Annotated in this window: 45 protein-coding genes and 1 tRNA gene (2 of these 46 only partly in view); 24 read left to right on the top strand and 22 right to left on the bottom strand. The window is 67.8% G+C overall.

All coding sequences use genetic code 11. The annotated features are described in order from the left end of the window. Positions 1-1,045, top strand: partial view of a glycoside hydrolase family 2 protein gene (locus tag GBO37_RS01340; RefSeq protein ID WP_252926659.1) — the final stretch only. The gene continues 1,151 nt to the left of window position 1, outside the view; only the last 1,045 of its 2,196 coding nucleotides appear in the window; the start codon falls outside the window, past its left edge; its stop codon occupies positions 1,043-1,045. Here GBO37_RS01340 and GBO37_RS01345 read toward each other — a convergent pair. From GBO37_RS01345 to GBO37_RS01365, 5 genes are all read right to left on the bottom strand, one after another. Continuing rightward, positions 1,042-2,034, bottom strand: a complete 993-nt coding sequence (locus GBO37_RS01345; RefSeq protein WP_252926660.1) for an aldose epimerase family protein — start codon at positions 2,032-2,034, stop codon at positions 1,042-1,044. The genes GBO37_RS01340 and GBO37_RS01345 overlap by 4 nt on opposite strands. A gap of 52 nt (positions 2,035-2,086) precedes the next feature. Further along, complete coding sequence (locus GBO37_RS01350; RefSeq protein WP_252926661.1) at positions 2,087-2,860, bottom strand: hypothetical protein; 774 nt, start codon at positions 2,858-2,860, stop codon at positions 2,087-2,089. A gap of 9 nt (positions 2,861-2,869) precedes the next feature. Beyond that, positions 2,870-4,309, bottom strand: a complete 1,440-nt coding sequence (locus tag GBO37_RS01355) for a dihydrolipoyl dehydrogenase (RefSeq protein ID WP_252926662.1) — start codon at positions 4,307-4,309, stop codon at positions 2,870-2,872. A gap of 64 nt (positions 4,310-4,373) precedes the next feature. Continuing rightward, entirely contained in the window at positions 4,374-5,111 is a 738-nt protein-coding gene (locus GBO37_RS01360; protein ID WP_252926663.1) for an anti-sigma factor domain-containing protein, read from the bottom strand. Next, positions 5,108-5,671 (bottom strand): sigma-70 family RNA polymerase sigma factor, encoded by a 564-nt coding sequence (locus GBO37_RS01365; protein WP_252926664.1) that lies wholly within the window; start codon positions 5,669-5,671, stop codon positions 5,108-5,110. Before GBO37_RS01365 ends, GBO37_RS01360 begins: the two co-directional genes overlap by 4 nt. Before the next feature lie 199 nt (positions 5,672-5,870). Here GBO37_RS01365 and GBO37_RS01370 point away from each other — a divergent pair, with 199 nt between their 5' ends. Then, on the top strand, positions 5,871-6,650 hold the full coding sequence (locus GBO37_RS01370; RefSeq protein ID WP_045983425.1) for a DUF4394 domain-containing protein: 780 nt from the start codon (positions 5,871-5,873) through the stop codon (positions 6,648-6,650). Between the two features lie 47 nt (positions 6,651-6,697). On the opposite strand, the gene GBO37_RS01375 is transcribed toward GBO37_RS01370, so the two are convergent. Continuing rightward, on the bottom strand, positions 6,698-7,276 hold the full coding sequence (locus GBO37_RS01375) for a LysE family translocator (protein ID WP_252926665.1): 579 nt from the start codon (positions 7,274-7,276) through the stop codon (positions 6,698-6,700). Positions 7,277-7,379: 103 nt separating this feature from the next. Between GBO37_RS01375 and GBO37_RS01380 the strand changes: the two genes are divergently transcribed. Continuing rightward, complete coding sequence (locus GBO37_RS01380; RefSeq protein ID WP_240542565.1) at positions 7,380-7,823, top strand: Lrp/AsnC family transcriptional regulator; 444 nt, start codon at positions 7,380-7,382, stop codon at positions 7,821-7,823. A gap of 52 nt (positions 7,824-7,875) precedes the next feature. Here the strand turns inward: GBO37_RS01380 and GBO37_RS01385 are convergent, their stop codons facing one another. Continuing rightward, positions 7,876-8,403, bottom strand: a complete 528-nt coding sequence (locus GBO37_RS01385; RefSeq protein WP_244297768.1) for a GNAT family N-acetyltransferase — start codon at positions 8,401-8,403, stop codon at positions 7,876-7,878. A 96-nt stretch (positions 8,404-8,499) separates the two neighbouring features. Between GBO37_RS01385 and hmgA the strand changes: the two genes are divergently transcribed. Together hmgA and fahA are read left to right on the top strand one after the other, a co-directional pair. After that, the gene (gene hmgA, locus GBO37_RS01390; protein ID WP_127899482.1) at positions 8,500-9,861 is read left to right on the top strand and encodes a homogentisate 1,2-dioxygenase; all 1,362 of its coding nucleotides are present in this window, start codon (positions 8,500-8,502) and stop codon (positions 9,859-9,861) included. After that, positions 9,858-11,075, top strand: a complete 1,218-nt coding sequence (gene fahA / locus GBO37_RS01395) for a fumarylacetoacetase (RefSeq protein WP_252926666.1) — start codon at positions 9,858-9,860, stop codon at positions 11,073-11,075. Before hmgA ends, fahA begins: the two co-directional genes overlap by 4 nt. On the opposite strand, the gene GBO37_RS01400 is transcribed toward fahA, so the two are convergent. After that, positions 11,072-11,995 (bottom strand): ornithine cyclodeaminase family protein, encoded by a 924-nt coding sequence (locus GBO37_RS01400; protein ID WP_252926667.1) that lies wholly within the window; start codon positions 11,993-11,995, stop codon positions 11,072-11,074. The two genes, fahA and GBO37_RS01400, sit on opposite strands and share 4 nt — an antisense overlap. Positions 11,996-12,112: 117 nt before the next feature. Between GBO37_RS01400 and xylB the strand changes: the two genes are divergently transcribed. Continuing rightward, positions 12,113-13,561 carry a xylulokinase gene (gene xylB / locus GBO37_RS01405; protein ID WP_252926669.1) on the top strand — a complete coding sequence of 483 codons (1,449 nt, stop codon included), beginning with the start codon at positions 12,113-12,115 and terminating at the stop codon, positions 13,559-13,561. Positions 13,562-13,564: 3 nt separating this feature from the next. Here xylB and GBO37_RS01410 read toward each other — a convergent pair whose 3' ends face one another. Continuing rightward, entirely contained in the window at positions 13,565-14,182 is a 618-nt protein-coding gene (locus tag GBO37_RS01410; protein WP_252926672.1) for a LuxR family transcriptional regulator, read from the bottom strand. Positions 14,183-14,317: 135 nt separating this feature from the next. On the opposite strand from GBO37_RS01410, the gene GBO37_RS01415 reads away from it, so the two are divergent. Then, complete coding sequence (locus GBO37_RS01415) at positions 14,318-14,527, top strand: hypothetical protein (protein WP_139085354.1); 210 nt, start codon at positions 14,318-14,320, stop codon at positions 14,525-14,527. 11 nt (positions 14,528-14,538) lie between these two features. Next, positions 14,539-15,147, top strand: coding sequence for an acyl-homoserine-lactone synthase (locus tag GBO37_RS01420; RefSeq protein ID WP_164871481.1), 609 nt, complete (start codon positions 14,539-14,541; stop codon positions 15,145-15,147). Here GBO37_RS01420 and GBO37_RS01425 read toward each other — a convergent pair. Genes GBO37_RS01425 through GBO37_RS01435 form a run of 3 tightly spaced genes read right to left on the bottom strand, consistent with a single transcriptional unit; the run spans position 15,144 to position 18,171 of the window. Continuing rightward, positions 15,144-16,655: an ABC transporter permease gene (locus GBO37_RS01425; protein WP_252926674.1), complete on the bottom strand. Its 1,512-nt coding sequence runs from the start codon at positions 16,653-16,655 to the stop codon at positions 15,144-15,146. The two genes, GBO37_RS01420 and GBO37_RS01425, sit on opposite strands and share 4 nt — an antisense overlap. Then, positions 16,648-17,304, bottom strand: a complete 657-nt coding sequence (locus tag GBO37_RS01430; protein WP_252926675.1) for a phosphonate ABC transporter ATP-binding protein — start codon at positions 17,302-17,304, stop codon at positions 16,648-16,650. Before GBO37_RS01430 ends, GBO37_RS01425 begins: the two co-directional genes overlap by 8 nt. Positions 17,305-17,307: 3 nt before the next feature. Then, positions 17,308-18,171, bottom strand: coding sequence for a putative selenate ABC transporter substrate-binding protein (locus tag GBO37_RS01435; protein WP_148910999.1), 864 nt, complete (start codon positions 18,169-18,171; stop codon positions 17,308-17,310). A gap of 250 nt (positions 18,172-18,421) precedes the next feature. Here GBO37_RS01435 and fdnG point away from each other — a divergent pair, with 250 nt between their 5' ends. Genes fdnG through selB form a run of 6 tightly spaced genes read left to right on the top strand, consistent with a single transcriptional unit; the run spans position 18,422 to position 27,394 of the window. Then, positions 18,422-21,502 carry a formate dehydrogenase-N subunit alpha gene (fdnG, locus tag GBO37_RS01440; protein WP_252926677.1) on the top strand — a complete coding sequence of 1,027 codons (3,081 nt, stop codon included), beginning with the start codon at positions 18,422-18,424 and terminating at the stop codon, positions 21,500-21,502. Beyond that, entirely contained in the window at positions 21,499-22,494 is a 996-nt protein-coding gene (gene fdxH, locus GBO37_RS01445; RefSeq protein ID WP_305884475.1) for a formate dehydrogenase subunit beta, read from the top strand. Before fdnG ends, fdxH begins: the two co-directional genes overlap by 4 nt. Then, positions 22,494-23,183, top strand: a complete 690-nt coding sequence (locus GBO37_RS01450) for a formate dehydrogenase subunit gamma (RefSeq protein ID WP_045983439.1) — start codon at positions 22,494-22,496, stop codon at positions 23,181-23,183. Before fdxH ends, GBO37_RS01450 begins: the two co-directional genes overlap by 1 nt. A 55-nt stretch (positions 23,184-23,238) precedes the next feature. Next, a complete protein-coding gene (gene fdhE, locus GBO37_RS01455) occupies positions 23,239-24,153 on the top strand; it encodes a formate dehydrogenase accessory protein FdhE (RefSeq protein WP_252926678.1) in 915 nt (304 codons plus the stop codon). Further along, complete coding sequence (gene selA, locus GBO37_RS01460; protein ID WP_252926679.1) at positions 24,153-25,511, top strand: L-seryl-tRNA(Sec) selenium transferase; 1,359 nt, start codon at positions 24,153-24,155, stop codon at positions 25,509-25,511. The genes fdhE and selA overlap by 1 nt, the downstream gene beginning before the upstream one ends. Further along, complete coding sequence (gene selB / locus GBO37_RS01465) at positions 25,508-27,394, top strand: selenocysteine-specific translation elongation factor (RefSeq protein WP_252926680.1); 1,887 nt, start codon at positions 25,508-25,510, stop codon at positions 27,392-27,394. The genes selA and selB overlap by 4 nt, the downstream gene beginning before the upstream one ends. On the opposite strand, the gene GBO37_RS01470 is transcribed toward selB, so the two are convergent. Next, entirely contained in the window at positions 27,391-27,855 is a 465-nt protein-coding gene (locus tag GBO37_RS01470; protein ID WP_252926681.1) for an Lrp/AsnC ligand binding domain-containing protein, read from the bottom strand. The genes selB and GBO37_RS01470 overlap by 4 nt on opposite strands. A gap of 106 nt (positions 27,856-27,961) precedes the next feature. On the opposite strand from GBO37_RS01470, the gene putA reads away from it, so the two are divergent. Together putA and GBO37_RS01480 are read left to right on the top strand one after the other, a co-directional pair. After that, the gene (gene putA, locus GBO37_RS01475) at positions 27,962-31,483 is read left to right on the top strand and encodes a bifunctional proline dehydrogenase/L-glutamate gamma-semialdehyde dehydrogenase PutA (protein ID WP_252926682.1); all 3,522 of its coding nucleotides are present in this window, start codon (positions 27,962-27,964) and stop codon (positions 31,481-31,483) included. A 744-nt stretch (positions 31,484-32,227) separates the two neighbouring features. Continuing rightward, positions 32,228-32,323: transfer RNA gene (locus GBO37_RS01480), tRNA-Sec, on the top strand. Between the two features lie 13 nt (positions 32,324-32,336). Here GBO37_RS01480 and GBO37_RS01485 read toward each other — a convergent pair. After that, positions 32,337-33,578, bottom strand: a complete 1,242-nt coding sequence (locus tag GBO37_RS01485) for an Hsp70 family protein (protein ID WP_252926683.1) — start codon at positions 33,576-33,578, stop codon at positions 32,337-32,339. Between the two features lie 137 nt (positions 33,579-33,715). On the opposite strand from GBO37_RS01485, the gene GBO37_RS01490 reads away from it, so the two are divergent. Beyond that, positions 33,716-35,647, top strand: a complete 1,932-nt coding sequence (locus GBO37_RS01490; RefSeq protein ID WP_252926684.1) for a methyl-accepting chemotaxis protein — start codon at positions 33,716-33,718, stop codon at positions 35,645-35,647. 217 nt (positions 35,648-35,864) lie between these two features. Here GBO37_RS01490 and GBO37_RS01495 read toward each other — a convergent pair whose 3' ends face one another. Continuing rightward, positions 35,865-36,221: a hypothetical protein gene (locus tag GBO37_RS01495; RefSeq protein WP_045982077.1), complete on the bottom strand. Its 357-nt coding sequence runs from the start codon at positions 36,219-36,221 to the stop codon at positions 35,865-35,867. A 227-nt stretch (positions 36,222-36,448) separates the two neighbouring features. Here GBO37_RS01495 and GBO37_RS01500 point away from each other — a divergent pair, with 227 nt between their 5' ends. Next, a complete protein-coding gene (locus GBO37_RS01500) occupies positions 36,449-37,486 on the top strand; it encodes a fatty acid desaturase (RefSeq protein WP_045999764.1) in 1,038 nt (345 codons plus the stop codon). A gap of 12 nt (positions 37,487-37,498) precedes the next feature. Here GBO37_RS01500 and GBO37_RS01505 read toward each other — a convergent pair whose 3' ends face one another. Continuing rightward, positions 37,499-38,638 carry a Hint domain-containing protein gene (locus GBO37_RS01505; RefSeq protein WP_252926685.1) on the bottom strand — a complete coding sequence of 380 codons (1,140 nt, stop codon included), beginning with the start codon at positions 38,636-38,638 and terminating at the stop codon, positions 37,499-37,501. A 71-nt stretch (positions 38,639-38,709) separates the two neighbouring features. Continuing rightward, on the bottom strand, positions 38,710-38,943 hold the full coding sequence (locus tag GBO37_RS01510) for a hypothetical protein (protein ID WP_045982075.1): 234 nt from the start codon (positions 38,941-38,943) through the stop codon (positions 38,710-38,712). 142 nt (positions 38,944-39,085) lie between these two features. On the opposite strand from GBO37_RS01510, the gene GBO37_RS01515 reads away from it, so the two are divergent. From GBO37_RS01515 to GBO37_RS01535, 5 genes are all read left to right on the top strand, one after another. Further along, complete coding sequence (locus GBO37_RS01515) at positions 39,086-40,330, top strand: glycosyltransferase family 4 protein (protein ID WP_252926686.1); 1,245 nt, start codon at positions 39,086-39,088, stop codon at positions 40,328-40,330. A gap of 126 nt (positions 40,331-40,456) precedes the next feature. Continuing rightward, complete coding sequence (locus tag GBO37_RS01520; protein ID WP_252926687.1) at positions 40,457-44,347, top strand: amino acid adenylation domain-containing protein; 3,891 nt, start codon at positions 40,457-40,459, stop codon at positions 44,345-44,347. After that, complete coding sequence (locus GBO37_RS01525) at positions 44,344-45,105, top strand: WecB/TagA/CpsF family glycosyltransferase (protein WP_371927446.1); 762 nt, start codon at positions 44,344-44,346, stop codon at positions 45,103-45,105. Before GBO37_RS01520 ends, GBO37_RS01525 begins: the two co-directional genes overlap by 4 nt. Then, on the top strand, positions 45,102-45,833 hold the full coding sequence (locus GBO37_RS01530; RefSeq protein ID WP_252926688.1) for a hypothetical protein: 732 nt from the start codon (positions 45,102-45,104) through the stop codon (positions 45,831-45,833). The genes GBO37_RS01525 and GBO37_RS01530 overlap by 4 nt, the downstream gene beginning before the upstream one ends. Continuing rightward, positions 45,754-46,266, top strand: a complete 513-nt coding sequence (locus GBO37_RS01535; protein WP_252926689.1) for a glycosyltransferase — start codon at positions 45,754-45,756, stop codon at positions 46,264-46,266. Before GBO37_RS01530 ends, GBO37_RS01535 begins: the two co-directional genes overlap by 80 nt. Here GBO37_RS01535 and GBO37_RS01540 read toward each other — a convergent pair. The 5 genes from GBO37_RS01540 to GBO37_RS01560 form a co-directional block, all read right to left on the bottom strand. Next, on the bottom strand, positions 46,263-47,588 hold the full coding sequence (locus GBO37_RS01540) for an oligosaccharide flippase family protein (protein ID WP_252926690.1): 1,326 nt from the start codon (positions 47,586-47,588) through the stop codon (positions 46,263-46,265). The genes GBO37_RS01535 and GBO37_RS01540 overlap by 4 nt on opposite strands. A gap of 5 nt (positions 47,589-47,593) precedes the next feature. After that, a complete protein-coding gene (locus GBO37_RS01545) occupies positions 47,594-48,502 on the bottom strand; it encodes a hypothetical protein (protein ID WP_148911010.1) in 909 nt (302 codons plus the stop codon). After that, positions 48,499-49,239 (bottom strand): SDR family oxidoreductase, encoded by a 741-nt coding sequence (locus GBO37_RS01550; RefSeq protein WP_252926691.1) that lies wholly within the window; start codon positions 49,237-49,239, stop codon positions 48,499-48,501. Before GBO37_RS01550 ends, GBO37_RS01545 begins: the two co-directional genes overlap by 4 nt. Next, positions 49,236-50,813, bottom strand: coding sequence for a GMC oxidoreductase (locus GBO37_RS01555; protein ID WP_252926692.1), 1,578 nt, complete (start codon positions 50,811-50,813; stop codon positions 49,236-49,238). Before GBO37_RS01555 ends, GBO37_RS01550 begins: the two co-directional genes overlap by 4 nt. A gap of 106 nt (positions 50,814-50,919) precedes the next feature. Further along, positions 50,920-52,392: a hypothetical protein gene (locus tag GBO37_RS01560; protein ID WP_252926693.1), complete on the bottom strand. Its 1,473-nt coding sequence runs from the start codon at positions 52,390-52,392 to the stop codon at positions 50,920-50,922. Between the two features lie 107 nt (positions 52,393-52,499). Between GBO37_RS01560 and GBO37_RS01565 the strand changes: the two genes are divergently transcribed. Next, positions 52,500-57,671: the 5' portion of an SDR family NAD(P)-dependent oxidoreductase gene (locus GBO37_RS01565; RefSeq protein ID WP_371927447.1), read on the top strand. Its footprint extends 1,155 nt past the window's final position; only the first 5,172 of its 6,327 coding nucleotides appear in the window; it begins with the start codon at positions 52,500-52,502; its stop codon lies beyond the right edge, outside the window.

Raw genomic sequence — 57,671 nt, forward strand, 5'->3', positions numbered from 1 at the left:
CCCGACGCGCGCGACCGGGGGCGTGCGCTGCATCACCGACAGCGAGATGCTGGAGGACGTCTATACGATGAACGACTTCATCCTGGACGAATCCGAACTGCCGCTGATCAACCGCCCGCGCACGGCGCTGCGGTCCGTGGCCGAGGTCACCGGGATCAAGAAGCCGGTGCCCTATCTGGTCACCGAATATAACGGCCACATGTTCCCGACCAAGGCGCAGGATCCCGAACTGCGTCAGATGGAGCACGTGATCCGTCACCTGGAGGTGCTGAACGCCGCCCATGGCGATGCGGGCATCGCGGGGTCGATCGGATGGTGCATGTTCGATTACAACACGCACAAGGATTTCGGCGCGGGCGACCGCATCTGCCATCACGGCGTCATGGACATCTGGCGCGAACCGAAATTCGCGGCCCATGCCTATGCCAGCCAGAAGCCACCGTCGGAAGGCATCGTGATGGAGCCGGTCACCTTCTGGGCACGGGGCGAACGCAACATCGGCGGCGTCCTGCCGCTGATCGTGCTGACCAACTGCGACGAGGTCGAATTCGAATGCGCAGGCGTCACCCGCCGCGTCGGCCCCGACCGAGAGCGGTTCCCCCATCTGCTGCATCCGCCGGTCATCATCGACCACCGCCATATCAGCGCCGAGGAGCTGGGCCAGTGGGGCATGAGCTGGCATCCGGGCCGCATCACCGGCTGGCTGAACGGCGAACAGGTCACGCTGCGCGACTATGTGGCCGACCCGCTGCCCACCACGCTGCAGATTGCGCCCGACCGCGACACGCTGCCTGCGGATGCGGATATCGACCTGCGGGTGATGCTGCGAGCGCTGGACCAGGCGGGCAACCGGCTGCCCTTCCTGGATGCAGGCATCGCGGTGACGGTGGACGGCCCCGCGCGCCTGATCGGGCCTGACCTGCGGATGCTGCAGGGGGGAACCACGGGCATGCTGCTGCGCCTGACGGGCGAGGCGGGGACGATCCGCATCACCGCCCGCCATCCGCAGTTTGCGGAGGCCGTGGCCACCGTCACGGTCGGCTAGGTGCGGTCTAGCAGATAGCGCGTCTCGGTCCGCCAGACGGTGCCGGGACGCAGGATCGTGGGCGGAAAGTCGGGGCGGTTCGGGGCGTCGGGCCATTCCTGCGCCTCGAACGCGACGGCGGATTGGGGGCGGGCGGTCTGGCCGGGGTGGCCGGCAAGGCCCGTCTGCGGGAAATGGCCGCCGTCATAGACCTGCAGCCCGGGCGCCGTCGTCAGCACCCGCAGGCGCAGGTCAGGCGCGGTCAGGCTGGCCACCTGCCGCAAGGGGCCATGCCCGTCGGCCAGGCACCAGCAATGGTCCAGCCCCGCATCTCCAAGCGGCCGGGCCGTGCGGAAATCGAACCGCGTGCCTGTTACCGGGGCCGGGGCGTCGGGCAGGGGGATCAGCGCATCGTCCACAGGCAGATAGCGGTCGGCATCGATCTGCAGCATCTGGTCCGCGGCCCCATCGGGCGACAGCGTCCAATAGCCGTGATGCGTTAGGTTGCAGGGCGTCGGACGCGTGGCCGTCGCCTGCAGCGCGACGCTGAGTGACGCCGTGCCGTCGTGATCGCCAAGCGACAGGGTCGCCAGGGCCTGCATCGCGCCGGGAAAGCCCATCTCTCCGTCGGTGAAATCGAGGGCCAGGGTCACGGCATCGGGCGCGGCGCGCGTGATGCGCCACAGGCGGACCGATGCCCCCTCGGTGCCGCCATGCAGGCAGTTCGGCCCTTCGTTCGCGTCAAGATCATGAACCCGGCCCGACAGGCGGATGCGCGCACCCGCGATGCGGTTGGCATAACGCCCGACCAGCGCGCCCACATGGCGGAACGGATCCGTCAGATAGGTCGCGGGGTCTGGATGTCCCAGAACCAGCGGATGGTCGATCGCGTCCAGGCGCAGGTCCTGGACGATGCCGCCAAGCGTCAGCACGCGCGCGCGCAACCGTCCCGCCTGCAGGTCAACGGCCTGCACCCTGCGCCCGTCGGGCAGTTGTCCCATGTCGATCATCGCATCCCCCCTTTGGGCGCGATCAGACCGCGCCCCGCCGGGGAAGGCAAGATCACCCGCGACGCGCCTCGGCCTTTGCCAGCTTGTCCTCGACCCGGCGGAAGGCGGCCAGCAGTTCACCCTTGAACTGGCCGGGTTCGAATTCGCGCAGGCCCGAATGGGCCGCACACAGCCAGCGCAGATCGCGCGTCAGTCCCGCAAGCCCCTGCAGCCAGTCACGAAAGTCGCGAACTGCCCCGGCCTGCGGCAGCAGCGCCTGCGGCAGTGTCGGGTGCAGGAACACGCGCGGGTTGGGGAAGACGCCTCGCAGCAGGCGCGGGACCGGCATCAGGTTGATCGTGTCATCGACATGCAGCGTCCGGCTGGCCGGGTGCCACGCCAGCAGCGATCCGGCATGGACGCGTTCGTTCCGGCTGACATAATCGATCCCGCGGGGAAGCAAGAACGTCAGGTCATCCGCGAACATGTCCTGAACCTCGGGCGATTCGACGGGTTCGGGACGCCAGTTCAGGTCCGGGTGGCGCAGGCGGTGGCGGTGAGACCCGAATAGCGCCGCGTCGGGAAAATCGCGGGCGGTGGCGGCGCAATGCAGGGTGTGGAACGGATGCAGGTTCAGAACCGCCTGAACCGCGCGGCCGCCATCGGTCAGGTCCATGACCGTATCGCGGATCGCGCCCGACAGGGGATAGCTGTCCAGCATCACGAAGCGGCCTGTCCGCAGCCGGACCAGCGACGCCTGCGTGCCGACGTTCAGGACGCCGCCGATGCGCAGGTCGCCCCGGATCGACCAGAAGCCCTGCCCAAGATCGTGGATCGATTCCGTCATGACTGCGTCCTATGCGCCGGGGGGTGTGCCGAAGTCGCGCCCGGCGGGTTCTGCCTGGCGTGTCTTGCCGCAGATCTGGCGCAGGGCGGCCTTCAGCCCCTCCTCCAGCGTGGGATGGTAGAAGGGCATGGTCAGCAACCCCGTCGCCGTGGCGCCAGACTGCACCGACCATGCCAGAAGATGCGCCAGATGATCGCCGCCCGGACAGCACAAATCTGCGCCGCTGAGCCGCCCCTGGGCATCGGCGTAAAGGGTCACGGCACCTTCGGCACGCGCCTCGGTCCGGGCACGGCCCTGGTCGGAATAGTCGCTGCGACCGCTGATGACCCCGTCGCCCGGCCCGGTCCCGACCGAGGCCAGCGGCGGGTCGGTGAAGGTCAGCGCGAATGCCGGGCTGCGCTCTCCCGGGGTGACCTTCGGATAGGTCGCGGCATTGGTTCCGGCGATGGCACCCTCGGTCGATGCTTCGTGCAGCAGGGGCACATCGGCATTTGCGTCGCCCGCCATGAAGACGGGCGCGTCGCCGCATTGCATCGTGGTGCGGTCGAAGACCGGGGTTCCGTGATCGTCCAGCGCCAGCCCCGATGCATCCAGGTCCAGGCCCTTCAGGTTGGGCGGACGGCCGACGGCGACCAGCACGTGGCTGAACACCTGATCCCCCGCCGCGTCGCCCGTCCAGGACAGCTTGATCCCGCCGTCAACGGCCGAGGCTGTCGTCTCCACCCCCAGGCACAGGGTCACGTCGCGCGCGATGGCGTCCTGCAGCGCGTCATGGACGACATCGCAGCGGGCCTTGCCAAGCCGGGTGCCCTGGTCGAACAAAGTGACCGGCACGCCAAGGCGACCCATCGCCTGCGCCAGTTCCAGGCCGATCGGCCCACCGCCGATCACCGCCAGGCTGTCGGGAAGGTCGGGCAGCTCGAAGATGGTCTCGTTCGTCAGGATACGGGGGCCGAGATTGCGGAAGGGTTCGGGGATCTGGGCCTGCGACCCGGTGGCGATCACCACGGCGCGGGCCTGCACGCGGCGGCCGTCGTCCAGCATCAACTCGCTTGGCCCGATGAACCGGGCGCGGGCGCGCACGGCGGTGCCTTCGGGCAGGTCGTCAAAGGTTTCACGGGTGAAGTCGACGAACCGGTCGCGTTCCGCGCGCACGCGGGCCATGACCGCCGGTCCGTCGATCACCGGGTCACCCGGATGAACGCCGAAGACGGGCGCGCGCCGCGCCGCGTGGGCCGCATGGGATGCCGCGATCAACAGCTTGGACGGCATGCAGCCGGTATTGGCGCACAGCGTTCCGCGAAACTCGGGGTCGATCAGCAGGGTCCGGGCCCCCGCCTTGCGCGCGGCGCGTTCGGCGGCGATGCCCGCGGTGCCCGCGCCGATCACGGCCACGTCGCAGGTCAGGTCGGTTTCGGCCGGGTCGCGGCGGTCGGTTGTGGGGGACATGGACACCTTGAGGGGTTGCTGTCCCCATCAACCGACCAGACGCCCGCGCGTTCCCTTGCCCGTGTCAGATGTTCTGCGCGGCGGCCAGGCCCTTGGCGATGATCGGCCCCGTCGGGCGCCCGGTGGGCGATCCGCCCTCTGGCTCCAGCGTGATTTCGTAAAGCTGCGCGTCGGCGGGGACGGGCAGGTCCGGACCCGCCAGCGTGGTCGCGCGCGGCCCGTCCAGCACGCCCAGGGATTGCGGCCCCATCTCGCGCGAGGGCAGGGTCCAGGCCTGGATCGAGAAGCCCTGCGGCACGTCGACATCGGAGACGAAGCGGATCTGGGCCGTGTCGTCGCCGTAATCCTCGATGATGGCGCGGGGCTGGCCCTGATCGTCCAGCAGCACGGCCACCACCTGCGGCGCGGGCGCGGGACGCTGCATCGCGCCGCCGAACCCAAGGACCAACCCCAGCACCAGCGAGGCGGCCAGCCCCGCCAGCCAGCGCATCGGCGCGCGGGGCAGGTTGGCCGCGACCGGGGCCACGGTCGGATCCGCGGACAGGGGCGTGTTCGGCGCGGCGTCCTGCGGCGTGCGTGCGATGATGTCCTGCAGCCGCGCGGCGAAACCCGGCGGCAGGGCCAGGGCCTCGGCCGACAGGTCCAGCGGCAGCAACTGTTCGCGCAGACGGGCGACATGGGCAGCCAGGGCCGGGTCGGCGGCGATCAGCGCCTCGAACAGTTCGGCCTCGGTCGGCGACATCAGCCCCATGACATAGTCGTCGGCAAAGGCGATCACGTCGTCCTGGAACACTGAACTCATGACAAACACTCCCGCAGCGAGGCCAGGCCCCGCCGGATCCACGATTTCGCGGTGCCAAGCGGAACCCCCTGGCGGGCAGAGATCTCTCCGTGGCTGTAACCCGCGACATGCGCAAGCAGGATCGCGCGCCGCGCCGGATCGTCCAGCGCGTCCAGGCATTCGCCAAGCCGCCCCTTTCCGGCCAACAGCTTCCAGTCGTCGTCATGGCACATGTCCTGGCGGGCGTCCTGCATGCGCGTCAGCTCGTCCGGGGACAGGCTGGACAGGCGCTTGCCGTCGCGCAGGATCGTCAGGCAGCGGTTGCGCAGCACCGCATAGATCCAGCCGCGGGCCGTGCCCTCTCCCTGGCGCTGCTGGGCGGCCTTGCGCCAGATCAGCACCATCGCGTCCTGCAGCGCCTCCTCGGCCAGGTCATGGCGGATCAGGATGCGGCGCGCGACGCCCAGCAGCTGCGACCCCTCGATGTCCAGGATCGCGTCGATGCCCTCGGGGCGGCCTTCGGCACAGGCGGTCAGGGCCCGGTCAAGCTGGCGGCTGCGCTGTCTTGTGTCGTCGGTCACGAAACCTCCCCTTGTCGCACGGCCATCCTGCCGCGATCGGGGGGGCGGTTGCAACCGCGCGCGGGCACTTTCGGCGCGCCCGCCGAATTTGCGGGGGTCGAATTATTTTTGCATCCGGTTTCGCGGATGCCGCGTCATCGGGTCAAGGACGGCGAAGACCGCCGCCTGTGACAGAAGCTGAACCGAAAGGAACATCCCCATGTTTCGCATTGCTGCATTCTCAACCTCTGCTCTTGCGCTGTCCATTTCGGCGGCGGCTGCCGCGACCGGCGTCGGCCTGACCGACGACCGCACCCTGGTCATGTTCGACACCGAGACGCTGGAAGTCACCGGCACCATGGATGTCGAGGGCGTGGACCGCCTGCTGGGCATCGACCTGCGCCCGTCGAACAACACGCTGGTAGGCGTGACGGATGACATGCGCATCGTCACCATCGACACGGCGACCGGCGCCGCCACCGACCTGTCCACCATGGACACGCCGCTTGAGGTGGGCGACATGCCCGTGATCGTCGACTTCAACCCGATGGCCGACCGCCTGCGCTTCATGACCGGCACCACGAACCACCGCGTGAACGTGGACACCGGAGAGGTCACCGTCGACGGCAGCCTGAACTGGGTGGCCGAAGACGAGAATTCCGAGGCCAGCCCGATGATCGCCGCTGCGGCCTATATCAACAGCTATGGCACCCCCGAGGCGACCGCGATGTACAACATCGATTCGGGCCTGGGTGCATTGCTGCAGCAGACCGCCCCGAATGACGGCACGCTGGCCACCATCGGCATGCTGAACGTCGAGAACCCGGGCGAGATGATGGCGTTCGACGTCCAGACCGATGCCGAAGGCGCCAACATGGCGTGGCTGGTGACGAACAACACCATCCATTCCGTCGACCTGGAAACCGGCGCGGCCACCGCGGCCGGAGAGATCGCGGCCGATGGCCAGATCCGCGACCTGGCGGTCCTGCCCGCGATGTGACGACCCCGCGCCGGGCCCCTGCGGCCTGGCGCATCCCCTGTCCGCGGCTAGGCGATCAGAACCGGCAGCATCGACAGGACCATGATTCCCGCCATCGCCATGTTGAACAGGCGCAGCCGGTCCGGCGCGTCGATCATCCGTGCGATCCGCGCGCCCGCCACGACCCACGGCAGATGGCAGGGCAGCCCCACGGCCGCGAATGCCAAGGCCACCGGCAGCGGACCGCCAAGCGCCGCGCCATAGGTCGCCAGCGCGGCCAGCACCATCGCCCAGGCCTTGGGGTTCACCCATTGGAACGCGGCCGCCTGCCACAGCCCGACGGGACGTCCGGCGACCTTGGCCTGCGACGGGCGGGCCTGTGCGATCTTCCACGCCAGCCACAGGACATAGGCCAGCCCCGCGGCCTGCATCACGCGCCGCAGGCCGGAATGGGCCTGCACTGCGGGGGCCAGCCCGGCGCCCAGGACCAGCACCATCGCCGCAAAGCCCACCATGATCCCGGCCATGTGCCGCCAGCTGCCGCGCAGGCCCACCGTCGCACCCGACGCCATCAGCATCGCATTGTTCGGCCCCGGCGTGATCGTCGTGACCGCCGCAAACCCCACCAACCCGATCAGCGCATCCATTCGCCGCCTCCTGTCCTGCGTTCGTCCCATCCTGGCACGCGGGCGCTGGTGGATGTCCGCAATCCGCGCGATGATGACGGCGTTTGTGCAGGAAAAGCCCATCATGGACGCGATTGACGACAAGATCCTGCGCATCCTGCGAAAGGATGGCCGGATCACCCATCAGGCCCTGGCCGAACGGGTCGGTATGTCCGCCTCCACCTGCCAGCGGCGGGTCGAGGCGATGGAGCGGCAGGGCATCATCGCCGGCTATCGCGCCGTGCTGGGCGATGCCGCGCGACAGGTCGGTTTCGCGGCCTTCGTGCTGGTGGGTCTGGGACGGCATACCGCGCGGGTCCAACAGGCGTTCGAGGCGCGCTGTGCCGCCGCGCCGCAGGTCGTCGAATGCCACAACATCACCGGCACGGTCGAATACCTGCTGCGCGTCGAATGCCGTGACCTGGCCAGCTACAAGCAGTTTCACCACGAGGTGTTGGGCGGCTTTCCTGACCTGACCACGATCGTCACCCATGTCATCGTCGGCACGTCAAAGGACGACCGGGCGTAAGACAGTCGTTGCATAACTCTGGTTATTCACTGCTTGGATGCGGCCCGTCCGGTCAGGACGGACGCCTGACCATCAGCAATTCGTCCACCTCCTGTCCCGCATCGATCAGCGCGGCAGGGATCCGGCCGGTCTGGACAAAGCCATGCCGTAGATAGAACCGGATGGCGGCCGTGTTGTGGTGGTTCACCGCCAGCTCGATCTGTCGCAGCCCTGTGACGGTCGCAAAATCCATGACAGCGCGCAGCAGCTCATCCGCTGCCCCCGTTCCCCGCAGGTCCTGGCGCAGATAGACCATGATCAGCGTCGCCCGATGCGATCGCCGTTCGCCCCGCTGCGGCAGCAGGCCCATGATCCCGACCGGGTCCTGTCCCCGGAAGGTGGCAAAGACGGGATGCGTCATCCGGCCGACCCATTCGTCATCGGTCAGGCCGGACCAGTCGGCCTCGGTATTGGCAAAGGCGGTGGGCGCCAGGCGCAACGACTCCAGCCGGATGGCCTTGAAGGCGGACAGGTCGCCCGGACCCAGCTTGGCGATGCGCATGTCGGACATGTCGGCCTCCGGTTCCCAAGGCATCAGCATTCACGGACCTCGCGGCGGGTGCAAGGCCGCGTCGCTTGACGGATCGCGGCACCGCCGGATATATTCGTTGCAGATGCAATGAAATTGGGTGCCGCGATGACCGACAGCGTTCAGACCTCGGGAATGACCCGTGCCCCGGCGGGTCCGGGTGCCCATCCGGGATACCTGCCCGGCTTTGGCAACGACTTCGAGACCGAGGCCCTGCCCGATGCCTTGCCCCAAGGCCAGAACAGTCCGCAGCGCTGCAATTATGGCCTTTATGCGGAACAGCTGTCGGGAACCGCCTTCACCGCGCCGCGCGGCCAGAACGAGCGGACCTGGTGCTATCGCATCCGCCCGTCCGTGCATCACACGGGGCGGTTCGCGGCGATCGATCTCCCCTATTGGAAGACCGCGCCGCATGTCCTGCCGGGGGTGACCAGCCTGGGCCAGTACCGGTGGGACCCGATCCCGGTCCCCCAGGGCGACCTGACCTGGCTGACCGGCATGCGCACCATGACGACCGCGGGCGACGTGAACATCCAGGTCGGCATGGCGACCCATGTCTATCTGGTCACCGCGTCGATGCGGGACGAATACTTCTTCTCTGCCGACAGCGAACTGCTGGTGGTGCCGCAGCAGGGCCGCCTGCGGTTCTGTACCGAACTGGGCACCATCGACGTCCAGCCGCAGGAGATCGCGATCCTTCCCCGCGGCCTGGTCTATCGGGTCGAAGTGCTGGAAGGCCCCGCCCGTGGCTTCGTCTGCGAGAATTATGGTCAGAAGTTCGACCTGCCCGACCGCGGCCCCATCGGCGCGAACTGTCTGGCCAATCCGCGCGACTTCAAGACCCCCGTCGCGGCCTTCGAGGATCGGGACGCCCGGTCCCGCGTGGTCATCAAGTGGTGCGGCCAGTTCCATGAGACATGGATCGACCACAGCCCGCTGGACGTGGTCGCGTGGCACGGCAACTATTGCGCCTACAAATATGATCTGCGGACCTATTCGCCGGTCGGTGCGATCCTGTTTGACCACCCCGACCCGTCGATCTTCACCGTGCTGACCGCGCCGTCCGGACAGGACGGGACGGCGAACATCGACTTCGTCTTGTTCCGCGACCGCTGGATGGTGGCCGAACATTCGTTCCGCCCGCCCTGGTACCACAAGAACATCATGTCTGAGCTGATGGGCAACATCCACGGCATCTATGACGCCAAGCCTCAGGGGTTCGCCCCTGGCGGGATCAGCCTGCACAACTGCATGCTGCCCCACGGCCCCGACCGCGAGGCCTTTGACAAGGCGACGACCGGCGACCTGGTGCCGCACAAGCTGGCCGAGACGATGTCCTTCATGTTCGAGACGCGCTTTCCCCAGCATCTGACCGAATACGCCGCCCACGAAGCGCCGATGCAGCCGGAATACATCGATGTCTGGAACCGGCTGGAGAAGAAGTTCGACGGCACGCCGGGGGTCAAATGACCGGTGCCGAACCCGGCCTGATGCCGTCGCAGGTGTTGTCCGCTAATCGGCCTGATTGCGATTTCCCGCTGAACAACCTGCCCTATGGCGTGTTTTCGGACGACCGCGGCCCGCGCTGCGGGGTGGCCATCGGCGACCGCATCCTGGATCTGGCCGCGTGCGAGGCGCAGGGACTGCTGGATGCGGGCGGCACCTTTGCCGCGCCGCGGATGAACGACTTCATCGCCCGCGGTCCGGACGCGTGGGCGGCGGCTCGGGCACGGCTGACGGCGCTGCTGTCCCCCGACGGTCCCCGTGACCTGCCGCTGGTGGCGATGGCGGGCGCGCGGCTGCACCTGCCGATCCGGGTCGAGGGGTTCACCGATTTCTATGCCTCGCGCCACCACGCGTTCAACGTGGGGTGCCTGTTCCGGGGGCCGGACAACGCCCTGCCGCCGCAATGGGACCACATGCCCATCGGCTATAACGGCCGGGCCTCGTCGATTGTGGTGTCGGGAACGCCGGTGCATCGCCCGATGGGCCAGGTCGCCGGCCCTGCCGGTCCGGAATGGACCGCCAGCCGCCGACTGGACCTGGAACTGGAGCTGGGCGCCATCGTGGGGGCGGCCACCGCCCTTGGCACCCGCATCACCGTCGATCAGGCCGAGGACATGATCTTTGGCCAAGTCCTGCTGAACGACTGGTCAGCGCGCGATATCCAGTCGTGGGAGTATCAGCCCCTCGGGCCGTTTCAGGGCAAGGCCTTCGCCACCACGATCAGCCCGTGGATCGTGACCCGCGCCGCGCTGCAGCCGTTCCGCCGCGCCGGTGCCGCCCGGACGGTGGACCCCATGCCCCATCTGCGCGACAGCCGCCCGGGCTTTCATGACCTGGCGATGGGCTGGACGCTGAACGGGCAGGTCATGGCACGCGTGAACTATGCCGTGATGCACTGGTCGCAGGCGCAGGCGCTGGCCCATCACGCCAGTTCGGGCTGCCCGATGAACGTGGGCGACCTGCTGGGATCGGGCACGATCTCTGGTCCCACCCCTGATCAGACCGGCGCCCTGCTGGAGATGACGCGGAACGGGCAGCAGCCCGTAATCGTGAACGGCCAGCCACGGACCTTCCTGCAGGACGGGGACGAGGTGGGTCTGTTCGCCCACGCGCAGGGGGCGGGCTATCGCTTGGGGTTCGGGCCCTGCACCGGGCGCGTGATGCCCGCCCTGCCCTAGGCCGCGGCGGCGATCCAGGCGGCGATCATCGTGTCCAGATGCGCGCCGCCGCCGTTCTTGAAGACCGTGATCTGGCTCGCGCCCGTGCGCCCGCACCGGCCGGGCACTAGGTCGTACAGATCGCCCAGGACGTCGTCCGGCGTCAGAACGCCCGCGGCGATCGGGATCGCCAGTTCGCCGATATGGGCGACGGTGGTGGCACGGCTGTCGACAAAGATGCGGGCGCGGGTCATCAGCGCGTCGTCGGCCTCGCGCATCTCGGCGCGAAAGGCGCCGATCAGGTCGACATGGGTGCCGGGGCGCACCCATTCCCCGCGCAGGACCGGTTCGCGCGCCATCGTCGCGGTGGACACGATGTCGGCCTGGGCCACCGCCGCGGCCAGGTCGGTGACCGGCGTGACCGCGTGACCCTCTGCCGCCAGGCGTTCGGCCAGCGCCCGCGCCTGTTCGGGCCGGCGCGCCCAGACCTGCACTTGATCCAGATGTGGCATGCCTGCGCGATAGGCCGCGACCAGCCCCCCCGCCAGAACCCCCGCCCCGACGATCAGCAACCGGCGGCTGTCCGGCCGGGCCAGGATCTGCGCGCCCAGCACGGAATCGGCGCAGGTCTTGTATTGGGTGACCAGCGGGGCATCGATCACGGCGGTCAGCACGCCGGTTTCGGGGTCAAAGACCAGCATCGCACCCTGCACCGACGGCAGGCCGCGGGCCGGGTTGTCGCCAAAGACCGTCACCGCCTTGACGCCGAAGCCCCGGCCGGGCAGCCAGGCCGCCCGCGTCAGCAGGCTGCCCGACCCGGGCCCCAGGAACAGGTCGCGGACCTCGGCGGCGGCTGCCAGATGCCCCTGGCGCAGCGCGTCGATGGCGCCGGGCCAGTCCAGCCCGCGGGCGCTGTCGCGGTCGATGATGCGGGGGGTCATGGCACGCTCCGTTCGTTTCCCCCGACCCTTGTCCGAAGCGGGCGCGGGTGCAAGGCGGCGGCTGGACATTTCGGTTTTCATGTTGAAGGTCTGGCGGGACAACACGGAGGATGCGGGATGAGCTTTCTGGGGATCGATCTGGGCACGTCGGGGCTGCGCGCGCTGCTGGTGGATGATGCGGGACAGCCGATCGGCTCGACCGAGCGCCATTACGACGTGGCCCATCCCCATCCCGGCTGGTCCGAACAGGATCCTGCCGACTGGATCACGGCGCTGCAAAGTGCGGTGGCCGATCTGCGCGCGGCGCATCCCCAATTCGCGTCCCTTCGCGGCATCGGCGTCGCGGGGCACATGCACGGCGCCTGCGTGCTGGATGCGCAGGACCGCGTGCTGCGCCCCGCCATCCTGTGGAACGATACGCGCAGCCATGTCGAGGCCGACGCGCTGGACGCCGATCCGCGGTTTCGCACGCTGACCGGCAACATCGTCTTCCCCGGCTTCACCGCGCCAAAGCTGGCCTGGATGGCCGCGCATGAGCCGGACCTGTTCGCCCAAGCCGCGCGGGTGCTGCTGCCGGCCGCCTATCTGAACCTGTGGCTGACCGGAGAGGCGGTTGGCGATCTGTCCGACGCATCGGGGACGTCCTGGCTGGACACCGGGGCGCGCGACTGGTCGGACGACCTGCTGGCAGCGACAGGAATGACCCGCGCGCAGATGCCCCGCCTGGTCGAAGGGTCGGCCCCCGCCGGTCGGCTGCGTGCCGATCTGGCCGCCGAATGGGGCCTGTCCGGGCCAGTGACGGTCGCCGGGGGTGCGGGGGACAATGCCGCCGCCGCCTGCGGGATCGGCGCCATGGCCGAAGGTGCGGGCTTCGTGTCGCTTGGCACATCGGGGGTGCTGCTGGCGGCGCGCGACGGCTATGCCCCCGCGCCTGACACGGCGCTGCACAGCTTCTGCCACGCGGTGCCGGGGCGCTGGTACCAGATGGGCGTGATGCTGGCCGCGACCGACAGCCTGAACTGGCTGGGCCGCGTCACGGGGGCCACGCCCGCCCAACTGACCGCCGACCTTGGACCGCTGCGCGCGCCGGGGCCTGTGCGCTTCCTGCCCTATCTGTCCGGGGAACGCACGCCGCATAACGACCCCGCGATCCGCGGCAGCCTGACCGGGCTGGCGGCCGCGACCGACCGCAACGACCTGACCCGCGCGGTGCTGGAGGGGGTGGCCTTCGGGCTGGCCGACAGCCTGCTGGCGCTGCAATCGACAGGCGCGCGTCCGACGCGGCTGATGGCCATCGGCGGCGGGGCGCGGTCACGCTATTGGCTGGAAGTGATCGCGACCGCGCTGGACGTGACCCTGACCCTGCCCGAGGACGGCGACTTTGGCGCGGCCATGGGCGCCGCACGGCTTGGCATGGTGGCCGCCGGGGCCGGAACGGTCGAGCAGGTGATGACCCCGCCCCGCGTCACCGCCGAGATCGCGCCGGATGCCGGCCTGCGCGACGCATTCGCCGCTGCGCATCGAGCCTATCGCGCCGCCTATCCGGCGATCCGCGCGATCCAGTAGCGGTCACAGATAGTTGCGGGCGACCGCGATGGCCACGGCCTGGGTGCGGCTTTTCGCACCCAGCTTGCCGCAGGCCTTGATCGCCCGCTGCTTGACGGTGGATTCGGCGATGGACAGCTGGGTCGCGGTCTCGATCTGGCCAAGACCGTCGCGGAAGCAGCGCAGCACGTCCAGTTCGGCAGGTGTCAGGGCGGCCCGGTTCAGGACCAGGTCGGTCCACAGGTTGAACTTGGCGCGGCAGCGCGCGATCTCGTCATCGGAAAATTCGCGGTCTGGGTGGGACAGCGTCAGGAACGACCGCTTGCCTGCCACCTTGCGCGATATCGCCACGCCATAGTTCAGGCGGAACCGCCGTGCCGCCTGCATGACCCCGCGCAGGTCGGGGATGCGCACCTCCGACCAGCGGGCGGCGCCGTCATGGGTCATCGTCCACATCGCGATGGGATCGCCGAAGAAGTAGTTCCGATCCTCGTAGATGGACCGCCAGGCATCAGGATAGGCGTTGTGCAGGTGTTCGGGGCCCTTGTAGGTCAGGTTGAACCCCATGATCCAACCCGAAGGCGCAAGAGCGTGCATTTCGGCGATCTCGTTGTCGAAATTGGGGATCAGATCGTTCAGCATCACACCTCTCCTGCTTCACGACCTGCAGGATATGCCTTTTCGGACATACTGAAAAGGCAGCTTGTCCGCTTTTCGCGCGACAAGCCCGGCCATGGGTAGCAAGCCGTTAACACCTGTCAGCTATGGAGGACAAAGGTGGTTAAGGGAATCAGAGAGCCGAGATTGGCAACCGCGGAATTCAGCCGCGACATGGTCGAGACGATGCTGACTTATTTCGATGCCTATGCCGATGAAGGCGTGCTGGCGGTCGAGGTCACCAGCTGGGGCCTGTGGCTGCCCAACAAGGTGACCGGCGGTCGCCAGTTCCTGGGACTGGCCAAGCTGCCCGACGGGTATCGGCAATAGGGATGCGTGACATGACACAGACGATGACAGACGTGCAGATCGCCACGATCCGCCTGCCGCGTGACATGGCCCAGTTCGACCTGGTGGCCAGCTTCTTCCAGCTGCGCAAGCAGATCTTCGTGGATCGCATGGCATGGCCCCTGCACCACGCCGAAGGCATCGAGTTCGAGCAGTACGACACCTTCGACACTGTCTACGTGATCGCCCATCGCGACGGGCGCGCGATCGGCGGGGCGCGGCTGAAACGGACCGACTGTTCCTTCGGCGGCGGCAAGGTGGTCTATTCTTACATGATCCGCGACGCGCATCGCGGCTTGCTGCCGGGCATGCCCACCAACCTGTGTCATGACGAACCCCCCGTCGACCCGCAGGCGTGGGAACTGACGCGCTTTGCCGCCCTGCCCGTACCGGGCCTGGCCGAGGCGATCCTGGAGGCGTCGAACGAATACCTGCACGACGTCGGTGCCACCGACTGCCTGTTCCTGGGGCCGCCGGCCTTCCTGCGCATGGCGTCGCGGCTTGGCTGGACGCCCCGTCCGATGGGCGATCTGGTATCCAACGACGACGGCAAGTTCCTGGCCTTTGCCTGCGCGGTGCGCCAGCCGCAGATGGCCGCCTAGCAGTTGGTCACCTGGCCGGGCACCGCCCCCGGCCGCGCGTCCCCGACATGCAGATCGCCCGCGCCAAGGCGGGCGCGGATGGCGCGCGACAGCGCGTCGATGCCGACCGTGACCAGCCCGGTCGCGGCCAGGATGACGACTGCGCGGTCGATGCGCAGCTCTCCGATGGCGTCGTCCAGGTAGAACCCCAGGGTCGCGATGCCCAGGATGCCCATGATCGCCGATTCCCGGATGATGATCTCCCACCGGTAGAGGCACAGGGCCACGAAGGGTCCGAACAGGCGTGGCACGATCTCCCAGCCCCACAGGGTCAGGCCGCGGGGCGCGTCCGCGCGCAGGGTCAGCCCGGTCGCCTGACGGCCCAGAAGATGCCCGATGATCGCCCCGTTATGCAGCCCAAGCGCCAGGATCGCGGGCAGCATGGATGGCCCCCAGACCTGCAGGAACAGATAGGCCAGCATGTATTCGGGAAAGGACCGCAGGATCACCAGCACCAGATGCCCCAGGCCCGCGCCGATGCGCCCCGTCACGCGGGGCACGATCGCGGCCTGCGCGACAAAGGCCACGGCCCCTGCCAGCACCAGCGCCAGCTGTGCCACGATCAGCGTCGCGGCCAGGCCGGGCAGGATCGCGGTGCTCGTCAGCTCCCACAGCCAGGGCAGCAGGGCCGCGGGGTCACCCTGGCGCAGGGGGGCGGGGATGATGTCCTGGCTGAGGAACCGCCACAGCGCGCCCTGCCCCATCGGCGGCGTGCGCACGGTGGCCAGCATCACCGCGGCGAAGATCAGCCAGCCCAGCAGCAGCCGGGGCCTCATCCACAGCCGGACGGTCGCGATCAGCGTGATGTAGATCGCCATGACCGCCCCCGCCGCGCCGTATTCCCCCTGCCGGAAGAACGTGTCCAGCTGAAAGCCGAGCGTCGGCAGCCCGATGAAGCCCAGCACCGCCGACGACCGCAGCCCGCATTCCAGCCGGTAGAGCGCATAGGTCGCCATCTGCGGCCACGCCAGCGGCGCGCGCGCCCAGAGGAACCGCGTCAGCGGATCGACTGACGGGCCCAGCCAGCGGTCGGGGCGGCGGTCGGATTCGTCGAGGATCTCGGACAGGACCTTGGCGAAGATCCCGGCATAGGGCAGCGCGATGGCCAGCACCCCCGACCAGACGCTGATCCCGAAGACCTGCAGCAAGAGCAGCGCCCAGAACAGCTCGTGGACCGAGCGCAGGGCGATGGCCAGGCCCCGCACCGCGCGCAGCCGATAGAAGGGCGCCAGGATCAGCCCCGCCACGCCCCCCAGGGTCACGCCAGCGACTGCAAAGGCCACGGTCAGCGCGACGGCGCGGGCGATTTGTTCGATGGCGCCGAAATCGGGCGCCAGGAAGCCGCGGCCCATCCGGGCCAGCGCGGCCCAGGGATCGTGGCCCGCCACCGTCAGGTCGGCCAGCGGAAGGCACAGGGCGGCCACGGCCAGAAATCCCGCCACCACGCCAAGGCGCGACAGGCTAGCCATAAAGGGCCTCGATCCGTGAGGCATCCAGTTGGTCCACCGGCAGGTCGAATAGAAAGACGCCCTGCTTCAGCCCGATGACCCGCGTGGCAAAGGCCCGCGCGACGGCCACGTCATGCAGCGCCAGGATCGCGGTCGGGAAGGCCGCGCGCAGCAGCGCGGCCAGCTCCTGCGCGTGGCGCGGATCGACGGCCGACAGCGGCTCGTCCCCCAGGATCAGGTCGCCGCCGCGATGCAGCGCACGGGCCAGGGCCACGCGCTGCTTCTGCCCGCCGGACAGGGATTCCACGCGGGCATCGGCCTGGGGCGTCAGACCCACGCGGTCCAGATCGGCCAGGGCGGCGGCGCGGTCGGGGGAGGCTGGACGGACCMGCGTGCGCAGGTTGCGCCAGGCACCGTGATCGTCCAGCCGCCCCATCAGCACGTTGCGCAGGGCCGACAGCTGGGGGACCAGCGCCGCGTCCTGCGGGACCAGCGCGATTCGCATTCCCCGCCCCGCCGCCGCCCCGTGCAGGGCGGAGAGGAGCGTCGACTTGCCCGAACCGCTGCGTCCCAGCAGGGCGACCCGTTCGCCCGGCGCGACATGCAGTCGCACCCCGGCCAGGACGGGCGTGCCGCCATAGCCCAGATCGACCCCGTCCAGCAGTTGCAAGGATTACTCCAGCAGGTCCAGATCGCGGGCGACCTGTTCGATGGGGGCATAGTCCTCGTTCGCGGCGGGGATGAAGGCGTTGCGCGGGAACGCCGCCAGCAGGTCCGGGTCGTCCATGCCGACCAGCGCGGCTTGGACCTTGTCGGCGAAGCCCTCGCCCCACCGGGCGTCCACGTCGCCGCGGATGGTCCAGTTGTAGTCGGGATAGGGCGGCGTCTTCCAGATGACCTTGGCCGTCTCGACCTCGGGCGCGTTATCGGCAACCGCCTGATCGTAAACGGCATAATTCAGCGCGCCGACCTGCCAGGCGCCGGAGGCGACCAGCCGCAGGGTCTGGCTGTGATCGCCCGAGAAGCCCACGCGGTCAAAGAACTCCTCCGGCGCCTCGCCGGTATTCTCGCGGATCGCGTATTCCGGCATCAAGCGCCCGGAGGTCGAGGTCTTGGCGCCGAAGGTGAAGGACATGCCGCGCGCGGCTTCGGGGAAATCCTCGGACTCGGTCAGGCCGGTGTCGGTATGGGCGATGAAGTAGCTGACGAAACTGGTATCCTCGTCGCCCTGCGCGATGGCGCGGGCCCCGTCGACCAGCAGCCGCGCCTGCACGCCCGACAGGCCCCCGAACCAGGCCAGCTGGACCTGGTCGTTGCGGAAGGCGGTGACCGCGGCGGGATAGGATTTCACCGGAACGAACTCGACCGGCACGCCCAGCTCCTCCGACAGATAGTCGGCGACGGCGGTGAAGCGTTCGACCAGGCGGGTCTCGTCCTCGTCGGGAATGGCCGAGAAATACAGCGTTTCCTGGGCCGCGGCGGAAAGCGGCAGGGCGGTGGCCAGGACGGTGGCCAGCAGGCGTGACATCAGGGGCATGGGATGGCTCCGGTCAGGGTGTGAGGGCTGGGATCGGCGGACCCCGCTGAACGCGGGGTCTCGCGCCGATGTGCCAAGCCCCCGTTTCCGGCGGAGCCACGCGGCCCGAACGCCCCCGGCGCATCGGCTTGATGCCCTGTTCTAGACCGTCCGTTCGGTCGCGCGCAAGGCTTCGTGCCTTGACTTGGCCGGGGCCGCGGCAGAGAATTGGGATGTACCTATCGAATTTGACAGGCAGAGGGAGGGTCCCATGAATATCGACCTTTCGCGTCGCGGCTTTTTACGGCTAGCGGGTGCGGGGGTTGCGGCAACGTCGCTTGGAGCCATGGGCTTCGGCGGGGCCGAGGCAGCGGAGGCGGCGCATGTGCGCGCGTTCAAGCTGGCCACGACCACGGAAACACGCAACACCTGTCCCTATTGCTCGGTCGCCTGCGGGATCATCATGTATTCGCGCGGGGACGTGAAGGCCGGCGAAACCGCCGAGCTGATGCATATCGAGGGCGATGCCGATCACCCCACGAACCGCGGAACGCTGTGCCCCAAGGGCGCCGCGCTGAAGGACTTCGTCCATGCGCCCACGCGCCTGACGCAGCCCCGCCTGCGCCGTCCGGGATCGGACCGCTTCGAGGAGATCACCTGGGAGGAGGCGCTGGACAAGATCGCCCGCGCCCTCAAGGATGATCGGGACGCGAACTTCATCGCCACCAACGATGACGGCACCCCCGTCAACCGCTGGACGACGACGGGATTCCTGGCGGCGTCGGCCACGACCAACGAAACCGCATGGCTGACCTACAAGACGGTCCGGTCCATGGGGATTGTGGGATTCGACAACCAGGCACGCGTCTGACACGGCCCTACGGTGTCCAGTTTGGGCCCGACATTCGGCCGTGGAGCGATGACCAATCCATGGACTGACATCAAGAACACCGACCTGGCGATCGTCATGGGCGGCAACGCCGCCGAGGCGCATCCGTGTGGTTTCAAGTGGGTGACCGAGGCCAAGGCGCATCGCGGCGCCAAGCTGATCGTGGTCGACCCGCGTTATACCCGCACCGCATCGGTCGCGGACTACTATGCGCCGATCCGTCCGGGCACCGACATCGCCTTCCTGATGGGGGTGATCCGCTGGTGCATCGAGAACGACAAGGTCCAGTGGGACTATGTCCGCAACTATACCAACGCGTCCTTCCTGGTGCGCGAGGACTTCGGCTGGTCCGACGGCCTGTTTATCGGCTATGACGAGGAAAAGCGCGACTTCAACAAGGAGAGCTGGGACTATCAGATAGGCGAGGACGGCTTTGCGCTGACCGATCCCACGCTGCAGGACCCGCGCTGCGTCTGGAACATGCTCAAGCAGCATGTCGACGTCTACACGCCGGAATTCGTGGAGAACATCACCGGCACGCCGCGTGACAAGTTCCTGGATATCTGCGGGATGATCGGCGAATGCTCCGCCGTGGACCGGACGATGACGTCCATGTACGCGCTTGGCTGGACCCAGCATTCCAAGGGCGCCCAGAACATCCGCGGCATGGCGATGCTGCAGCTGATCCTGGGCAATATCGGTGTCCGCGGTGGCGGGATGAACGCGCTGCGCGGTCACTCCAACATCCAGGGCCTGACCGATATCGGCCTGATGTCGAACCTGATCCCGGGATACCTGAACATCCCGACCGAGAAGGAGGTCGACTGGCAGACCTATCTGTCCACGCGCGAGTTCACGCCGCTGCAGCCGGGTCAGACCAGCTATTGGCAGAACTATCCCAAGTTCATGGTCAGCTTCCTCAAGGCGATGTGGGGCGATGCCGCCACGGCCGAGAATGACTGGGCATACGAATACCTGCCCAAGCTGGACGTTCCGGCCTATGACATCCTGCGCATGTTCGAACTGATGAACAACGACCGGGTGAACCTGTACTTCTGCCAGGGCTTCAACCCGATGCTGTCCATCCCGGACCGCGGCAAGGTGACGGCGGGCCTGTCCAAGCTGAAGATGCTGGTCGTGATGGACCCCCTGTCCACCGAGACCTCGCATTTCTGGGAGAACCACGGCGCGCATAACGAGGTCGACACGGCCAGCATCCAGACCGAAGTGCTGGAACTGCCCACGACCTGCTTTGCCGAGGATGAGGGCGCGCTGGTCAATTCGGGCCGCTGGCTGCAATGGCACTGGCCGGGCGCGACGCCGCCGGGCGAGGCCAAGCACGACACCTGGATCATGGCGCAGATCTGGACGCGGGTGCGCGACCTGTATCGGGCCGAAGGCGGCGCCTTCCCCGATCCGATCGTGAACCTGGCCTGGGACTATGCCGATCCGGGCGAGCCCACGCCCGAGGAGCTGGCCCGCGAGATGAACGGGCGCGCGCTGGCTCCGGTGACGGACCCGGCCACGGGCGCGCAGATCCTGCAGGCCGGTCAGCAGGTGTCCGGCTTCGGACAGCTTCGCGATGACGGGACGACCATGGCGGGCTGCTGGATCTATGCCGGCAGCTGGACCGAGGACGGCAACATGATGGCACGGCGGGACAATTCCGATCCCGACGAGACCGGCATGTTCCTGAACTGGGCCTTTGCCTGGCCGGCCAACCGTCGCGTGCTGTACAACCGCGCCTCGGCCGACATGGCGGGCCAGCCTTGGGATGCCACGCGCCCGCTGATCCAGTGGGACGGGGCGAAATGGGGCGGCTACGACGTGCCCGACATCGCGCCGACGGCGGACCCGTCGACGGTCGGACCCTTCATCATGAACCAGGAGGGCGTCTCGCGCCTGTTCAGCCGGGGCATGATGCGCGACGGGCCCTTCCCGACGCATATGGAGCCGTTCGAAAGCCCGATGGCCAACGTGTTCAACGCGCGGATGCGCGGGAACCCGGTGGCGCGTGTCTTCGAAAGCGACGTGGCCCGGCTTGGGACCAGCGACGAGTTTCCGTTCGTCGCGACCTCCTATCGCCTGACCGAGCATTTCCACTACTGGACCAAGCACAACCGGGTGAACGCCGCGTTGCAGCCCGAGTTCTTCGTGGAGATCAGCGTCCAGCTGGCCGAGGAGCGCGGCATCACCAACGGCAGCCGCGTGCGCGTCTTTGGCAAGCGCGGACAGGTCTGGGCCAAGGCGGTGGTCACCCGTCGCCTGCAGCCGCTGATCTGTGACGGCAAGCCCGTCCATGTGGTGGGCATTCCGCTGCACTGGGGCTTCATGGGGGCCGCCAAGAAGGGTTGGGGGCCGAACAGCCTGACGCCGTTCATCGGGGATGCGAACACGGACACGCCTGAATTCAAGGCGTTCCTGGTCAACATCGAACCCGCAACCGAGGAGCCGGTGGCATGAACGACATGGCAAACAGCCCGACCACGGCGGCGTCGAACCCGCCCGTGCAACCGACCGAGGCCTATTTCGATGCGCGCGACGTCGTGCGCATCTCGGCCACGCGGAACGTGCCGCAACCGGACCGCCAGCTGGAAAAGCTGGCCAAGCTGATCGATGTGTCCAAGTGCATCGGCTGCAAGGCCTGCCAGTCCGCCTGCGTGGAATGGAACGACACGACCCCGGCGGTGGGAGAGAACGTGGGGGTCTATGAGAACCCCCACGACCTGACCCCCGACATGTTCACCCTGATGCGTTTCGCGGAATGGGAGAACCCGGCGACCAACGAGCTGGAATGGCTGATCCGCAAGGACGGCTGCATGCATTGCGAGGATCCGGGCTGCCTCAAGGCCTGCCCGGCGCCGGGTGCCATCGTGCAGTATTCCAACGGAATCGTGGATTTCATCCACGACAACTGCATCGGCTGCGGCTATTGCGTCACCGGCTGTCCCTTCGACATCCCGCGCATCAGCCAGACCGACCACAAGAGCTACAAGTGCACCTTGTGTTCGGATCGCGTGGCCGTGGGCCAAGGTCCCGCCTGTGCCAAGGCCTGCCCCACGCAGGCCATCGTCTTCGGCACCAAGGCCGACATGCAGGCGCATGCCGAGACCCGGATCGAGGACCTGAAATCGCGCGGCTATGAAAACGCGGGCCTGTACGATCCGGCCGGCGTGGGCGGCACCCACGTGATGTACGTGCTGCATCACGCGGACAAGCCCGGCATCTACAACGACCTGCCCGAAAATCCCCGGATCTCTCCGGTGGTCGAGGGTTGGAAGGGCGTGACCAAGACCGCGGGCCTGGCGGCCATCGGTCTGGCCGCGGTGGGTGCCACGCTGCACGGTCTGTTCGCCCGCGGCAACGAGGTCGAGGAGCATGACATCGAGGCCGCCGACAAGCTGGTCAAGGGCGAAGACCCCGACGGCGGTCCGACCGGCGGGGGGCACGTCTGATGGCGCATCGTCCGTACTACTCGGAACGGGGTGACCGGCTGGAAAGCATCCAGCCGGTCGAGGTCAGCCGCTATCGCGGGTTCACCCGCGCGAACCACTGGGTGACCGCGTTCAGCCTGATCGCGCTGGCGCTGTCCGGCCTGGCGCTGTTCGACCCGTCGCTGTACTTCCTGACCGGGCTGTTCGGTGGCGGGCAGACTACACGCTGGATCCACCCGATCATCGGCGTGGTGCTGTTCCTCAGCTTCGCGCTGATGTTCATCCAGCTGTGGCGCCTGAACATGCCCAAGCCCGAGGACACGACCTGGGTCGCCCAGATCGGCGACGTGGTGAAAGGCCGCGAGGAGAACCTGCCCGAACTGGGCAAGTACAACGCGGGCCAGAAGTTCGTCTTCTGGGGCATGTCCGCCCTGATCATCGTGCTGATCGTCACCGGCGTGATGATCTGGCAGCAGGTGGCCGGCCATCTGGTCAGCGTGCCGCTGCGCCGCATCGCGGTCCTGGTGCATGCGCTGTCCGCGGTCGCGATCATCCTGGTGTTCATCATGCACGTCTATGCCGCGATCTGGACGCGGGGCACGCTGCGCGCGATGACCCGGGGAACGGTCACCGGCGGATGGGCCTGGCGCCACCACCGCAAATGGCTGCGAGAGATCGCCAGCCGCGACAACAAGGGCCCGGCAGAGTAATCTGCCGGCCACCATCACCGGCATCCCCTGTGGCCGGTTCGGCCCGGAGACTGACATGAATACCACCATCCAACCCGATCCATCGGCCATCGGCGGCGTCCCCACGGCGCCGCTGGTGTTTTTGCCCAAGCCCATGCGCCTGTTCGCGACCCGTGCCAAGCGCCTGGCCTTCCTGGCCCAGCACAGCGACAACCTTGGGCCGTGGCTGGCCTTTCTGGGTCAGCTAGCGGACCTCCAGGCCCGGCTGGCGGACGAACTGCCCCGCCCCGCCCCCCTGCCCGCCGACCGCATACGACTGGCCCGCGAAAACCGCATGCCGCCGATCGACCGGCAGCGGCTGGCATCCGACCCCGACCTGCATGCCGTCCTGGACGCGGTGCTGAACCATGCAGCGGCGCTGGACATGCCGGAACCAGCGCGCATCGCGCTGTCCGCCGTGACCGCCGCGCCCCTGGCCGATCGTCACTGGCTGCTGGAGAACATCCTGTCCGACAGCATTCCCGATGACAGCATCGCGCCGCACCTGTTCGCATCGCTGGCCGTGCAGCTGCATCTGTCGCGCCTTGCCGCGGGGCTGCCCGCCGATCAGCTGGTCAAGATCCGCACGGGCGTCTGCCCGGTCTGCGGCGGCAAGCCCGCGACCTCCAGCGTGATCGGGGTCGGCGATCTGGACGGGGTGCGCTATGCCGCCTGCGCCTGCTGCCAGACCCAATGGAACGAGGTCCGCCTGACCTGCCTGTGCTGCGGCCAGACCGGCCAGATCAGCTATCGCAGCGTCGAGACCGACCAGGCGACTGTCCGGGCCGAGGTCTGTGGCGATTGCGACAGTTGGGTCAAGATCCTGTACCAGAACAAGAACCCCAGCCTTGAGGCGATCGCCGACGACGTCGGCAGCCTGGGGCTGGACCTGCTGATGAAGGACACCGACAAGCATCGCGGCGGGTTCAACCCGTTCCTTGCAGGCTATTGATGTCGGGGTTCAGGGCGCTGCCATCGGTCGATCAGGTGCTGTTGGCGGTGCCGTCGCTGATCGACGCTCATGGCCGTCAGGCGGTGACCCGGACCGTGCGTCTACGCCTTGATGCGGCCCGCGCGGCCATCCGCGACGGGGCCGACGGCGCGGCCGAGGCCGCACGCCTGCCGCACCTGCTGGCCGCCGATCTGGCGGCGGCGGCGGTCACGCAGCTGCGCCCGATCCTGAACCTGACCGGCACCGTTCTGCACACCAACCTCGGCCGCGCGATCCTGGCGGACGAGGCGATCGCCGCCGCCTCCGCCGCGATGGCCGCGCCGCTGGCACTGGAATTCGACCTGGCGACCGGCGGGCGCGGTCAACGCGATGACCATCTGCGCGGTCTTCTGTGCGAGCTGACCGGGGCCGAGGATGCCACCATCGTCAACAACAATGCGGCCGCCGTCCTGATCGCGCTGAACACCTTCGGCCAGGACCGTGACAGCATCGTCTCGCGCGGCGAGCTGATCGAGATCGGCGGCGCATTCCGCATGCCCGACATCATGGCCCGCGCCGGCACCCGGCTGGTCGAGGTCGGGACGACCAACCGCACCCACGCCCGCGACTATCGCGACGCGATCACGGACCGGACCGGGCTGATCCTCAAGGTCCACACATCGAACTATCGTATCGAGGGGTTCACCGCCGAGGTTCCGGCCCTAGACCTGGCCGCCATCGCGCACGATGCCGGGGTGGTGATGCTGAACGACCTGGGCGCGGGGTCGCTGGTCGATCTGTCCCGTTGGGGCCTGCGCCGCGAACCCACCGTCGCCGAAGCCGTGGCCGAAGGCGCGGACCTGATCACCTTTTCGGGCGACAAGCTGCTGGGCGGGCCGCAGGCGGGGTTCATCGTGGGCCGGCGCGACCTGATCGCGCGGATCAACAGGAATCCCATGAAGCGCGCCGTGCGGCTGGACAAGATCCGCATCGCCGCGCTGCAGGCGACGCTGCGCCTTTATCACGACCCCGACCGTCTGGACCAGCGGCTGCCCGTGCTGCGCATGCTGTCCCGTTCGCATGCCGACATCGCGGCGCAGGCCGCGCGTCTGGTGCCGCAGGTCGCGGCGCTGCTGCCCGATCATCGGGTCGTTCCGACGGACTGCGCCAGCCAGATCGGATCGGGTTCGCTGCCGACGGATACGATTCCGTCGGCCGGGCTGCGGATCAGCGGGGCGGGCGGCGACGCGCCGGACCGCCTGGCGGCATGGCTGCGCGATCGACCGCGTCCGGTCATCGGCCATATCCGCGACGGCGCGCTGATCCTGGACCTGCGCTGTCTGGGCGATGACCGCGACCTGCTGGAGGCGCTGACGTGATCGTCGGAACCGCGGGGCATATCGACCACGGCAAGACCGCGCTGGTCAAGGCGCTGACCGGCACCGATGCCGACCGCCTGGCAGAGGAAAAGGCCCGAGGCATCACCATCGACCTGGGATTCGCCTATGCCGATCTTGGCGGTGGCACCGTCACCGGTTTCGTCGACGTGCCAGGGCATGAACGGCTGATCCACACGATGCTAGCAGGCGCGGGCGGGATCGACCTGGCCCTGCTGGTCGTGGCCGCCGATGACGGCATCATGCCGCAGACGCGAGAGCATCTGGCGATCCTGGACCTGCTGGGCCTGTCGCAGGGGCTGGTCGCGCTGACCAAGGCCGATCTGGCCGATGCCGACCGCCGCGCCGAAGTCACGGCCCAGATCCGCGACGCCCTGGCCGACAGCGGGCTGGCGGATGCACCGATCATCCCTGTGTCGTCCCTGACCGGCGAGGGCGTGGACAGCCTGCGCGACGCCCTGATCGCCGCCGAGGCGCAGGTGGCCCATCGCGCCGCCGATGCGGGCTTTCGCCTGGCGGTCGATCGCAGCTTCACCCTGCAGGGCGCAGGGACGGTGGTGACCGGCACGGTGCTGTCCGGGCAGGTCGCCGTCGGCGATCTGGTGACGATCAGCCCGTCGGGGATCGCGGCGCGGGTCCGTGGCATCCATGCGCAGAACCGGCAGGCGACCCACGGTCTTGCCGGGCAACGCTGCGCCCTGAACCTGGCGGGAGAGGCTGTCGCCAAGGACGCGATCCATCGGGGCGACATCGTGCTGGCCCCCGCGCTGCATGCGCCGACCGAACGGATCGACGCCGTCCTGAGCGTGCTGGACACGGAACCGAAGCCCATCGGCACGTGGTTTCCCGCCCGCCTGCACAGCCACGCAGCCGAACTGGGCGCGCGGATCGTGCCCTTGGGCGACCCCATCGCTCCCGGTCACAGCGGTCCGGTTCAGATCGTGCTGGACCGGACCATCGCTGCGACCATCGGTGACCGGTTCATCCTGCGCGACGTGTCCGCCAGCCGGACCATCGGCGGCGGGCATTTCCTGGACCTGCGCCCTCCCGCCCGCAAACGGCGCACCCCTGAACGGCTGGCGCTGATCGACGCCGCACAGGCCTCCGATCCGCTGCAGGCGATGCTGGCGGTGGGCCCGGTCGATTCGGCGGTCTTCGTGCGCGACCGCGCCCTGTCGCCCGCCGATGCGGCCGCGGCATTGTCCGGAGCACGGATCGTCGCGGGGCTGGCCCTGTCGCCCGCGCATCTGGACGCGCTGCAGCGGGGCATCATCGACGCGCTGTCCGCCTTTCACGCCGAGAACCCCGACCTGCCGGGCATGGGCCGCGAACGGCTGCGCCTGGCGTTGACGCCGCGGCTGCCCAAGGACGCCTATCTGGCGCTGCTGCGGGGCGAAGCGGATGCCGGCCGGATCGTCCCCGACGGCGCCTTTCTGCGCCTGCCCGGCCACGAAGTGCGCCTGTCGGCCGAGGACGAGGCGCTGTGGGCCCGCATCCTTCCGTCCCTGATGGGCGATCTGCGCTATCGCCCGCCGCGGGTGCGCGATTTCGCGACCGAATTCGGGGTGGACGAAAAGGAGGTGCGCCGCGTGCTGCGCATGACGCAGAAGCTGGGCCGCACCGACCAGATCGCGCATGACCATTTCTTTGCGCGCGCTGTGACCGCCGACATGGTGACCATCCTGCGCGATGTGGCGGCCGCGACGCCGGACGGCTGGTTCACCGCCCCCCTGTTTCGCGACCGCGTCCAGAACGGTCGCAAGGTCGCGATTGAGATCCTGGATTTCTTCGACCGGCACGGCGTCACGCTGCGCCGGGGGGATCTGCGCCGCCTGAACCCGCACCGGCTGGACCTGTTCGGCTAGATCGGGGCGATGCCCTGTTCGATCACCGCCTCCATCGCGACATAGCTGGAGGTCGAGGCGACATGCGGCAGGGCGGAGAGCTTTTCCGCCATGATGCGACGGTAATCGGCCATGTCGCGCGACCGCACCTTGAGCAGATAATCGAACCCCCCCGCGATCATGTAGCATTCCTCGACCTCGGGGATCAGGCGGATGGCGGCGTTGAACGACTCCAGCGCCTTGTGGCGGGTGTCCGAGAGGCGCATCTCGACATAGGTGACATGGGTCAGGCCAAGGCGCACGGGCGACAGGATGGCCCGGTATCCGGTGATCAGCCCCGCCTCCTCCAGCTGGCGGATGCGCAGGGCCACGGGGGTCTTTGACAGGCCGACCTTGCGCGCCAGTTCGGTCACCGGGATACGGGCGTTGGCCACCAGTTCCGCCAGGATGCGGCGATTGATCGGGTCCTGGATGTCGGTCACGTCTTATGCCCCATGATTGGACGATATGGCTGCGATCCTGCCCATCATTGGTCCCATCGTCCAGACGGCACGCGATATTCTGCCGATATCAGACAGGGGTGCCGCCATGACCGACCTTTCCTTTTCCGCCAAGTTCCAACCCGAAGCGGCCCTGCTGGACCGGCTGGTCCGCGATGCGGCGCTGTCGCCTGATACCCGTGTGCGGATCAGCGACCGCGCGGCCAACCTGATCCGCCGCATCCGCGCCGAATCCAAGCCCACGATGATGGAGCTGATGCTGGCCGAATACGGCCTGTCCACCCGCGAGGGCGTGGCGCTGATGTGCCTGGCCGAGGCGATGCTGCGCGTGCCCGACCGTGCCACCATCGATGCGCTGATCGAGGACAAGATCGCCCCCTCCGATTGGGGCCGCCACCTGGGCGACAGCTCCTCCAGCCTGGTCAACGCCTCGACCTGGGCGCTGATGCTGACGGGGCGGGTGCTGGATGACAGCAAGCCCGGTCTGGCCGGCACCCTGCGCGGCGCGGTCCGCCGCCTTGGAGAGCCGGTGATCCGCACCGCCGTCACCCGCGCGATGCGCGAGATGGGACGCCAGTTCGTCCTGGGCCAGACCATCGACGCCGCGTTGGACCGGGCGAAGGGTCAGGAGGCCAAGGGATACACCTACAGCTATGACATGCTGGGCGAGGCGGCGATGACCGCCCGCGACGCCGACCGCTATGCCGACGAATACCGCAAGGCCATCGCGGCCATCGCCAGCGCTTGCACGCATGGCTCCGTCGCCCGGAACCCCGGCATCTCGATCAAGCTGTCGGCGCTGCACCCCCGCTATGAGGTCGCGCAGGAGGATCGGGTGATGGCCGAACTGGTCCCCGTGGTCCGCGATCTGGCCCGCCGGGCGCGCGCGGCCAACATGGGCCTGAACATCGACGCCGAGGAGCAAGACCGCCTGGCCCTGTCGCTGCAGGTGATCGAGGCCGTCCTGCCGGACCCCGATCTGGCCGGATGGGACGGGTTCGGCGTGGTCGTGCAGGCCTATGGCAAGCGGGCGGGGCCGATGATCGATGCGCTGCACGCGCTGGCGGTCCGCCACGACCGCCGCATCATGCTGCGCCTGGTCAAGGGTGCCTATTGGGACACCGAAATGAAGCGCGCCCAGGTCGAAGGGCATCCTGATTTCCCGCTGTTCACCTCCAAGACCGCGACGGATGTCAGCTATGTCGCGCTGGCGAAGAGGCTGTTGGGCATGACCGACCGCATCTATCCGCAATTCGCCACGCACAACGCGCACAGCGTCGCGGCCATCCTGGAACTTGCGGGCGATGCGCCCTTCGAATTCCAGCGCCTGCATGGGATGGGAGAGCGGCTGCACGACATCGTCCTGCGCGATCATCGCACCGCCTGCCGCATCTATGCCCCGGTCGGCGCGCATCAGGACTTGCTGGCCTATCTGGTGCGCCGCCTGCTGGAGAACGGCGCTAACAGCAGCTTCGTGAACCAGATCGTCGATCTGGACGTGACGCCCGAACAGATCGCCCGCGATCCGTTCGACGCGCTGGCGACGGCCCAAGCCCCCGCGACCCTGCTGGCGCCCCATGCGATCTATGGCGCGGGCCGCGTGAACGCGAAGGGCTTTGACCTGGCCGCCCGCGACCAGCTGGACCGGATCTTTGCCGCCCGTGACGGGTCCATCGCCGATGCCGGCCCCTTGACCGCGCAGGCGGCGACCGGACAGGCCAGTCCGGTGCTGAACCCCGCCACCGGCGACATCCTGGCGACCGTCACCGAGGCGGACGAGGCCACGGTGACCCGCGCCATCGATGCGGCCCGCCCCTGGGCGGCCCCTGCCTCGGAACGGGCCGCGACCCTGCGCCGCGCCGCTGACCTGTTCGAGGCTGATTTCGGCCCGATCTTCGGCATCCTGGCCCGCGAGGCGGGCAAGACCCTGAACGACGCCGTGGCCGAACTGCGCGAGGCGGTGGATTTCCTGCGCTATTACGCCCAGCAGGGCGAGGGCCGCACGGATGCCCCGCGCGGGATCATCGCTGCGATCAGCCCCTGGAACTTTCCGCTGGCGATCTTCACCGGACAGGTCGCGGCGGCGCTGATGGCTGGGAACGCGGTGCTGGCCAAGCCGGCCGAACAGACCCCCCTGATCGCCGCCCTTGCCGTGCGCCTGATGCACCGCGCGGGCGTTCCGGCCGACGCGCTGCAGCTGCTGCCGGGCGACGGCGCGACGGTCGGTGCGGCGCTGACCCGCGATCCGCGCATCAACGGCGTCGTCTTTACCGGCGGCACCGACACGGCGCGGCTGATCGCCGCCAGCATGGCGGACCACATGGCCCCCGGCACGCCGCTGATCGCGGAGACGGGTGGTCTGAACGCGATGATCGTGGACAGCACGGCCCTGCCCGAACAGGCGGTGCGCGACATCATCGCCTCCAGCTTCCGGTCGGCGGGCCAGCGCTGTTCGGCGCTGCGCTGCCTCTACGTGCAGGAGGACGTGGCCCCGCACCTGATCGCGATGATCCAGGGGGCGATGGACCAGCTGCGCGTGGGCGACCCGTGGGATCTGTCCACCGATGTCGGCCCGGTCATCGACGCCGAGGCGCAGGCCGGGATCCTGGCGTATCTGGACCAGAACCGCGACCAGATCCTGCACCAGATCGCGGCGCCCGCCACGGGGCATTTCGTACCGCCCACGCTGATCCGCATCGACGGCATCCAGGCGCTGGAGCGCGAGATCTTCGGCCCCGTCCTGCATGTCGCGACCTTCAAGGCGAGGGACCTGGACCGGGTCGTGGCGGCGATCAACGCGACGGGGTACGGGCTGACCTTCGGGCTGCATTCGCGCATCGACAGCCGGGTGCAGGAGGTCACGCAGGCGGTCCATGCGGGCAACCTGTACGTCAACCGCAACCAGGTCGGCGCAACCGTCGGCAGCCAGCCGTTTGGCGGAGAGGGCCTGTCGGGCACCGGACCCAAGGCCGGCGGCCCGCAGTACCTGACGCGGCTGTTCGCGCCCGCAGCCCCCGCCGCCGCGGCGACGGACTGGACCGGGGCCGACAGCACCGACCGCCTGGCTGCGGCGCTGACCCGTCCCGCCCCCGGCGCCGCGCCCACCGATCGGCTGATGCCCGGCCCGACGGGAGAGCTGAACCGTCTGACCACCCTGCCCCGCGGCCCCGTCCTGTGCTTGGGCCCCGGCGCCCCTGCCGCGGCGGCACAGGCACGTGCCGTGACCGATGCCGGCGGTCAGGCAATTGTCGCAGAGGGCGATGTCGATCCGGATGCGCTGCGCGACCTGCCCGATGTGACTGCGGTGCTGTGGTGGGGTGACGCGGCGACGGGGCGGGCGATGGCCCGGGCCCTGGCCGCGCGGCCAGGTCCGCTGGTGCCACTGATCACGGCGGTGCCGGACCGCGCCCACGTCATGCATGAACGCCACCTGTGCGTCGACACCACCGCCGCGGGGGTGCCATCTGAACCGCGGGGTGCTGGCGGCGCAGGGCATCGTCTATGCCTCGGTCGACACGCCCCGCGACCCCAAGCATCAATGGCTGGTCCAAGGGCTGAAGCGCGGCGACCTGTCGCGGCTTGCCGCCGAGACCGGCCCCCTGCGCGATAGGCGCGCCCACACGCTGATCCTGTCCTGCGAGGGGGTGATGACCAATCGGGCCCTGATCCCCGACAGCGCCTGGCAGCAGGTCCGAGAGGTGCTGACGGGTTTCGACACGACCCTGTTCCTGGTCGGGCGCGATCTGGACGGGTGGCTGCGGTCGTTGTGGAAACAGGCGCTGATCAACCCGGTGCCACCGGGCAAGCCGCTGAGCCTGCCCGATTTTGCGGTCTTCTGCCGCATGCCCGCCATCCGCGCGATGATGGACCTTGGCCATATGGCCGATCTGATCGCGGACAGGACCGGGGCCTCGGCGCGTTTGCTGACCCGGCTGGACGCGGATTTCATCGGCGTGTTCGCAGGGCTGCTTGGCCTGTCCCCCGACGCGCCCCTGCAGGACGCCCCGCGGATCAACGAATCCCTGCCCCCGGATTTCATCGCCGTCTATGTCCGCCTGGCGCGTCACGTCGATCAGGTCTGGCCCCTGCGGCTGGCGACCCTTGCGGCGTTCCACGCGATGCGCCCGACGGGCAACCTGATGGTCGCGACCGTGGCGCGACAGTTCGCCCGCGTGTCCGCGCAGGACCGCGACCGGGCGGTGGCAAGCATGTGTCAGGCCGTCAATGCCGTGACGTTCGACGACCCGGACCACCGCGACCTGGCATCGCAGCTTGCGTCCGGGGCCGCCATGTTGCGAAACATTCTATTGCAGGACCCGCCACCAGCCCCTAGGTGACAGGAACGAAGGATCGCGGAAGGGCATCAGACCCGGTGGTTTGGCCGGACTTCAAATCCGGTTGGGGCAGCGAGCCTGTCCCGGGTGGGTTCGACTCCCATTCCCTTCCGCCAGCCTTCCCCGCCCCTACCGCGCCGCGATGGCCAGCCCGTCGGCCACGGCCGTGAACACGTCCCGTGCCGAATGATCTGCATCGGGAAAGGCCGCGCGCATCGTGTCGCTTACGACCGTCATCAGGCTTGACCCCCCGACATAGATCACCCGGTCGACCTGTGCGGGGGTCAGCTGTGCGCGGTGCAGCGTCTCGACGGCGCCCTCGTGCAGCTGGCTGGCGTGGCGCGACAGGCTGTCGGCCAACGCCTGCCCGGCCAGCGGCGCGGACAGGCCGCGTTCGACCTCGTCCAGCAGGATGGCCGCGTCGTCGGCACCGTCATTGGCGGCGATCTTGCCGCGTTCGACGGCAAAGGCCAGATCGTGGCCCAGATCGTCCTCCAGCACGCGCGACAGGCGGGCCATGGCGTAGGGCTGTTCGGCCAGCCGGACCATTTCGGCGACCATGCGGCGGTTCTGGGGGGTGTTCACGAAGGGGATCTTCTCCCACGTGGCAAGGTCGTTGTAGATGGCGTTCGGTACGGGCGACGTCCCCGGCCCCATCGCCTTGCGAAGGACCGATCCCCGGCCCAGCAGCGGCATCACGTGATCCAGGCTGACCGCGCGGTCGAAATCGGTGCCGCCGATTCGCACGCCGTGACTTGCCAGGATCCGCACCCCCGCCCCCTGCCCCTGGAAGAGCGAGAAATCCGACGTGCCGCCGCCCACGTCCACGATCAGGCCCGTGGCGCCGGGCCGCGCGGCACCGGCGGCAATGGCTGCGGCCTCGGGCTCGGGCATGAAGTCCACGTCGCGAAAGCCCGCAGCCAGATAGCATTGACGCAGATCGTCCTCGGCCTGCGCCTCGCGCGGGTCGCCATCGCCGTGAAAGACGACGGGCCGACCCGACAGCGCGCGGTCGAAGGTCTGCCCGGTCTCGGCCTCGGCCCGCGTCTTGATGCGGTTCAGAAAGCGCGCGATCAGGTCGACAAAGGTCACCCTCTCGTTCAGGATCATCCGCTTTTCATGCATCAGCGATGTGCCCAGGACGCGCTTCAGCGCCCGCATGAAGCGGCCCTCGTGCCCGTCCAGCAGAGCGCGGTTCGCGGGCTGGCCCATCAGGGTGGTGCGGCTGTCGGCGTCCAGGAAAAAGGTCGTGGGCATGGTCGTCTGCCCCGGTTCCAACCGGATCAGGCGCGGCGTCCCGTCCGGCGCATGTCCCGCCGCCGAGTTCGAGGTGCCGAAGTCGATGCCCAGGCCGTTGCCGCGCGGTGCCATGTCGGATGCCCTGCCCTGTGTCTGCGAAGGGCGCGTGCCTAGGCGGGGGGCCGGGCCAAGTCAAGCGGGGGCACGCTAACCGGGCATTAGCATTTGTGCGCTAGCGTCGGCTCCTGGTCCCTGTCCCGGAGATTTCGATGTCCTTCGTCCCGCGCCTGTCCCTGCGCCAAAAGATCACCCTGACCAGCCTTGGCCTGATGACGGCCCTGGCGCTTGTGCTGGTCACCGTGCTCAGCATGGCGCAACGCCAAAGCCTTCTGGAAAACGCCCAAAGCGCGCAACGGGTGACGCTGCGCGTCCTGTCCTATGATCTTGCCGTGGACCACGACGGCTTCTCTGCGACGACCAGGCCGGACGGCACCTTGGGCGACGTCGTCTGGCCGCAGATCCCCAATTTCGACGATCACACCATGATCGACGATGTCGGCGGCCAGACCGGAGAGACGGCGACCATCTTCCGGCTTGACCCCGAACTGGGCCAGTTCATGCGCGTGACGACCAACGTCAAGCGCCCGGACGGCACCCGCGCGGTCGGCACGCCGCTGGACCCGACGGGCCCGGTTCATGCCGCCATGCTGGAGGGGCGGACCTATTCCGGCACGACCACGATCCTGGATCATCCCTATCTGACGCTGTATGTCCCGGTCCGCGATCAACAGGGTCAGGTTAACGGCGTCCTTTATGCCGGCGTGGCGATGGACGGGATCGAGGCAGTACTGTGGCGCAACCTGACCACCGCCGTGGCCCTGACCGCCGCCGCGCTGCTGCTGGCCTTTGCGCTGAACCAGGTGATGACGCGTCGTGCCCTGCGGCCCCTGGCGGCCGTCGACGCCGCGATGCAGGATGTCGCCCGCCAGAACTACGACCGGCCGATCCCCGGCACGGAGATGCGCGACGAGATCGGCTCGATCGCCCGCAACCTGGAACAGTTCCGCGACGGCCTGGCCCAGGCCCAGGAGGCCCGCCACGCCGCCGCCGCCCTGCGGGAGGCCGGCGCCGCCGAGGCGCAGGCGCAGTCCCGCAAGCAGGCGCGGATCGTGACCGATATCTCGACCGGGTTGGAGCGGCTGGCGGCGGGCGACCTGACCGCGCAGATCGCCAGCCCCGCGCATGATCCCTTCCCCCAAGAATACGAGGCGCTGCGCGCCACCTTCAACAAGGTCGTGTCCGATCTGGGCAGCACGATGGGCCGCATCGTCGAGGTCGCCCGCCAGGTGCGCACGGGCTCGGACGAGATCACCTCTGCTGCCCAGGACCTGGCAGGTCGCGCAGAGACGCAGGCCGCCACGCTGGAGGAATCGGCGGCGGCGCTGACCGAACTGACCGCCAGCGTGCACTCCACCGCCGATCTGGCCCGCACGGCCGAGAGCGTGTCGCGCACCAACCGCTCGATCGCGGAGGAGGGCCGCAGCATCGTCGGAGAGGCCATCCAGGCCATGGAAAAGATCGAGGCATCCTCGGACCAGATCAACCGCATCATCACCGTCATCGACGATATTGCGTTCCAGACGAACCTGCTGGCGCTGAACGCCGGGGTCGAGGCCGCCCGTGCCGGAGAGGCGGGTCGCGGTTTCGCCGTGGTCGCATCCGAGGTGCGCGGGCTGGCGCAGCGTGCGTCGGAATCCGCGCGTGAGATCAAGGGGCTCATCTCGGATTCCTCGCAGCACGTTCGGTCAGGATCCTCGCTGGTCAGCCGCACCGGGGGCAGCCTCGAGCAGATCCTGTCCAAGGCCCGCGAGGTGTCGGATCAGGTTGCAGCCATCGCCCTGGCCGCCAGCGACCAGTCCACCGCACTGTCCGAGATCAACTCGGGCGTGAACCATCTGGACCAAGTGACCCAGCAGAATGCCGCCGTGGCCGAGGAAACGAATGCCGCTGCAGCGTCGCTGCAGCATCAGGCAGGCGTACTGGCCTCAGCCCTGACCAGCTTCACCTTCCAGCCGGCCTCGACATGGGGCACACGGGATGATCCGCTTCGCACCGGCGACGATCCGTTCGTCCAAGTCGCCCCGCCGCGCCATAGGGTCGGATCGCCCAAGACAGTCACTGCACGCATGATGGAATTCTGAGCGCACCATAGCCAGGTGGCCGCTGGAACGCAGACAAACATAAGCCGCTGCCGATTGTTCGGCAGCGGCTTTCGCGTAACTCTCAATAAAGTGACGACAGTGCTGCAAGGGCATCCATAAGACTGTAATTGTACGTTTCGATACCCGTGAAAGATGCACAACATGCTAGCGATGCACCGACAAGCGGCATGGTCCAACTGATTTTGCAGAGCGGGCGTCAGCAGGCCGGCTGGTCTTCGGCAGTTCCAGCAAGGTCCAGACCCCGCGCCGTCGGGGGCTGCCAGGTCGGGGACGATTCGACGGCGCCCTGAATGTTGGTGCCCAGCTGTGATCCGCCTGTTCCACCGCTCCAGCCGGTGGTTCCGGTGTTTTCCGCGGCTGTGCTGTCCTCGGATGCGTCAGGCTGGGTTGCCGGTTCGGCGACACCGGCATCGGCCGCGCATTCCGGTGCCTCGGACACGCGCTCGGCCGGTGCGGCCTGCGCCCACGCCGCACTCCCCGACAGGCCGCCGATGGGGACTGCCAGCGCCAGAACGGCCGCAGTCAGCGTCAGTCGTGCGAACGGGATGATCATCGGGTAGCCTCACGTGGATTGTTCACGGCAAAACGCGGCTGGCGTGCGCCGGTTCCGCGCATCATCACCACTGCCGTCGATCCGGTGACGAAACCGTGTCCGATCCGGTCCCCAACTCTTTGTCAGCCATGATGCGGCAATGGGACGTCACGGGGCCCATAGGCGGCGGCGACCTTTCTGTGCTATCGCCGCCTGAAATGAACTGAGGGGGCGCAGAGTCGCTGATTATGGGTACACCAAACGCAAGCACGCCGCGCCAGGCCAAGGAATGGGTGCAGGTCCTCGCCAAGTATCGCGAGCCGTCGACCCGCCGCAGCGTGTGGGAGTTGATGGCCACGATCGTTCCGTTCCTGGCGCTCTGGGCGCTGGCCTGGGCGGCGCTGTCCGTCAGCTATTGGCTGGCCGTGCCGATCGCGCTGGTGAACGGGCTGTTCCTGGTCCGCATCTTCTGCATCCAGCATGATTGCGGCCACGCGTCGTTCTTTCGCAATCGCAAGGTCCAGGACTGGATCGGGCGGGGTCTGGGCGTGCTGACCCTGACGCCCTATGACGTCTGGCGCCGGACCCATTCGCTGCACCACGCCCAGCACGGGAACTTGGATGAACGCGGCATCGGCGACGTGATGACCCTGACGGTGGGCGAGTATCGCAGCCGCGGCAGGTTCGGACGGCTGATGTACCGGCTGTATCGCCACCCCCTGGTGCTGTTCGTGCTGGGGCCAAGCTATCTGTTCCTGCTGCAGAACCGTCTGCCGCTTGGGCTGATGCGGGCGGGATGGCGGTTCTGGGCATCGGCCCTGGGTACCAATCTGGCGCTGGCGCTGATCCTGGGCACGATGATCTGGTTTGCGGGGCCGATGCCCGTCCTGCTGATCTTCCTGCCCACGACCATCGTCGCGGGGACCGTCGGCGTATGGCTGTTCTATGTCCAGCATCAGTTCGAGGAAACGCACTGGGCCAATGGGGACGAATGGCAATTGCACGATGCGGCGCTGGCCGGATCGTCGCATTACATCCTGCCCCAGCCCCTGCGCTGGCTGTCCGCCAATATCGGGGTGCATCATGTCCACCACCTGTACAGCCGCATCCCGTTCTATCGCCTGCCGGAAATCCTGCGCGACCATGACGAACTGGCATCGGCACAGCGGCTGACCCTGCGCGAAAGCCTGCGGTCGGTGAACCTGCACCTGTGGGACGAAAATCGTCGTCGCCTGGTGTCCTTCCGCGAGGCGCGCAGCCTTTACGGCGCGCCGACGGCCGGCTGAGGCCGGCAGCGTTCAGCTGACCAGCGCGGCCTGTCCGACGGTGTGCAGCTGAACAAGCTGGCGCAGCCGGGGGCCGCGCACGAAAGTGCGGGCCTCGGCCGGGTGGGCCTGATCCGCAAACAATTCGGGAAAGATCTGCTGCAGTTCGGACAGGGCCGCAGACCCCATCGCGCGCAGGGCCTGGGGGCCGGGATACAAAGATTCCGTCTGTGCGCCGTTGGAATCGACGACTTGGTGGGCGTCGAACATCAGATGGCAATAGGTCACCTGCGACACGGACATGTCCACCGCGATGCCAGGAACATCGATCAGCTGGCAAGCCGGTGCCAGGATCTCCTCGGTCCCGAACAGGGTCCGCGCGACCGATGACCGGATCATGATGCGGTGCTGGCGCGACACGGACAGGGGCGCCGACGGCTGGTTTAGGCCAAGCGCCCCGGCCGCAATGCGGATCGGACGAAGCTTGGGGTTCGCCGCCAGATCCACGCCATCGAAACGGCGCCTGCCGATCCAGCGCAGGGGCTGATATCCGTGATCGCGCGTCCAGATCAGGTCACCGGGCTGCAGGCTGTCGACCGGGCGCGGCCCGTCCGCGGTCAGGATCAACGTGTCCGAAGCAAAGCACATGATCTCCAATTCGTGGATGTCAGGCGCGAACGAGATCTTGGCGACATAGACCTCCTTGGGCAGGGGGTCGGCCTCGATGATCTCGACCGAATGCAGCGACTTGACGTCAGACCATGCCGCGACGCTGTCCTTGGCGGGGCGGAAGAACATGTCCCCGTTGCGCATCTGGATCAGCACGCCGTCCTGGGTGCTGGTGGTGTTGTCCGGAAAGGTCAGCTTGTACTGAACCTTGAGGAAGCCGGTGATCTGGCTGGTACTTTGCCCCCCATCGGTGGGCGAACCATAGGCGAACTTGCTGGCACCGTCAGGATGCTGGCTGTAGCTTGTCGCATAAGCCTCGGCCGGGCCCTGGGCGGTATTGATGGCGCGCAGCTGTCCGCTCAAGTCAACCGGCTTGATCTGGTTCTCGCCGACGACCTTGTAGCCCTTCATCCCATCCGCCTCGGTCTCGGTCGCGGGCGTTCCTGGCGTGGTGTTAATCTGCTGGTGGTTGCCAATCCACATCCAGGTCACGGCGTTCGTCATCTGAGCCTCCATCATGGAGCCTCAGCAATAGCCGCACCAATTCATCGCGCCAGTTTATCTTGCGTACAAGTTTAATCGCAGTCCGCGCCGCCGACGGGCGCCGCATCGTTCAGGTTGGATCGCCCCGGACAATTGCGGTATCGAAGGGAACGGCTGACAAGAAGGGACAACGCGAACACGCTGAGCATGCCGCAACCGACGTAGCCCCACAGGATCGACGACAACCATCCGAACCCCAGCACGAGAAACAGGATGGTTGAGACGATGCCGATGACTGCAGAGGTTGCGATAATACCGACCAGCAAAATGCCCCGACCCTTTCAAAATGATCCTGACAACTATAGCACCGATCGGTTCATTTGCGAAACAAGATCGACAGAATGGCGTCTCTCGGGCACCATTCATGCGGGTGTAAGACGCAAGTAATTAAACTTTAAGGCGAATAAGATGAACGGTGACGACATGGACCCGACGCTGCCCCCCGACCGGATCGGCTATGTCATCAACACCTATCCCCGTCCGTCCCAGACCTTCATCCGCAGGGAGATTCGGGCCCTCGAAGCGGCCGGTCTGACCGTCGCGCGGTTCGCCATGCGGCGCGACGATCAACCGGTGCTGTTGGCCGAGGATCGGGCCGAGGCCGACCGGACCGAATACGTGCTGGACCGGGGCGCGTTGGCCTTGGGCATGGCGCTGATCCGTGCGGTGATCCGCCATCCGCGCAGCCTGCTCCAAGCGCTGTCGGCAGGGCGGCGGGGCGGGCCCGGGCGCGGCCCGCTGCGCCAGGTGATCTATCTGGCAGAGGCCGCCATCCTGGCCGATCGCAGCCGGCAGCTGGGCCTGACGCATCTGCATGCCCATTTCGGGACAAACTCGGCCGATGTGGTCCGCTATGTCCGGATGCTGGGCGGGCCGGGCTACAGCGTGACCTTTCACGGCCCCGAGGAGTTCGATGGCCCGCACACGCTGCTGCTGCGTGACAAGGTGGCCGAAGCGCGTTTCGCGGTGGCAGTCAGCGCCTTCGGACGCAGCCAGCTGGCGCGATGGGCGCCCTTCGATGCCTGGGACCGCATCAAGGTGGTGCATTGCGGCATCGACCCCGCCCTGTTCGCGGCGCCGGTTCCCCTGCCGCCGGGACCGGACGCGCACGACCCGCTGCGCGTGGTCTGCATCGGCCGCTTCGCCGAGCAGAAGGGCCAGGTCCTGCTGATCGAGGCGATGGCGCGCTGCACCGCGCCGGTGCACCTGACGCTGGTGGGTGACGGCCCGCTGCGGGCCGAGATCCAGCGGGCGATCAGGGCGCACGGGCTGGACACGCGCGTCACGCTGGCCGGCTGGCTGGACGAGACCGGCGTGCGCGACGCGCTGTCTGCGGCGCATGTCATGGCCATGCCCAGCTTTGCCGAAGGCCTGCCCGTGGCCCTGATGGAGGCGATGGCGGCGGGCCGCCCTTGCATCGCCACCCTGATCGCTGGCATCCCCGAACTGATGGTCGACGGCAAGACCGGCTGGCTCATCCCGGCCGGGTCCGAAGACGACCTGGCCAAGGCGCTGGACACCGCCGCCCGGACCCCACGAGACCAACTGGAACGGATGGGCGCCGCCGCCCGTACGCGCGCGCTGACGCGCCATGACATCGCAACAGAGGCCGGCAAGCTGGCCGCACTGTTCGCGGACAGCCAGAACCGGTAAGGTCGCGTGCAGGTTCATCTATGTAAAATCACGATCAATCGGCTATGCGGCAACTCTTTCTTTGCGATAGCGTGATTGGACGGGTATCGCTGGTTTCATCTTATTTGGTCGGAACGGATTAGGAAGATGCTGCACGGACCGTCTGTCAGCACGGATGATCGAAAGATCATCCGCGATCTGCCCGCCGCCACCGACAGCCAGGCGGCCTTTCTGGCGGGCAGCGATCAGGCAGATCCGAACCGCGCCCATATCGAACAGATCGTTCTGGACGCTCCGTCCGACATTCTGGCGCCCGGCCCCCTGCTGGCCGCATGGCAGCAGTTGGCAAACCGTCACGAGACGCTGCGGACCGTCCTGGTCACCGACGATACCGGCATCCTGCGGCTGGACGTCCTGGACCACGCGTCGGTGCATATCGACAGTGCCGATTTGTCGGACGGGATGGTGGACCGTTTTCTGGCCGATGACCGCGCGGCCGGCGTGGACCCCACCGAACGGCCCGGATGGCGGGTCACGATGGCCGATCTGGGTGGGGGGCAGGCCCGGATGGTCTGGACCATCCACCACGGCCTGATCGACGGGACCAGCATCGCGTTGATTCTGACCGAACTGTGGCGGATCCTGTCCGGCGATCCGCTGATGGCACCCGGCATCGGCTTCGTCCAGGCGATCCGGGAGCGCCACCTGGACGAGCCGCAGGCCCGCGCCGCCTTTGCCGCCACGTTGTCCGATGAAACCGTCGCGTCGGCCTTTCCCGCGGCCCCGGCCAAGACGCATGGCCCGATGCACCAGACCGACCTGACCCTGTCGATGGACGCGTGCGACGCCATCCGCCGTCTGGCGCATGCGGCGCAGGTGACCACGCTGACGGTGGTGCAGGCGGCTTGGTCGATGCTGCTGATGCGCTGGACCGGGCGGTCCGGCGCGGCCTTCGGTCTGGTGGAATCGGGTCGTGGTCGCAATGATCGGGTCGCGGGCTGTCTGATCACGACGGTGCCGTTCCAGGTGCGGATGGACGACATCGGAACCTTCGGCGACCTGCTGGCGCGCCTGCGGGCGCAGACGCTGCAGTTGCGGCCGCATTCCCATGCGCGACAGACGCTGATCCGGCAGTGGTCCGGTCGGCAGGGCCGTGCGGCGCTTTACGATACCGTCCTGATGTATCAGCGCGGCACGCTTGCCGCGCGGCTTGCGGCGGACGGCTGCGGCTGGACCGACGTCCGCCTGATCGAGGAAGGCACGGCGCTGATGTCGCTGTCGGTCCATGACGAGGGCGCGTTGTGGCTGTCGCTGGAACATGACGCCGCCCGGTTGCCGGACGAGGTAGCGGCCCGCATCCTGCACCAGATGGCCAACCTGCTGCAGGCGATGGGTCGGGCCGACACCGACACGCCGCTGTCCGACCTGACGATGCTGGACTCAGAGGAGCAGCGACACCTGCACACCCTGGGACGCCCCGATCGGCCCGTCCCGGATGTGCTGCCCGACCTGGCATCGGCCTTCGAGGCGACGGTCGCCCGTCATGGCGACCGGACCGCCGTGACCGAGGCGCAGACGGGTCATTCCGTCGATTTCCGCACCTTGGACCAGCAGGCCAATGCCCTTGCGGCGCGGCTTGTCGAATGCGGCATCGGTCCGCAGGATGTCGTGGCCATCGCCCTGCCCCGATCCGTGCGCCAGATCGCCGCGATGCTGGCCACGCTCAAGGCCGGCGCCGGCTTTCTGCTGCTGGATCTGGATCAGTCCCACGACTATCTGTCCGGCCTGATCCGCCAGGCCCGTGCCAAGGCCATCGTGGTCCAGCAGGACATGCCGCTGTCGACCGCCGCGCCGAACGTGGTGATGGCCGACGATGCCTGCCAAGCCCACGCCCCGCCGCGACCACCATTGGATGCGGACAGCCTGGCCTATATCACCTTCACATCCGGCTCCACCGGAACGCCCAAGGCGGTTCGGGGGCTGAACGCGGCACTTAGCGCGCATGCCCATGCGATGGTCGACGCCTATGCGCTGACCGAACGGGATGCGGTCCTGCAGTTCGCGACGCCCAGTTTCGACGTCGCGCTAGAGGAGGTCTGGCCGACCCTGCTGTCCGGCGCGCATGTCGTGTTGCGCGACGCCGCGCCGCTCGGCTCGATCCAGGGGCTGCTGGATCTGGTCCGGCGGCATGGGCTGACGGTTCTGAACCTGCCCGCCAGCTATTGGCAGCAGATGGTCGCGGACCTGCGCGATCATCCCCGGCCCATACCAGACAGCCTGCGCTTGCTGGTGACGGGCAGCGAACGCGTGCCACCCGCAGCCTTCCGCGAATGGCAGCGCCTGGCCCCTGGCGTCCGGTTCGTCAACGCCTATGGCCCGGCCGAAGCCACGGTGACCAGTACCCTCTGGCAGGGATCGTCCCTGTTTGCCGGGTCTGAGGTTCCGATCGGTCGGCCCGCTGGCCATGCCCGCGTCGTGCTGCGCGCACCGGATGGTACGCCCACGCCTGTGGGTGGCGAGGGAGAGATCGTGATCGGCGGTCAGGCCGTCAGCGGCGGCTATCTGGACGATCCTGATTCGACCGCACGGGCGTTCACGGCAGACGCCGAAGGCCGGCTGTATCGCAGCGGCGATCTGGGCCGCTGGTCGGTGGACGGGCAGCTGATGTTCCTGGGGCGCGAGGATCGGCAGGTCAAGCTGCGCGGCCAGCGGATCGAACTGGGCCAGATCGAAAGCGCCCTGGCGGCACGACCCGGCGTCCTGCAGCTGTTCGTGGACCTGGACAAGGGACCGCCGGCACGCCTGCTGGGCTGGGTCGTCATCGAGGATGGCACCGACATCGACCAGATCGCGCGCGATCTGCGCGACAAGCTGCCTGGCTATATGGTGCCACGGCTGATGGTGGTCGATGACCTGCCGGTCACCGCGAACGGCAAGATCGCGCGGGACCTGCTGCCCCGTCCCGCCGCCGCCGGGCCCGTGGCCGGACCCGGCCATGCCGGACCGCAGGTCCTGGCCGTGGCCGCCTGCATGGCCAATGTGCTGGAACTGGCCCATGTCGGACCGGATGACGACTTCTACGACCTTGGCGGCGATTCCCTTCTGGCGTTGCGCCTGATCAGCCTTGTGCGAAGCCGCACCGGACTGCGCCTGCACATGGCCGATGTCATGCAAGCCCCCACGCCCGAAGGGCTGGTGCGTCTCCAGCGCACAACGCCGGACCGCCCGCGCTATCTGATCGCGACCCAACCCCTCGGCAACCGCGTGCCTATCATCGGCGTGCATGTGCTGGGCCGCAAGCAGGCGTTATTCCGGCCCTTGTCAGAGGCTCTTGGCCCGGATTTTCCTGTGTTTGGGCTTTCCATCGGCATCCCGGAAGATCTGTCACGCGTGTCAGTGAAGGGCACAGCGTCGGCATATTTTGAAGAGCTTCAACGATATATGCCTGATACCCCAGTATGTTTAATCGGCGTATCGATGGCGTCTTACTTCGCACTTGAGTTAGCACAGCAGCTTCGTCAGGCAGGGCGCGATGTGTGTCAGGTTATCATCCTTGACTCGGCCGGGCCTTGCGGACAGCCCATGGTGCGAGGACTTGAACGCATTTTTGCTCATTTAAAACAATTTCGTCGTCACGGTCTTCGCCATATTTGCATGATGATCAATAATCGAAGAGCAAACAACGGTGCTATTGATGAGGATCGCTTCACTGGAAACGGTCCTGATGCAGATGTGCAAATGGTTAAAATCGTTGCAGCAAATACACGTGCAGTCAACGAATACGTGCCGCAGCCTTATGATCAACCAATCATGGTATTCCGAGCTGAGGACAGCTTCTGGTATTCGAAAGAAGGCTTGACGCAGGGTTTGGGCTGGGCTGGAATCGCAGCTGGAGGATTGACCCTCCGCAGCCTTCCAGGAGGCCATTTGTCGATCCTAGATCCTCGAAATGTAAGCGCTTTGGCAGCATGTTTGACCGATGCTATTCCCGTGAACGGATCGCGCGAAGCCATCAGTGACAAGTTTTTGGAACCATGATGCAATTTGCAATCGGCGACGACCGCGTCGCCCTGACCGTGCCGGACCGGCAGACGCTGCTGTCGATCGTCGAAACCCGGCTGGCGGCCCGTCAGGGTTTTGCCTTGGCGACGATGAATGTCGATCATCTGGAAAAGCTGCGCAGCGACGCCGATTTCCGCACGGCCTATGCGCAGCATGACCTGATCGTTGCGGACGGAAACCCGGTCGTCTGGCTGGCGCGGCTTGGCGGACAGCGGGTGTCGCTGGTGCCAGGATCGGACCTGGTGCAGCCATTGTGCGCGCTGGCTGCCCGCCTGGACCGCGGCGTGGCTATTCTGGCCGGCACCGAAGAGGGCGGACAGGATGCTGCGCGCCGCCTGATCGCCGCACATCCCGGACTGACCGTCAGCCTCGTCGCTGCCCCCGGCTTTCCTTTCGATCCCCACGGTGCCGAGGCCGACGCCCTGCTGGACCGCCTGAACGCCAGCGGCGCATCGCTGTGCCTGCTGGCCCTTGGTGCCCCGCGGCAGGAGATCCTGGCCGCGCGCGGGCGCAGGATCTGCCCGCAGGTCGGCTTTGCCTCGGTCGGGGCGGGCATCGATTTCGTCACGGGCAAGCAGCGCCGCGCCCCGCGGTTGTTCCGGGCGGCCCGCATGGAATGGCTGTGGCGCGCCGCGCTGAGCCCCAAGCGGTTGGGCCCGCGCTATGTCCGCGGCGCGCTGATCCTGCCGGGACATGCCCTGCGCGCCCTGCGTGAAAGACCCCGGCAGTCATGAACGGCATGCTGGTCATGGTGCCCTCGGTCCACGTGATGATGCGTGACGGGCAGATGTGGATGGACGACAAGTTCGTGGCGGGCCTGCACCTGTTTGCGCGTGAATGGGGCGGCCCGACCCGTGTCGTGCTGCAACAGGGATCGGCGACGCTGCCCTTTGCCAGCCCGGTGACGGCCGCTGACCTGCCCGGAGAGCTGCGCCTGATCGCCCAGGATGCGCCCATCTCAGCCGAGGATCTGCGCGGCGCGCAGGTGGTGCTGGGCACGGCCGACGACCATCGGCAGCTGGATCTGGCCCGCCTGTGCGGCGCGGTTGGCGCGCGGCTGGTCTATGCGATCGAATACCCGCTGCAGACCCGCCTGGCCGTCGCGCGGCTGGACCTGGCGCGCCGCCCGTTGCGGCTGGCCCGGTCGGTTCAGTGGTTTCTGACGCAGGAGTTACGTCTGCGCCGTGCGTTTCGGTCAGCAGACGGGGTGCAAGCCAACGGTTATCCAGCGATGGCTGGCCTATGGGGGGTTGAACAGCGACACATGCCTCGATCTGGACAATCGGTCGGAGCGGGAGACCATGGCCACAGCTTCAGAAATGCAGGCCCGCGCGGGGTGGAACGGGCTGCTGCGGATCGTCCATGCCGGCCGGCTGATCGCGATGAAGGGTACGCAGGACCTCATTCCCACCGCCATCGCGCTGCGCAACCGGGGCGTGGATTTCCGCATGGACATCTTTGAAGCCGGCGACATGCGGCAGGCGATCGCGGACGATGTGGCGCGGCATGATCTGGGCGGGGCGGTCCATCTGCATCAGCCGGTCGATTTCGTAACCGGCCTGGTGCCGTGGATGCGCCGGAACGCGGACCTGTTCCTGGCCCCGCACAGACAGTCCGACCCCTCGTGCAGCTATCCGGAGGCGATGGGCTGTGGTGTGCCCGTTCTGGGCACGAACAACCGGATCTGGTCTGAACTGGCGCGCCAATCCGGCGGCGTGTGGGTTATGCCGATCGGACTGCCCAGGAAGGCCGCCGACATCATCGCGGGGCTGGATCGAGTGGCGATCGCCAGGGCCTCGGCTCACGCATTGAAGTTCGCGCAGGCCAATGAATTCCACAGCGAGTTCAGGTGCCGCGTCGATCATCTACACCGCGTGGCGGTAAAATCCGCCTAAATCAGCAGAACTGCGGCCATGATCAGCCCGACCGCGCCGAAGGTCAGGTCGTGCAAACCATCCCATGCCCCATGCTTGCGGGCGATGCGCACCAGCATCGGATAGGCCAGGATCGCCGCCAGCGCTTGGCCCGCCAAGGCGCCCGGAATGCCCGCCTGGACACCACCAACGATGAACAGGCTGAGAAACAGCGCCGCGCGCACCAGCGTGACCCAGAAGAACCCGCGGGAGTCCCCTCCGGCCAGGGCGGCCTGGTCATAGCTGAGACCGATCAGCGACGGGATGCTGGCCAACGCGATCAGCGTCACCAGCGGCCCCGCACTGGCATAGCGCGGATCATAGAGCAACATAACGAGATGTTCCCCGAATGTCGCTAGCAGCGCCAGCAGCAGCATGAAACTGCCTGTCAGCGCGGCGCGCACGATGCGCACGCGACGCATGTGTCCGGCACTGGGATCCTCGAACGCGGTACGATAAAGCGGGATCATCACGCGTGATATCACTGCCATCCCCAGCATCAGCGGAAAGCTGGCGAGGAAAAACGCGATGTTATAGATGCCCAGTTGCGTCAGCGTCAGCAGGCGCGCAAGGACCGCCTTGTCACCCTGAGAGATGACGAAGCCCACGACGGTCGACGGCATGATCCATTTGCCGAAACGCACAAGTTCGGCGACGCAATCCGGGTCCCACCGGAACCGGTTGGCCGGACCGGGCATCCAGTAGCTGACCATCAGCATCTTGACCACCGACCCCAGGATCAGGCCGATCACCAACGCCCAGGCCGATTCCAGCATGGCGGCCAGCCCAATGGTGATGATCGTGGTCACCGCCGCGGTCGCCAGTTCCACGATGGTCAGACGACCCATCTGCAGATGCCGGTTCGCGGTCTCAATCTTCGTGGGCAACAGGCCATAGATCATCGCGGTGGTTCCCGCGACGGGCAGGAACCAGACCAGCTCGGGCACCCCGTAGAAGGACGCCGCTGGCACCGCCAGGATGCAGCAGCCCAGCCACAGGATCACCCCGCGGATGGCCTGCATGGTAAAGGCCGTGTCCAGAAAGGCGCGGTCGTCGCCCCGCCGGCTTTGCAGGATGGCCGGGGTGATGCCCACGTCCGAAAAGTTGTTCAAGCCCTGGATGATGACCATGATCAGGGTCATCAGACCAAACACCTCGGGGAACAGGAGACGGGTCAGTACCAGGTTCGAGGCCAGGCGGATCGCCTGGATGCCCCCGAAGCTGATCATCGTCAGGGCAGAGCCGCGGAAGGCCCGTTGGGCAAGCCCCTGCCCCGTGAACAGCGATCCGATCATTGCGCGCATGGTCGTCAGTGCCGCCCGGTCTGCATGATGTCCCAGATCCTGTCGGCCGTATCCTCATACGCGGCGGCGAAGTCGGGATTAATCGTGTCGGGCAGCGCCAGTCCCGACGGCGGCCGCGCGCCATAGAGGTCGGCATAGGTGATCATCGCCGCCAGCAGATAGATCGTCTCGGTCCCGTGGGGGGACAGGTCGGAAAACAGTGCATCGGGCGCGATGGCCGACAGCGGCGCCTCGGACAGAAGGCGTGCCATCACGCGACCGACCGGCAGCAGGCTGATGTCGGCATCGGGACGCACCCCCGCAAGTCGCGCGACATAGTCGTCGTACCAGCGGGCATAGCCGTTCTGCGCGTGGCGGTAATACCGCTGCATCTCGGCCGGTTCGGGCGGGAAATCATCGGCAAAGGGGTGCAGGTCGGCCCACCCTTCGTAGATCAGGATGCGCGGCGCGTCGGTGTTCTGCACGACCCAGTCCAACACCGTGACCGTTGCGCCATAAGGGGACTGGCGGTCGGGGTTGTCGCCCGGATAGCGCTTGTCCGCACGGCCGTATTGAATGAAATTCTCGGGGTTCAGGATGATCGTGTCGAACCGCGCCGAGGCAAAGGGCTGATCCGGATTCCAGGCGGGGGTTACCGCATCGAACGACCAGTTCGGAACCGGCGGCAGTTCCGCCGCGAATTCGCGCGGAAAGCCGAAGCGTCCGTCCAGCGCCAGATCGCGCCCGTCATGCCGGGCCATCACGGCCAGCCAATGGGGGACGGTCGTCTCGTCCGTGTCGGTCAGGTGATGGATCAGGCTGTTGCCGAAGACGAACACGCGGGCGCTGTCACGTTCGGGCACGGGTTCGGCTGTAACAGGCGAGGGCACGGACAGGCCAAGGGCGGCAAGGGCGGAATACAGGATGTGCTTCATGTCGTCTCTTTCAGGCTGGTCGGTTCCGGGGCCAGGACGATTGGTCTGGCGGCGGGTTTCAGCAACAGCAGGTCCAGGGCACGGCGCCGCAGCGATCGGCCCGGCAGGATCTGGCGATCCCCCAGGACGGTCGCGCCGTGCAGGGCCGGATCATCGTTCAACGCCAACGCCGCGCCCAGTCCTGCGGCCTGATCGGGGCCATGTGCGGGATCAAGGTCTGGCACCCACTCGGTCACGACGATGCCGGGCAGACGGCCGCCGACCTCGACCGACAGGGTCCGGGTCAGGATGTCTGCCCCGGCCTGCGCGACAGCGAACCCCAGGTTGCCGGGCAACGGGGGACGCGGCACCGGACGGGCGACGTTGATGATGCGGCCGCGCCCCTGTGCGACCATGCCGGGCAGGAATGCAGCCGTCACGTTGATGCGCCCGCACAGGTTCACCTGCACCTGATGGCACACATCCTCGGCCCGGGCGGACAGGAAATCCTGGCGGCGATGGATCGCCGCGGCATGGATCAGAATGGTGACCGGACCAACTTGGCCCTCGATCTTCTGCGCCAGATCGCGCATGGCCTGGGCGTCGGTGACGTCGCCCTGCAGCGTCTGGAACAGCCCCTCGGCCGGGCGCGGGTGGCGGGAGACGCCCCGCACCGTCATCCCATGCGCCGCCAGGTGACGCGCAATGGCGTGGCCCAGATCCGTGCTGCTGCCGGTGATGACGGCGACCCCGCTCATGGCGCGGCCTTCAGCCGCCGGGCCATCGCATCGGCCACCCGCAAGGCGTTCGCCACGATGGTCATGCCCGGGTTCACCCCGGTCGAACTGGGCATGAAGCTGGCATCGGCGACGAACAGGTTGTCCAGATCATGCGCCTTGCAATCGCGGTCCAGGACGCCCCGTCGCGGATCGTCCGAAAAGCGCAGGGTGCCGCAGGGATGCGCGATGTTTAGTTCGGGCGCATGGCTAAGCCACAGGGATCGGACCCCGCGCAGGCGCCGCTTGAGCAGTCTGCGGAACCGCAGGCGACGGGCCAGAAGCTCTTTGGACATGCGGTATTCGTAGATGATCGTGTCGGGCCGCGCGGGGTCGTGACGGACGCGGTTGTTCTCGTCCGGCAAGTCCTCGATGATCCCGGCGAAGACGCGGGCATCTCCCAGAAGCTTGGCCGCGGTCAGCGCGGGCAGGCGCAGCAGCTCATGACCGATGCGCAGGTGTCTGAAGGGCGAAGCCTGATAGCGCTGACGCAGCACGTAGAGGATGTTTCCGTAATCGGCGGGCAGGCCCAGGGACTGGAACAGCCCCATCCGATCGGGCCCGTCCCGGTACAGGTCACGCAGCGAAAAGGTCTTGAGCGGTCCGGGCGAGCTGACGGGCGCGTTACGCGGGGGCCAGATGGCGATGCGTTCGTTGATGTGGAACATCAGGCCCCGACCCACCAGGCCGCTGGCATTGCCGCAGCCGTCGGGCCAGTAATCGGTGCTGGAGGCCAACAGCAGGCGCGGCGACGACAGGCTGCCTCCGGCAAGCACGAAGGCCCGCGCTGACAGCAGATGCTCGACTCCGTCGCGGCGCACGCGCAGATGCGTGACCGTCCCGGCATCACCTTGCAGCGACAGGGCATCAGTGCCGTCCAACACCGCGGCGCGCCCGGTGGCAAGGGCGGGCAGGACGCCCGCCGACCGACCGTCCATCTTGCAGTCGCGGGGGCACTTGCGGCCGATGCACTCTCGGCACCCCTCCAGCTGGCGGATGCCAAGGTGCGCGCGATAGGGGTGCAGCCCTGCCCTCTCCAGCGCCTGGCCCAACGCCTCGTCCCGCGCGGCCAGCGGGCGCGGGGCCGCCAGGGGCGCTGCCGGTTCGCCCAACGGGTCCTGGCTGCCGTTGACGGCCATCACGTCGCGCGCACGGTCGTACCAAGGCGCGAATTCATCATAGCCCACCGGCCAGCCGCCCGTCGGATGCGGCAGGTCGGGGACGGATTCCATGTCGTGGCGTTCGGGCTGTTCCATGGCTGCGGCATAGAAGACCGAGGTGCCGCCGACGCCCACACCCTGCGCGCCCCAGCCAACCGACGTGGCACCGTCCACCGTCGATTCCACCGGCACCGGCCAGCAGCCGAACATCTGCCGCGCGAACGGGTCGTCATAGCCGCATTCCTGGCCGTTCTCGGCCAGGCGGGGGCCGGTGGACCCCTTTTCCACGAACAGCACCGAAAGGCCCGCCTCGGCCAAGGCACGACCGCAGAGGCCACCGCCCAAGCCGGCGCCGACGATGATCACGTCCCAGGATCTGTTCAGGAGTTCGTCCACGTGCCCTCGATTGTCAGGGGTTTGAATGGCCGGGGGCCGGATGCCGTAGACGCGCCACGCGGTTCCGCGACCCGCATCGGGGCGGCCCGGGAGTGCGCGCGCCCGGTCATCCGATCACCGTCTTCATCGCCCGCCGCGCAGCAGGGGCCGGGGTCGCCTTTCTGGCGCCAACGCGCATGCCGCGGGCTGACAGCCCGGCCAGAGCACCCGCGCTCATCCAGGTCAGGGGGGTTACCGTCGCGTTGGGGACCAGGTCCACCAAGTTTGCCGCCATGATCAGAGCCAGGCCGGCGGTCCAGCGGTCGACCGGACCAGACCGCGTTGCCAGCCACAGCCGGAACACCGAACCGCACAGCAGGCCGAATATAGAGACATAGCCCAAGATACCATTGGTGGTCATCACCACTATCCAATATCCATCGGTGACAGTAGTAAACCTTCCTGAAATTGGATCGACTTCTAAATTGCGACCCCACCCGCCCCAGCCAGCTAATGGTTTTTGCGATGCACGGTCGAGCAGCACCTGTTCGTTGATGAAGCGGAATTCCAGCGATTGCCCTCGTTCGGCGTCCATGGATACGGCAAAGTCACGAATTGCGTCGGTGGGCATCACACCCAGCCATAAGGCCAGCGGATAGGCCATCACCAACGCCGCCAGCACCGCGGCGATGCTGACCTGCAGGCGCGGCGGAGTCATCAGCACAATCGGCACCAAAAGCGTTGCGTAAATGAGAGACGCTACACTTTTACACAGCACCAGCACCGCCATCAGGTAGACTAGCACGGCTATGTTCCGCGCCCGCGCCAATGTATTACCGTCACGCAGCGCTACGGCGGCACAAATAACCCCCATCACTACGAAAACTGCAACCCAAAGTCCGTGTTCCAAAAACACCATGGGCCGGAAGCCACCATAGCGAATTGTTTGACCAAAATCATGCGCGAAGAAACCGTAGATCCAGACGTTCAACTGCGGGCTTAGCCTGATCTCCAGCAGCATCGGCAATGAATAAGCCAACGTTGCCAGCGTCAGCGCCACCATCCAAGCCCTTATGCCGTCGGTGGACGAAAGGACCAGATACCCCAGCAGGAAGGGCAATAATGTCAGAACGGTGTTGATGGTGCCATGGAGCGCATCGACTAATCCAAGGCCGGGACGGTAGGTGATCCCCTCGATCAGCGGTTCGGGATTGGTGGCCACCGTCAGGTTCGTGGTCAGCAGCGTCAGGACAATCAGGACGATGACCCAGCCCTCCAGCCGAATCCAGGGCATCGGAAAGCGGTCGCGCAGCATCACCGCGCCCAGCATTGCGCACAGTGACGGGATCGCATGTTTGTCCAGGATGGGCAGAAGCGGCACATCGATCCCCACCACCGGCGGCAGCAGCAGGTATCCCAGCAGCGGCACCCAGATGAGCGCCTGTCGGGGCGTCAGCCGCGAGAACAGCATCGCCGCCACGGCCGGCCACGCTGCCAACATGATCAGCGACAGACTGTTGCCCATGTCTTCTCCCAGCTTGAACGTCACGCTTAAGGGGAACGATGACGTGAATCCACAGGAATTAGCGTAAATTCCCATGCAACATTCCGTCAGCTTTGATAATCATCCCATTGTAAGGTTTCAGTGGTGGATTGCGGACCGCGCTCAGCGCAGGGTTGTAATCCGGAAGAACAAGGAAGACGGGCTTGACCGATACGCCGATCAACATGCGTGACATCGCCATCGTGGGCTTTGGTGTCGATCTTCCCGGCGCGTCCGACCCCCGGCAGTACTGGCAGAACCTGCGCGACGGGGTCGAATCGATCATCCATCTGACGCCGGAGGAGCTGCGCGCGGCCGGAGAGACGGAATCACGGATCAGCCATCCCAATTACGTCCCCTTTGCCGCCCGGCTGGACGGGTTCGATCATTTCGATGCCGAGTTCTTCGGCCTCAGCCCCAAGGATGCCGCGGTGATGGACCCCCAGCACCGCAAGTTCCTGGAGACCTGCTGGCATGCGCTGGACCATGCCGGGCACCGGCCCGACAGCCTGGGCATGGTCGGGGTCTGGGCGGGCTGCGGGATGGGCAGCTACTTTTCCGTCAACATCTGCTCGAACCGCGACCTGGTCGAGGAAACGGGCATGTTCCTGCTGCGCCATACCGGCAACGACAAGGATTTCCTGTCCACCCGGGTCAGCCACATCTTCGACCTGCGCGGGCCAAGCGTATCCGTGCAGACGGCCTGTTCCACCTCGCTGGTGGCGGTCCATTCTGCATGCCAGGCGCTGCTGGCGGGCGATTGCGACGCGGCGCTTGCCGGCGGCGTCACGATCGAGCTGCCGCAGGGTCGGGGATATATCTACAAACCGAACGAAATCCTGTCGCCGGACGGTCATTGCCGCGCCTTCGATCACCGCAGCCAGGGCACCGTCTTCGGCAGCGGCGCGGCGGTCGTGCTGCTGCGCCGCCTGTCGGATGCGATCGCGGACGGCGACCACATCTGGGCGGTGATCCGGGGCAGCGCGATCAACAACGACGGTTCGGCCAAGGCCGGCTATCTGGCCCCCTCGGTCGAGGGGCAGGCGGCCGCCATGGCCGAGGCGCATCTGATCGCGGGCGTCGACCCCTCCACCATCGACTACGTCGAATGCCATGGAACGGGCACCAGCCTGGGCGACCCGATCGAGGTTGCGGCCCTGGCCGAGGCCTTTGCCCTGGGCCAGGGGGGCGGTCGGACCGGCATCGGCTCGGTCAAGACGAATATCGGCCATACCGACACCGCCGCCGGCACTGCCGGTCTGATCAAGGTCGCCCTGTCGCTGCATCACCGCGAAATCCCGCCCAGCCTGGGATACGAGGCGCCGAACCCGGTGATCGATTTTGATTCGACCCCCTTCCACGTCGTCGCCACTCGCGAGCCTTGGCCCGCGCACCCGGACCGCCCGGGCCGGGCGGCGGTGAACTCGCTTGGCGTGGGCGGCACAAACGCGCATGTCGTGGTCGAGGAGGCGCCCCCTGCCCCGCCCTCGGAACCCTCCGACTGGCCGGTCCAGCCGCTGATCGTGTCGGGTCGCACCCGCGCCGCGCTGGATGCCAACGCGGCGGCGCTGGCGGCGTGGCTGCGCGCCCACCCCGGCGCCAACCTGGCCGATGTGGGGTTCACCCTGCAACAGGGGCGCAAGCTGTTCGACAAGCGCCGCGTGCTGGTCGCCGCCGATGCGACCGAGGCGGCCGAGCTGCTGGAGACCGGCAACACCCGCCGGGTCTTCAACCACGACCGGATGACGGCGGCGCCCAAGCCCGCCTTCCTGTTCCCCGGCGGCGGCGCACAATCGATCCACATGGCGCGCGGCCTGTACGAGACCGAGCCGGTCTTCCGCGACTGGATGGACCGCGGCCTTGCCGTGCTGGAACGCCTGACCGACCGCGACCCCAGGGCGCTGTGGCTGCCCGAACCGGGCCAGGAACAGGCGGCGACCGAGGCGTTGAACCGCCCGTCGGTCCAGCTTCCGCTGATCATGATCGTCGAATACGCGCTGGCGCAGCTGTGGATCAGCTGGGGTGTCGTCCCGCAGGCGCTGGCCGGTCATTCGATGGGCGAGAACACCGCCGCCTGCCTGTCGGGGGTGATCGGGTTCGACGACTGCATCGCGCTGGTGGAACTGCGCGGACGCCTGTTCGACCGCATCGCGCCGGGGGGCATGCTCAGCGTGCCGCTGCCCGCGGCAGAGCTGATGGCCGAGGCGGGCGACGACCTGGATCTGGCCTGCGACAACGCCCCCGGCCTGTCGGTGGTGTCCGGCCCCCGCGACCGGATCGACGCGCTGCAGGCGACGCTGGTCGCGCGCGGCATCGACTGTCAGCGCGTGGCGATCGACATCGCCGCCCATTCGCGGATGCTGGAACCGATCCTGCCGGAATTCGAGGCCTTCCTGCGCAGCATCCCGCTGTCCGCGCCAAGCATCCCGATCTTGTCGAACCGCACCGGCACCTGGATGACGGACGCTCAGGCCACCGACCTGCGCTATTGGGTCGATCACCTGCGCCACCATGTCGATTTCGCGGGCTGCATCGCCACGCTGCGCGAGGATCCCGCGCGCCTGTTCGTCGAGGTCGGCCCCGGCCGCGCCATGTCTGCCCTAGCGCAGGCCAATGGCGCAGCACCCGACCGGGTGATCAGCACCCTGCGCCATCCCGACCACGCAATCGAGGATGACGCCTTCTTCCTGAACGCGTTCGCGCGGCTTTCGGCCACCGGGCTGGCGCTGGACTGGTCGCCGATCTGGGGCGAGGGTCGCCGCCGTGTGCCGCTGCCGGGCTATGTGTTCCAAAGCAAGCGTTACTTCATCGAACCGGCATCGTCCGACGCATCCTATGCCACGACCGACGACGCGCCGCTGGCCATCCCGGAATCGCAGGGCTGGGCATGGCGACCGTCCTGGCGGCTGTCGGCCCCAGACATCGAACTGGGCGCCGATGGCCGTCCGCAGGCCGCGGCAGAACGTTGGCTTATCCTGGCAGACGAGACCGGATTGGCGACCCGCGTGGGCACGCAGCTGCGCGATGCCGGGCACGAGGTGATCTGGCTGCGCCCGGGCGACTGTTTCGCGCAGACGGGGGAATCCGACTTCATCGTCGCGCCCGAGAATGGCGCATCGGATTTCGAACTGCTGATAGCCGCGCTGGTGGCGCAGAACCGGCTGCCGCAGCGGATCGTCAGCTTCTGGCTGGTGCCCGATGCCGGGCGGCAAGGCGCGCGGGCGGGCTTCAGCGCGTTCCATCGCCATCTGGAACAGGGCTTTAACACTGCGCTGCACCTGATCCGGGCTTTGGCGAACGAGGGCGGCGGGCAAGAGATCGACTTTGTCGCCATCACCTCGGACGCCGTGCGGGTGGGGGTCGAAAAGATCGAGGCCCCCGAAAAGGCCACCATTCTGGGCCCCCTGGCCGTCGGCATGCGCGAATTCCCGTGGCTGTCGGCGCGCAGCATCGACGTGCAGACGCGCGGCGATCAGACCGCACTGGCCCAACGCTTGGTCGAGGATCTGCTGGACCCTGCGCCCCCGGCCCGCGCTGCATGGCGCGACGGTCGCCGCTTGGCGCGCCATCTGGTGCCCGCCGCGCTGCCCGCGCCGGACGCCTCGCCGACATTCGGTCCGGGGCGGACGGTGCTGATCACCGGCGGCCTGGGCGGCATCGCCCTGACCCTGGCGCGCCACATCAGCGCGCAGGGCGCGGCGGTGGCGCTGCTGACGCGGCGGCCCCTGCCGCCCGAGGACGAATGGGACGCCCGCATCGCCGCCGATCCCGACCATCGTCAGGCCCGTCAGATGGCCGCCCTGCGCGACCTGCGCGCGGCCGGGGCGAGCATCGCGGTCGAGGCCGCGGACGTCACCGACGCCGAGGCGTTGTCGCGCGCCGTGGCCGCGCTGCGCGGCAGGCTGGGTCCGATCACCGACCTGATCCATGCCGCGGGCGTCGTCGACGATGCGCCGATGCTGGCCAAGTCCACCGCCGGGATCGAGGACGTGCTGGCCCCCAAGGTCCACGGCACGCGCAACCTGGCGATGGTGCTGGCGGCGCATCCGGTCCAGCGCACCGTGCTGTTCTCGTCGACCTCGACCGAAATCGCGGCGGCGGGACAGGTCGACTATGTCGCCGCCAACGAATATCTGAACGCCGTCGCCGGAGCCGGGATCGCGGCCTTTGGGCAGGTGGTGTCGCTGAACTGGGGGGTCTGGGCCGACATCGGCATGGCCGCCGACGCGCTGACGGGGCGCCGCGACGACCCGGCGCCGTTGCCCGTCGATCAGCCCCTGCTGTCCACGCATGCGCGCCAGGGCGCGGTCGACCGCTTCGGCGGCAGGCTGTCGGCCTCTGACTGGATCATCGCCGAACACCGGACCCGCGACGGCGTGGCGCTGCTGCCCGGCACGGGGACCATCGAACTGGCGGCGCAGGCGCTGCAGGCGGCGGGTCGGCATGCGCCCTGGGCCTTGCGTGACCTGACCTTCCTTGACCCGCTGACGGTCGAGGATGGCGGCACCCGCGATTTCCGCGTGACGCTGACCCAGGGACAGGAGACCACCGGCTTCCTGGTCGAGGCCGATTTCGGCCAGGGGCCCGTCGCCGTGGCCGAGGGCGGTATCACCGCCGCCGAACCTGCACGCGCGCCGCTGGACCTTCTGGCGCTGACGGCGGGCATGCGGGTCGACCGTGCGCCCGTGGGCCATGCCCTGGAATCCGCGCAGGAGGGTCAGATGGCCTTTGGTCCGCGGTGGCGCGTCCTGCAGGCCACCTGGATGGGCGACGGCCAAGGCTTGGCGCAGCTGCGCCTGCCCGATGCGGCCTTGGCCGATCTGGATCGTGGGTTCATCCTGCACCCGGCGCTGATGGATATCGCGACGGGCTGGGCGATGGACCTGATCCCCGGCTATGACCGGGCGCAGCTGTGGGTGCCGCTGTCCTATCGGGCGCTGACCATGCATGCGCCCCTGCCGGCCGCCGTCACCAGCCTGGTCAGGCTGGCCAACGCATCCGACGGCTATGCCAGCTTCGACGTGACGCTGACCGATCCGCAGGGCCGCGTTCTGGTCGAGGTCGAGGGGTTGACCCTGCGCCGCCTGGACGCCGCCCCCGCGGTGCGCCTGGCCGCGCGCGGTCCCGACATGGCGCAGCCCACCCGCCCCGGACAGGAGCGTCTGGCGCGCATGGTCGCGCAGGGCATTCCGCCCGGTCGCGGGCCCGCGCTTCTGGAACAGGCGCTGCAGGCCGGGCTGCCGCAGATCGCCATCTCCAGCATGGACCTGCCGCAGCTGATCGCGCAGGAGACCCGCAGCAGCCGTGCCCGCGCCGCCGGCGCCAGCACCAGCTTC

Origin of the sequence: Paracoccus sp. 08 (assembly GCF_024105395.1) — a bacterium.
GTDB lineage: Bacteria > Pseudomonadota > Alphaproteobacteria > Rhodobacterales > Rhodobacteraceae > Paracoccus > Paracoccus marcusii.

Bases quoted from the DNA above. Each gene is read 5' to 3' on its own strand.
- GBO37_RS01345 (WP_252926660.1), bottom strand. From the start codon at position 2,034: ATGATCGACATGGGACAACTGCCCGACGGGCGCAGGGTGCAGGCCGTT.
- GBO37_RS01350 (WP_252926661.1), bottom strand. From the start codon at position 2,860: ATGACGGAATCGATCCACGATCTTGGGCAGGGCTTCTGGTCGATCCGG.
- GBO37_RS01355 (WP_252926662.1), bottom strand. From the start codon at position 4,309: ATGTCCCCCACAACCGACCGCCGCGACCCGGCCGAAACCGACCTGACC.
- GBO37_RS01360 (WP_252926663.1), bottom strand. From the start codon at position 5,111: ATGAGTTCAGTGTTCCAGGACGACGTGATCGCCTTTGCCGACGACTAT.
- GBO37_RS01370 (WP_045983425.1), top strand. From the start codon at position 5,871: ATGTTTCGCATTGCTGCATTCTCAACCTCTGCTCTTGCGCTGTCCATT.
- GBO37_RS01375 (WP_252926665.1), bottom strand. From the start codon at position 7,276: ATGGATGCGCTGATCGGGTTGGTGGGGTTTGCGGCGGTCACGACGATC.
- GBO37_RS01380 (WP_240542565.1), top strand. From the start codon at position 7,380: ATGGACGCGATTGACGACAAGATCCTGCGCATCCTGCGAAAGGATGGC.
- GBO37_RS01385 (WP_244297768.1), bottom strand. From the start codon at position 8,403: ATGCTGATGCCTTGGGAACCGGAGGCCGACATGTCCGACATGCGCATC.
- hmgA (WP_127899482.1), top strand. From the start codon at position 8,500: ATGACCGACAGCGTTCAGACCTCGGGAATGACCCGTGCCCCGGCGGGT.
- fahA (WP_252926666.1), top strand. From the start codon at position 9,858: ATGACCGGTGCCGAACCCGGCCTGATGCCGTCGCAGGTGTTGTCCGCT.
- GBO37_RS01400 (WP_252926667.1), bottom strand. From the start codon at position 11,995: ATGACCCCCCGCATCATCGACCGCGACAGCGCCCGCGGGCTGGACTGG.
- xylB (WP_252926669.1), top strand. From the start codon at position 12,113: ATGAGCTTTCTGGGGATCGATCTGGGCACGTCGGGGCTGCGCGCGCTG.
- GBO37_RS01410 (WP_252926672.1), bottom strand. From the start codon at position 14,182: ATGCTGAACGATCTGATCCCCAATTTCGACAACGAGATCGCCGAAATG.
- GBO37_RS01420 (WP_164871481.1), top strand. From the start codon at position 14,539: ATGACACAGACGATGACAGACGTGCAGATCGCCACGATCCGCCTGCCG.
- GBO37_RS01425 (WP_252926674.1), bottom strand. From the start codon at position 16,655: ATGGCTAGCCTGTCGCGCCTTGGCGTGGTGGCGGGATTTCTGGCCGTG.
- GBO37_RS01435 (WP_148910999.1), bottom strand. From the start codon at position 18,171: ATGCCCCTGATGTCACGCCTGCTGGCCACCGTCCTGGCCACCGCCCTG.
- fdxH (WP_305884475.1), top strand. From the start codon at position 21,499: ATGAACGACATGGCAAACAGCCCGACCACGGCGGCGTCGAACCCGCCC.
- GBO37_RS01450 (WP_045983439.1), top strand. From the start codon at position 22,494: ATGGCGCATCGTCCGTACTACTCGGAACGGGGTGACCGGCTGGAAAGC.
- fdhE (WP_252926678.1), top strand. From the start codon at position 23,239: ATGAATACCACCATCCAACCCGATCCATCGGCCATCGGCGGCGTCCCC.
- selA (WP_252926679.1), top strand. From the start codon at position 24,153: ATGTCGGGGTTCAGGGCGCTGCCATCGGTCGATCAGGTGCTGTTGGCG.
- putA (WP_252926682.1), top strand. From the start codon at position 27,962: ATGACCGACCTTTCCTTTTCCGCCAAGTTCCAACCCGAAGCGGCCCTG.
- GBO37_RS01485 (WP_252926683.1), bottom strand. From the start codon at position 33,578: ATGGCACCGCGCGGCAACGGCCTGGGCATCGACTTCGGCACCTCGAAC.
- GBO37_RS01490 (WP_252926684.1), top strand. From the start codon at position 33,716: ATGTCCTTCGTCCCGCGCCTGTCCCTGCGCCAAAAGATCACCCTGACC.
- GBO37_RS01495 (WP_045982077.1), bottom strand. From the start codon at position 36,221: ATGATCATCCCGTTCGCACGACTGACGCTGACTGCGGCCGTTCTGGCG.
- GBO37_RS01500 (WP_045999764.1), top strand. From the start codon at position 36,449: ATGGGTACACCAAACGCAAGCACGCCGCGCCAGGCCAAGGAATGGGTG.
- GBO37_RS01505 (WP_252926685.1), bottom strand. From the start codon at position 38,638: ATGACGAACGCCGTGACCTGGATGTGGATTGGCAACCACCAGCAGATT.
- GBO37_RS01515 (WP_252926686.1), top strand. From the start codon at position 39,086: ATGAACGGTGACGACATGGACCCGACGCTGCCCCCCGACCGGATCGGC.
- GBO37_RS01520 (WP_252926687.1), top strand. From the start codon at position 40,457: ATGCTGCACGGACCGTCTGTCAGCACGGATGATCGAAAGATCATCCGC.
- GBO37_RS01525 (WP_371927446.1), top strand. From the start codon at position 44,344: ATGATGCAATTTGCAATCGGCGACGACCGCGTCGCCCTGACCGTGCCG.
- GBO37_RS01530 (WP_252926688.1), top strand. From the start codon at position 45,102: ATGAACGGCATGCTGGTCATGGTGCCCTCGGTCCACGTGATGATGCGT.
- GBO37_RS01535 (WP_252926689.1), top strand. From the start codon at position 45,754: ATGAAGGGTACGCAGGACCTCATTCCCACCGCCATCGCGCTGCGCAAC.
- GBO37_RS01540 (WP_252926690.1), bottom strand. From the start codon at position 47,588: ATGCGCGCAATGATCGGATCGCTGTTCACGGGGCAGGGGCTTGCCCAA.
- GBO37_RS01545 (WP_148911010.1), bottom strand. From the start codon at position 48,502: ATGAAGCACATCCTGTATTCCGCCCTTGCCGCCCTTGGCCTGTCCGTG.
- GBO37_RS01550 (WP_252926691.1), bottom strand. From the start codon at position 49,239: ATGAGCGGGGTCGCCGTCATCACCGGCAGCAGCACGGATCTGGGCCAC.
- GBO37_RS01560 (WP_252926693.1), bottom strand. From the start codon at position 52,392: ATGGGAATTTACGCTAATTCCTGTGGATTCACGTCATCGTTCCCCTTA.